At 52.2% G+C, this 57,671-nt stretch carries 55 protein-coding genes and 1 other annotated feature (2 of these 56 cut by a window edge); of the genes, 7 read left to right on the top strand and 48 right to left on the bottom strand.

The features are described from left to right. Positions 1-688 carry the 3' portion of an AI-2E family transporter gene (locus CBW46_RS00240; protein WP_089198036.1) on the top strand. It extends 404 nt beyond the left edge of the window, so the window shows 688 of its 1,092 coding nt (coding positions 405-1,092); the start codon falls outside the window, past its left edge; the stop codon is at positions 686-688. 281 nt (positions 689-969) lie between these two features. Here the strand turns inward: CBW46_RS00240 and CBW46_RS00245 are convergent, their stop codons facing one another. The 3 genes from CBW46_RS00245 to CBW46_RS00255 form a co-directional block, all read right to left on the bottom strand. After that, positions 970-1,611, bottom strand: a complete 642-nt coding sequence (locus CBW46_RS00245) for a rhomboid family intramembrane serine protease (RefSeq protein WP_089198037.1) — start codon at positions 1,609-1,611, stop codon at positions 970-972. Positions 1,612-1,810: 199 nt separating this feature from the next. Then, positions 1,811-2,095, bottom strand: coding sequence for a hypothetical protein (locus CBW46_RS00250; protein WP_089198038.1), 285 nt, complete (start codon positions 2,093-2,095; stop codon positions 1,811-1,813). A 6-nt stretch (positions 2,096-2,101) separates the two neighbouring features. Beyond that, on the bottom strand, positions 2,102-2,503 hold the full coding sequence (locus CBW46_RS00255) for a hypothetical protein (RefSeq protein WP_089198039.1): 402 nt from the start codon (positions 2,501-2,503) through the stop codon (positions 2,102-2,104). A gap of 218 nt (positions 2,504-2,721) precedes the next feature. On the opposite strand from CBW46_RS00255, the gene CBW46_RS21115 reads away from it, so the two are divergent. Together CBW46_RS21115 and CBW46_RS00265 are read left to right on the top strand one after the other, a co-directional pair. Then, the gene (locus CBW46_RS21115; protein ID WP_089198040.1) at positions 2,722-2,946 is read left to right on the top strand and encodes a hypothetical protein; all 225 of its coding nucleotides are present in this window, start codon (positions 2,722-2,724) and stop codon (positions 2,944-2,946) included. A gap of 231 nt (positions 2,947-3,177) precedes the next feature. After that, positions 3,178-4,509, top strand: a complete 1,332-nt coding sequence (locus CBW46_RS00265) for an MFS transporter (protein ID WP_243633111.1) — start codon at positions 3,178-3,180, stop codon at positions 4,507-4,509. 93 nt (positions 4,510-4,602) lie between these two features. On the opposite strand, the gene CBW46_RS00270 is transcribed toward CBW46_RS00265, so the two are convergent. The 39 genes from CBW46_RS00270 to CBW46_RS00460 form a co-directional block, all read right to left on the bottom strand. Then, entirely contained in the window at positions 4,603-5,445 is an 843-nt protein-coding gene (locus CBW46_RS00270; RefSeq protein ID WP_207802210.1) for a carbohydrate ABC transporter permease, read from the bottom strand. 12 nt (positions 5,446-5,457) lie between these two features. After that, positions 5,458-6,339, bottom strand: coding sequence for a carbohydrate ABC transporter permease (locus CBW46_RS00275; RefSeq protein ID WP_089198042.1), 882 nt, complete (start codon positions 6,337-6,339; stop codon positions 5,458-5,460). Positions 6,340-6,385: 46 nt separating this feature from the next. Further along, positions 6,386-7,708 carry an ABC transporter substrate-binding protein gene (locus CBW46_RS00280; RefSeq protein ID WP_089198043.1) on the bottom strand — a complete coding sequence of 441 codons (1,323 nt, stop codon included), beginning with the start codon at positions 7,706-7,708 and terminating at the stop codon, positions 6,386-6,388. Between the two features lie 170 nt (positions 7,709-7,878). Then, positions 7,879-8,637, bottom strand: coding sequence for a sugar phosphate isomerase/epimerase family protein (locus CBW46_RS00285; protein ID WP_089198044.1), 759 nt, complete (start codon positions 8,635-8,637; stop codon positions 7,879-7,881). Positions 8,638-8,678: 41 nt separating this feature from the next. After that, on the bottom strand, positions 8,679-9,791 hold the full coding sequence (locus CBW46_RS00290) for a Gfo/Idh/MocA family protein (protein ID WP_207802211.1): 1,113 nt from the start codon (positions 9,789-9,791) through the stop codon (positions 8,679-8,681). 682 nt (positions 9,792-10,473) lie between these two features. After that, positions 10,474-11,316, bottom strand: a complete 843-nt coding sequence (locus tag CBW46_RS00295; RefSeq protein WP_089198045.1) for an MBL fold metallo-hydrolase — start codon at positions 11,314-11,316, stop codon at positions 10,474-10,476. A gap of 10 nt (positions 11,317-11,326) precedes the next feature. Then, a complete protein-coding gene (locus CBW46_RS00300) occupies positions 11,327-12,112 on the bottom strand; it encodes an alpha/beta hydrolase (protein WP_089198046.1) in 786 nt (261 codons plus the stop codon). A 14-nt stretch (positions 12,113-12,126) separates the two neighbouring features. Next, positions 12,127-12,897, bottom strand: a complete 771-nt coding sequence (locus CBW46_RS00305; RefSeq protein WP_089198047.1) for an SDR family NAD(P)-dependent oxidoreductase — start codon at positions 12,895-12,897, stop codon at positions 12,127-12,129. Positions 12,898-12,927: 30 nt separating this feature from the next. Then, positions 12,928-13,710 carry an SDR family NAD(P)-dependent oxidoreductase gene (locus CBW46_RS00310; protein WP_089198048.1) on the bottom strand — a complete coding sequence of 261 codons (783 nt, stop codon included), beginning with the start codon at positions 13,708-13,710 and terminating at the stop codon, positions 12,928-12,930. A 133-nt stretch (positions 13,711-13,843) separates the two neighbouring features. Further along, positions 13,844-13,941: a sequence feature (23S ribosomal RNA rRNA prediction is too short), on the bottom strand. 94 nt (positions 13,942-14,035) lie between these two features. Then, positions 14,036-15,019 (bottom strand): sugar phosphate isomerase/epimerase family protein, encoded by a 984-nt coding sequence (locus CBW46_RS00315; RefSeq protein ID WP_089198049.1) that lies wholly within the window; start codon positions 15,017-15,019, stop codon positions 14,036-14,038. Between the two features lie 250 nt (positions 15,020-15,269). Then, positions 15,270-16,037, bottom strand: a complete 768-nt coding sequence (locus CBW46_RS00320) for an SDR family NAD(P)-dependent oxidoreductase (RefSeq protein ID WP_089198050.1) — start codon at positions 16,035-16,037, stop codon at positions 15,270-15,272. A 26-nt stretch (positions 16,038-16,063) separates the two neighbouring features. Next, on the bottom strand, positions 16,064-17,323 hold the full coding sequence (locus CBW46_RS00325) for an ABC transporter substrate-binding protein (RefSeq protein ID WP_089198051.1): 1,260 nt from the start codon (positions 17,321-17,323) through the stop codon (positions 16,064-16,066). 29 nt (positions 17,324-17,352) lie between these two features. After that, on the bottom strand, positions 17,353-18,183 hold the full coding sequence (locus CBW46_RS00330) for a carbohydrate ABC transporter permease (protein WP_243633112.1): 831 nt from the start codon (positions 18,181-18,183) through the stop codon (positions 17,353-17,355). Beyond that, positions 18,180-19,100, bottom strand: coding sequence for a carbohydrate ABC transporter permease (locus tag CBW46_RS00335; protein WP_243633113.1), 921 nt, complete (start codon positions 19,098-19,100; stop codon positions 18,180-18,182). The genes CBW46_RS00330 and CBW46_RS00335 overlap by 4 nt, the downstream gene beginning before the upstream one ends. Positions 19,101-19,132: 32 nt before the next feature. Then, entirely contained in the window at positions 19,133-19,858 is a 726-nt protein-coding gene (locus CBW46_RS00340; RefSeq protein ID WP_089198052.1) for a ThuA domain-containing protein, read from the bottom strand. Between the two features lie 20 nt (positions 19,859-19,878). Beyond that, positions 19,879-20,925, bottom strand: a complete 1,047-nt coding sequence (locus tag CBW46_RS00345; RefSeq protein WP_089198053.1) for a Gfo/Idh/MocA family protein — start codon at positions 20,923-20,925, stop codon at positions 19,879-19,881. 124 nt (positions 20,926-21,049) lie between these two features. Further along, positions 21,050-22,573 carry a response regulator gene (locus CBW46_RS00350; protein WP_089198054.1) on the bottom strand — a complete coding sequence of 508 codons (1,524 nt, stop codon included), beginning with the start codon at positions 22,571-22,573 and terminating at the stop codon, positions 21,050-21,052. Beyond that, positions 22,551-24,380: a cache domain-containing sensor histidine kinase gene (locus CBW46_RS00355; RefSeq protein WP_089198055.1), complete on the bottom strand. Its 1,830-nt coding sequence runs from the start codon at positions 24,378-24,380 to the stop codon at positions 22,551-22,553. Before CBW46_RS00355 ends, CBW46_RS00350 begins: the two co-directional genes overlap by 23 nt. Positions 24,381-25,113: 733 nt before the next feature. Then, the gene (locus CBW46_RS00360; protein WP_089198056.1) at positions 25,114-25,914 is read right to left on the bottom strand and encodes an ABC transporter ATP-binding protein; all 801 of its coding nucleotides are present in this window, start codon (positions 25,912-25,914) and stop codon (positions 25,114-25,116) included. Between the two features lie 26 nt (positions 25,915-25,940). Continuing rightward, positions 25,941-26,741: a (2Fe-2S)-binding protein gene (locus CBW46_RS00365; RefSeq protein WP_089198057.1), complete on the bottom strand. Its 801-nt coding sequence runs from the start codon at positions 26,739-26,741 to the stop codon at positions 25,941-25,943. 33 nt (positions 26,742-26,774) lie between these two features. After that, positions 26,775-27,755, bottom strand: coding sequence for an iron-hydroxamate ABC transporter substrate-binding protein (locus CBW46_RS00370; protein WP_243633114.1), 981 nt, complete (start codon positions 27,753-27,755; stop codon positions 26,775-26,777). A gap of 73 nt (positions 27,756-27,828) precedes the next feature. Next, on the bottom strand, positions 27,829-28,863 hold the full coding sequence (locus CBW46_RS00375) for a FecCD family ABC transporter permease (protein ID WP_089198058.1): 1,035 nt from the start codon (positions 28,861-28,863) through the stop codon (positions 27,829-27,831). Continuing rightward, positions 28,864-29,859 (bottom strand): FecCD family ABC transporter permease, encoded by a 996-nt coding sequence (locus CBW46_RS00380; RefSeq protein WP_089198059.1) that lies wholly within the window; start codon positions 29,857-29,859, stop codon positions 28,864-28,866. 328 nt (positions 29,860-30,187) lie between these two features. Beyond that, complete coding sequence (locus CBW46_RS00385) at positions 30,188-31,045, bottom strand: ATP-dependent DNA ligase (RefSeq protein ID WP_089198060.1); 858 nt, start codon at positions 31,043-31,045, stop codon at positions 30,188-30,190. A gap of 87 nt (positions 31,046-31,132) precedes the next feature. Beyond that, positions 31,133-32,032 (bottom strand): dienelactone hydrolase family protein, encoded by a 900-nt coding sequence (locus CBW46_RS00390; protein WP_089198061.1) that lies wholly within the window; start codon positions 32,030-32,032, stop codon positions 31,133-31,135. Between the two features lie 65 nt (positions 32,033-32,097). Beyond that, positions 32,098-32,880 carry a phytanoyl-CoA dioxygenase family protein gene (locus tag CBW46_RS00395; protein WP_089198062.1) on the bottom strand — a complete coding sequence of 261 codons (783 nt, stop codon included), beginning with the start codon at positions 32,878-32,880 and terminating at the stop codon, positions 32,098-32,100. Between the two features lie 75 nt (positions 32,881-32,955). Next, positions 32,956-34,344 (bottom strand): sulfatase family protein, encoded by a 1,389-nt coding sequence (locus CBW46_RS00400; protein ID WP_089198063.1) that lies wholly within the window; start codon positions 34,342-34,344, stop codon positions 32,956-32,958. 22 nt (positions 34,345-34,366) lie between these two features. After that, entirely contained in the window at positions 34,367-35,383 is a 1,017-nt protein-coding gene (locus CBW46_RS00405) for a Gfo/Idh/MocA family protein (protein ID WP_089198064.1), read from the bottom strand. Between the two features lie 191 nt (positions 35,384-35,574). After that, positions 35,575-36,963, bottom strand: coding sequence for a sulfatase family protein (locus CBW46_RS00410; protein ID WP_089198065.1), 1,389 nt, complete (start codon positions 36,961-36,963; stop codon positions 35,575-35,577). Positions 36,964-37,011: 48 nt separating this feature from the next. Then, entirely contained in the window at positions 37,012-37,818 is an 807-nt protein-coding gene (locus tag CBW46_RS00415; protein WP_089198066.1) for a sugar phosphate isomerase/epimerase family protein, read from the bottom strand. A 32-nt stretch (positions 37,819-37,850) separates the two neighbouring features. Next, on the bottom strand, positions 37,851-38,990 hold the full coding sequence (locus CBW46_RS00420) for a Gfo/Idh/MocA family protein (RefSeq protein ID WP_165842157.1): 1,140 nt from the start codon (positions 38,988-38,990) through the stop codon (positions 37,851-37,853). Positions 38,991-39,051: 61 nt separating this feature from the next. Beyond that, entirely contained in the window at positions 39,052-40,476 is a 1,425-nt protein-coding gene (locus CBW46_RS00425; RefSeq protein ID WP_089198068.1) for a sulfatase family protein, read from the bottom strand. Next, positions 40,473-41,291: an adenylyl-sulfate kinase gene (gene cysC, locus CBW46_RS22115; RefSeq protein WP_089198069.1), complete on the bottom strand. Its 819-nt coding sequence runs from the start codon at positions 41,289-41,291 to the stop codon at positions 40,473-40,475. Before cysC ends, CBW46_RS00425 begins: the two co-directional genes overlap by 4 nt. Before the next feature lie 124 nt (positions 41,292-41,415). Next, positions 41,416-42,249 carry a carbohydrate ABC transporter permease gene (locus CBW46_RS00435; RefSeq protein WP_089198070.1) on the bottom strand — a complete coding sequence of 278 codons (834 nt, stop codon included), beginning with the start codon at positions 42,247-42,249 and terminating at the stop codon, positions 41,416-41,418. Further along, positions 42,246-43,112, bottom strand: a complete 867-nt coding sequence (locus tag CBW46_RS00440; protein ID WP_089198071.1) for a carbohydrate ABC transporter permease — start codon at positions 43,110-43,112, stop codon at positions 42,246-42,248. The genes CBW46_RS00435 and CBW46_RS00440 overlap by 4 nt, the downstream gene beginning before the upstream one ends. A 76-nt stretch (positions 43,113-43,188) precedes the next feature. Then, positions 43,189-44,541, bottom strand: a complete 1,353-nt coding sequence (locus CBW46_RS00445; protein WP_243633115.1) for an ABC transporter substrate-binding protein — start codon at positions 44,539-44,541, stop codon at positions 43,189-43,191. 130 nt (positions 44,542-44,671) lie between these two features. Beyond that, positions 44,672-46,201, bottom strand: coding sequence for a response regulator transcription factor (locus CBW46_RS00450; RefSeq protein WP_089198072.1), 1,530 nt, complete (start codon positions 46,199-46,201; stop codon positions 44,672-44,674). A gap of 28 nt (positions 46,202-46,229) precedes the next feature. Beyond that, positions 46,230-48,023, bottom strand: a complete 1,794-nt coding sequence (locus CBW46_RS00455; RefSeq protein WP_165842158.1) for a cache domain-containing sensor histidine kinase — start codon at positions 48,021-48,023, stop codon at positions 46,230-46,232. Positions 48,024-48,036: 13 nt separating this feature from the next. Beyond that, entirely contained in the window at positions 48,037-48,948 is a 912-nt protein-coding gene (locus tag CBW46_RS00460; protein ID WP_089198074.1) for an AraC family transcriptional regulator, read from the bottom strand. Between the two features lie 373 nt (positions 48,949-49,321). Between CBW46_RS00460 and CBW46_RS00465 the strand changes: the two genes are divergently transcribed. Further along, entirely contained in the window at positions 49,322-49,594 is a 273-nt protein-coding gene (locus CBW46_RS00465) for a YciI family protein (protein ID WP_089198075.1), read from the top strand. Between the two features lie 492 nt (positions 49,595-50,086). Here the strand turns inward: CBW46_RS00465 and CBW46_RS00470 are convergent, their stop codons facing one another. The 3 genes from CBW46_RS00470 to CBW46_RS00480 form a co-directional block, all read right to left on the bottom strand. Further along, the gene (locus tag CBW46_RS00470; RefSeq protein WP_089198076.1) at positions 50,087-50,527 is read right to left on the bottom strand and encodes a Dps family protein; all 441 of its coding nucleotides are present in this window, start codon (positions 50,525-50,527) and stop codon (positions 50,087-50,089) included. A 21-nt stretch (positions 50,528-50,548) separates the two neighbouring features. Further along, positions 50,549-51,001: a Fur family transcriptional regulator gene (locus CBW46_RS00475; protein WP_089198077.1), complete on the bottom strand. Its 453-nt coding sequence runs from the start codon at positions 50,999-51,001 to the stop codon at positions 50,549-50,551. A 265-nt stretch (positions 51,002-51,266) separates the two neighbouring features. Next, entirely contained in the window at positions 51,267-51,779 is a 513-nt protein-coding gene (locus CBW46_RS00480; protein ID WP_089198078.1) for a BsuPI-related putative proteinase inhibitor, read from the bottom strand. 194 nt (positions 51,780-51,973) lie between these two features. Here CBW46_RS00480 and CBW46_RS00485 point away from each other — a divergent pair, with 194 nt between their 5' ends. Further along, a complete protein-coding gene (locus CBW46_RS00485) occupies positions 51,974-52,333 on the top strand; it encodes a gamma-glutamylcyclotransferase (protein ID WP_089198079.1) in 360 nt (119 codons plus the stop codon). A 327-nt stretch (positions 52,334-52,660) separates the two neighbouring features. Here the strand turns inward: CBW46_RS00485 and thiM are convergent, their stop codons facing one another. Both thiM and CBW46_RS00495 read right to left on the bottom strand, forming a co-directional pair. Then, a complete protein-coding gene (gene thiM / locus CBW46_RS00490; RefSeq protein ID WP_089198080.1) occupies positions 52,661-53,461 on the bottom strand; it encodes a hydroxyethylthiazole kinase in 801 nt (266 codons plus the stop codon). Between the two features lie 27 nt (positions 53,462-53,488). Beyond that, positions 53,489-54,022: a YceI family protein gene (locus CBW46_RS00495; RefSeq protein WP_089198081.1), complete on the bottom strand. Its 534-nt coding sequence runs from the start codon at positions 54,020-54,022 to the stop codon at positions 53,489-53,491. Positions 54,023-54,307: 285 nt separating this feature from the next. Between CBW46_RS00495 and CBW46_RS00500 the strand changes: the two genes are divergently transcribed. Together CBW46_RS00500 and CBW46_RS00505 are read left to right on the top strand one after the other, a co-directional pair. Beyond that, positions 54,308-55,345: an LLM class flavin-dependent oxidoreductase gene (locus CBW46_RS00500; protein ID WP_089198082.1), complete on the top strand. Its 1,038-nt coding sequence runs from the start codon at positions 54,308-54,310 to the stop codon at positions 55,343-55,345. A gap of 159 nt (positions 55,346-55,504) precedes the next feature. Next, positions 55,505-56,851, top strand: coding sequence for a hypothetical protein (locus tag CBW46_RS00505; RefSeq protein ID WP_089198083.1), 1,347 nt, complete (start codon positions 55,505-55,507; stop codon positions 56,849-56,851). Between the two features lie 262 nt (positions 56,852-57,113). On the opposite strand, the gene CBW46_RS00510 is transcribed toward CBW46_RS00505, so the two are convergent. After that, positions 57,114-57,671 carry the 3' portion of an NADH:flavin oxidoreductase/NADH oxidase gene (locus CBW46_RS00510; RefSeq protein ID WP_089198084.1) on the bottom strand. It continues 465 nt past the right edge of the window, so the window shows 558 of its 1,023 coding nt (coding positions 466-1,023); the start codon falls outside the window, past its right edge — the gene reads right to left on this strand; its stop codon occupies positions 57,114-57,116.

Consider the following 57,671-nt stretch of genomic DNA (forward strand, 5'->3'; position numbering starts at 1 on the left):
TCTCTCAACTCAGTTGTCCGAATACCTTAGCAATGGAATTAAGGCAGCCAGGAATTACATGAGCGGCGCCATCTCTCTGGTGACAAACTTCGTCATCGTGGTTGCCACCGTGCCTATTATCCTGTATTACATGCTAAAAGAAGGTGATCAGCTGCCCTCCTCCGTCTTGCACATCATTCCTCGCCGCTATCGCGCCGACGGTAAAAAGGCCATCCATGAAATCGACTCGGCGCTAAGCGGCTTTATCGTCGGGAGGGTTATTATCACGCTGCTGCTTGGCGTGATTATGTTCCTCGGCTTTTTGCTCATCGGGCTGCCTTACCCGCTGCTCTTGGCACTGGTCGGCACGGTGTTCAACCTGATCCCTTACGTCGGTCCCATACTTGGGGCTGTGCCGGTACTGATCGTAGCATTCACTGAATCTGCGAGTATGGTGCTATGGTCGCTCGTTGTCATAATAGTTGCGCAGCAAGTGGAAGAGACGCTGCTGTCACCCCATATCTATGGAAAAAAGCTGGATATTCATCCGCTGACCACCGTGATTATATTGCTGGTGGCCGGGGACATGGGCGGCATACTAGGTTTGATTCTTGCGATTCCGGTGTATATGGTGATCAAAATCGTGGTGGTGCACATCTATCGGTTATTTTTTGAGGAAAAAGTGGAGGAGCTCGTGGAAGAAGCCTGACTTCACCGACTGCGAAGGAGCGGTAAAACGACAGCGCCGCGGCAAAAAATGGATGACGTCGGGCAACCTTAAAGGAAGTTCTTGGCTAAATATTAAAAATGCACCAATGCATTGTCCGTACTAAGGTAGACTGTGCATTGGTGCAGCTTACTCAAGCGTTTTTGCAACGCGTACTAAGGTGTACTGTGCATTGGTCAGCTTACTAGAGCGTTTTGCAAAGTTCTGTTGCACAGGCGTGTTGTTGCGATGTGAATGGGCGGAGAGCGCTGCACTGTCTACTGCTAGCGTTGGCTTATATGGTCGTTCCAGCTTGTCGCCTGCTGCCTGCGCTTCACAAAAGCAGAAAGCACCGCGGTGAGAAGGAGACCGCCGACGAAACCGCCTGTGTGGGCATACACATCCACGTTAGGAATCACGAACGAGTACACGAAACCAATGATCAATATGGTCATCACCGTCTGCTTGGATTGGTAGTCAATCAGATCTTTGCGGAATATTGACAAATACAAGTAAGCGGCATACACGCCGTAGATCGCGCCGGACGCTCCTGCTCCAATGTAATAATCGGCGTGCAGCCAGGCGCTCGCCGCGTTCCCGATAATGCCGCAGGCCAGATAAAACACCGCATAGCGCGCCGAGCCGAGCAGCCTTTCCAGCGGCGCTGCGAATACGTACAGCGCGAAGCTATTGAACAACAGATGCTCCCAGCCGATGTGAATAAATATCGAGCTGACATAGCGCCATAGCTCCGGCTGCATGCCGGGCAGATCGAACATTGCTCCGAATCGCAGCAGCGTATCCTCGGCGATCGTCGAACCCTCCCATTCCATAGCAGCCATAACGAGCAGATGGATCAGAATGACCGCAGACGTGACCGGATACAACCGGACATATTGCTTTAAGCTTTCCCTTCGTATGAACAAGCGCACACTCCCTTTCCGGTTTTTCACCTCTGCGAACTATGTTATCGCTATATATACAGCTGTTACCAGCAAATTAACGCACATTACCATGTTCGAAATTGCATTAATTATAGAACACACGAAGCATGGTAGCAAATGCGGCGGGTTGTCGCTGCCATAAAAAAACCGCGCCTATGCGCGGAGAGCTTGTCGGTATTATTTACACCTGATTGACCGGCCCATAATGATTCTCTAACGGCCTGATAGCCAGCCCCATACCATCCACCAAGCCGCGCAAATAAATAATTTTTTCTTTGTCCGGCTCCTCTGCTTCGGCGGCGTTGGTGAGCTTTCTCCTGAACTTGAACATTGAGGCTTCGAGGTTACTTATCATCGCTGTAATATCTGTCACCGCTTCCTGGCATTCTTTGAAGTCATCGTCGGTAAAGATACCAGGATTCCTTGTGATCAGCTCTTGAATATAACTCTGCATATTATCGTGCACACCGTTTCATCTCCTTTCATCTCCTAGTTTGTCTGTTTTGCCCTCGACAATTCGTCTTTCTATATCATGCCACGACAGCCTGAGAACACTCGCCATACCTACGAACAGTGCGAACAGATCATGAAACCAGTCTTGATGCTGCTCCCGTCTAGCGATGGTCATATTGATCTTTTTGAACTGCTCAACCAAATTCGGAAGCACTTGGGGCCTGGCGGGGAGATACAGCATCATGGGACTGTACCCCAGCTTCACGCCAATCTGCAGCACATAAAGAAAAACGTCGCTGAACGCCTCAACGGATTTTGCATTGTACACTTGCGGCAGCTCGCTTCTTAGTTTGCGTATTAGCACCTCAACGTCCGTGATGCTGTCCTCGTCTATGGAGCGCACCAGTGTCTGAAATTGCATGGAACTCCCCCTTGTTTTATCGCAGCAATTGCTGGTAGCGGCAATAGCATGTTTTTAACCGGAAACCAGTGCACATTAAACGCGGTCAGAGCTTTCTATAAGGTTACACAAATTGGTAATTAATTATTCGGGTGTCTGCGACCACACACGGCCGTGCGAGTAATAATGTCGGGGTGTTGGAGAGATACTGTTTTAGTGACAAAGGAGGTGATAATCTCATGGCAGGAACTGAAAACAACGTGATATCCCACGGAATCAACGCTGCTCAAGCTGAGGCCCAAAGCCCGGAGGCGGAGCAAAAAGTGCAGCAGCTGGCAAACGAGCTAGGCGCAGAAGCGGGAGCCGGCGCTGCCCGCGGAGCAGGCCCGGCAGCTGGCGCAGCAGCCGCAGCGGCAGCGGGGGAACCGCAAGCCGGAACGGCATGCGCGGGTAACCTGGAATAGCGCGAGTGCAGCTTAAAGCTCTTCATTTCTAATTACATCGCGTGGTCGCAACAGCGACAGCAACTGTCACGCAGCGGAAGGGAATCGTAGCCGGCTCCCTTCCGTTTATTGGCGTTACCGTGAAAGCACACGCAGTCATACCGAGCTCACACGCCTGGGTTTTTTCATACGGTTTGGGGGACAGTACATAAGAAGGCCTTTTCCTATTTCTTTTCAATTGCGGGGGGAGCAATGAAGGACCAGACTAAAGAGCGGTTCCCACACAACTTACGAGCGGCGTTTCACAGCGTGGCAAATCAAATGCGGCGTGGATTCGGCGGTCGTTTCAATTGGGGCAAGCGGCAGCCAAAGGCTGAATTGGACGCACAGTCCCGATTACTGCTGTTCGTTCAGGGACTGTATTTACTGGGTAACGCATTCTCCGACACCTTCGTCGGCGTGTACCTGTGGAAGCTTAACAATGACTTGTTAATGATCGCCTGGTTCTTCGTCGCTCAGTATGTGGCGATGGCGCTGACCCTGTGGATCGCCGGGAAGCAGGTTAAAGAAGGCAACAAGATGAACGCGCTGCGCCTTGGCGTCGGGGTGGCCGCCCTGTTTTATTTGCTGGTGCTGCTGCTCGGTGCAAGAGCCGTGACTTACATACTGCCGCTCGGGGCGCTGCAAGGGGCGGCGGACGGTCTGTTTTGGCTGGCTAACAACGTGGTTTACTTTGAAGTGACCGACCGTGAGAATCGCGACCGCTTCAATGGCTTCGCCGGACTGCTTACTTCATTCTCTTACATGATTGCGCCATGGATTGCGGGTTATCTGATTACACGGATAAGTGATCCTCTGGGCTATCATCTTATTTTCAGCTTATCCCTCGGCGTGTTTCTAGTCGGTGTGGTGGCGAGCTTTTTTTTGAAGAAAAGGCAAGCTCAGGATTCGTACGGTTGGTTATTCGGTGTGCGGCAAATCGCGGAACGCGGCGGCCCATGGGGCCGCATCAGCGCAGCCATGGCCGCACAAGGTGTGCGGGAGGGCGTGTTCAGCTTCGCAATCGGTCTGTTGGTTTACATCGCAACACGCAACGAGATGCAGCTCGGCAACTACTCTCTGATTACGTCCGCGATCGGTATTATCAGCTATCCCCTGGCCGGCCGGCTATTTGAGCGCCGCAACCGGCTCTGGGGCTCGCTTGTGGGAATTGTCGCGATCATACTGGCCATTTTCCCGTTTTACTGGGAGATCAGCTACGCGACGTTGTTGGTCTTTGGCATCATGATCGGGGTGTTTTTTCCGCTGTACACGATTCCGCTCACGTCGGTCGTATTTGACGTGATCGGCCGGGATGAGGAAAGCGCGAGCCGACGGGTGGAATACATTGTCCTTCGGGAGATGGCGCTCAACGCAGGCCGCGTGTTCGGCACCCTAGTCTTCATCGGTGTGCTCGCTCAGGAGCCGTCTCACCCGCTGTTCACCACGCTGCTGGTTCTGCTTGGCAGTGCTCCCCTGGCCGCATGGGTGCTGCTGCGCAAATGGCTGGCGGACCCGGTGGACACACCTGTGCAAGGGCCGTGAGTTAGTTTACATAAATAAAATTATGTAAAAAAAGCACCTTGAGACATAAGCGCCCAAGGTGCTGGCCGTACCGCCTGAACTTAAACCACTGAATCAATACTTGGCGCCTCCGTCCGCCAGTCCGCCGATAACGAACGACTGAGCGCCAAGGTACAGCACTGCTGCCGGAATCGACGCGATCACTGAGGAGCTCATAAGCAGACCCCAGATGAATGTGTCGGAAAATTTAAAGCTCGCAATTCCAATCGTCGCGGTCTGCTGGCTTGGGCTGGTTGTTACGACAAGCGCATACAAAAACTCATTCCACGACATCGTGAAAGCAAATGTCGCTACCACAGCGATGCCCGGAGCCGCGATCGGAAGAATGATTTTCCACAGCGTTTGCAGCCGGCTGCATCCGTCGATGAGTGCAGCCTGCTCAAGCGATTTAGGAATAGCTTTGAAGTAACTAAGCAGCATATAGCAGCAATAAGGTACGATAAACGTCGGATAAATAATTAGCAAACCAAACTTGTTGTCGGCGAAACCGAGCTTGCTCACCAGCACATACATCGGTATGAACAGCACGGCAGCCGGCATCAAATAGCAAATAATAATGCTTTTTACAAGAAAGTCGCGGCCCTTGAATTTCAGTCGCGTTAAACTGTATGACCCGAAAATGCTGATCACCAGAGACACTAATGTGGCAAGTCCGGACACGTATAAGCTGTTTTTAATGTTTCCCATAAATTCAGTCTCATTGAACAGGTCTACATAGTGCTGCGCGGTCACTTCGGTGGGGATCAACGCGGGCTTAGAGGCGTACATATGTTCGTTCGGTGTGAAAGAAGTTTTCACCATCCAGTATACCGGAAATAACGTCCAGATCAGACCGGCAATGACGATACAATAAATCAGTACGTTTTTTTGAATCGTGCGCACTGTGGCTGCCTTCACCACCATCCCTCCTCACTCATCCTTATTGAGCTTCCGTGTCATAAAGAACATCAGCACCAGCAGAATGGGAATAATGGAGCCCGCCACGCTGAGCGATTTGCCCATATCGTTCTGGAGAAAAGCCATTTCATAGGTGTACACGGAGATCACCGCCGAATTGTACAAAGGGCCCCCTCCCGTAATCAAGAAAATATTCTCAAAATCATTGAATGTCCAGATCGAGGACAGCATTGTGGTGATAACGATGACCGAGCTGATCGCCGGAATAGTGATCGAAATAAATTGGCGGATGGGTCCTGCGCCGTCGATTTTAGCGGCTTCATACAACTGCCGGTCGATCGTCTGAAGCCCTCCCAGTATACTGAACAGAAAGAACGGAATTCCGCGCCAAATGTTCACGATAATAACGGAGACTAACGCGATATTAGGTCCGCTCAGCCAGGCCACCGGTACCTCGATCAGCCCGAAGTCAAGCAAAATCTGATTGATGATACCGTACGTATCGTTGTACATCCACTTCCAGGTGAGCGCCGCAACCATCCCGGAAATAGCCCAGGGCACAAGGAACAACACCCGGACGACGGATCTACCGAAAAACTGTTGATTGACAGTCAGCGCAAATATCATGCCGAACACCAGTTTGAAGAAGACGTCGGTGACGAAATAGACGAATGTGTTTTTTAATACTTTCCAATAGATCGGGTCCGACAAGATTTCGCGATAGTTATCCAGACCTATGAAATTCGCGTCGGCTCCTACCGTTTTATCTGTAAAACTTAAGTATAGCGCGTTAACAAACGGGACGCCGATTACTACGAAAATGATAATGACAATCGGCATCACGGACGTATATCCCAACAGCAAATCAGTTTTACGGTTCGATCGCGGCATCATTTCACCTGCCCGCGCGGGAGCACTTCATTCATGGCCCCACGCGCTTTTATTTTTTCTCGTATACCCTCTTGTATTCCTTTTCGATTTCATCCAACGCTTTCTGCGGATCCATCTTGTTTACGACAATTTTTTGCACGCCCTTTGACAGGATGGCCTCACTCACCGCTTGAGAAGCGCGCGCATCAGGAGGAGCGGGATCGCCGAGCGGCACGATGTTTTTTGTGGCGTCGAACCAGCTTTTGTTCTCGGGCCTCTGCCAGAATTCCGTGTTTTCCAGCCCATTCAGCACCGGACCTGCGAGTCCGTACAGCTTCTCCAGCATTTTTCCGTAATATTCTTTGTCAAAAAAGTACTTGATGTACTGTTTGGCAGCTTCGGTATTTTTAGCTTTATTGAACATCACAAACACGGTTCCGCCACCGGAGCCGAACTGTCTTTTAGGACCTGCGGGCCATGGCATAACCAACGTTTTCGCCAGTAATTCAGGCTTATCTTTTTTCATGGCGGCATAAATGCTGCTGGAGTTAAACACGATGCCCACCTGACCCGCCAGCCAGATGTTATTGTTGTATGCGTCGTCCCCGGTGATAGCGCCTTGCGGTGTGAGATTTTCCTGGAAGAAGCTTGCGTCGAATTTGAGCGCCTCCAGCGCCTCCGGCGTGTTCACGGTTACTTTGCCGTCCTTATCGACCACGTCAGTGCCAAACGTTCTGATCAAATTGTTGATCCGTCCGTCCGAATCTCCACCGCCGCCCAGCTGAAATCCGAGCCCGTAAAAGTTGTTTTTGGGGTCGTTGATGGCTCTGGCTACGTTTCTCACTTCCTCCCATGTCTTGGGCGGCTGAAGATTTTTCTCCTCCAGTTTATCTTTCCGCACATACATCACGTTCGGAGTGTGATAGACGGGGATTTCGTACCAGCCTTCCGCAGCGTAGGCATATTTCTTAGAATCCTCGCGAAAATCAAACTGTTTGAGAATGTCCGATACCTCAACCAACTGGTTATTTCCCACGAATTGCTTTGCGACAAAATCATCGGCTAACAAGAGATCCGGAGGATTCCCTCCTTCAACCGCCGCCATCAGCTTGGTTTTTAAATCGGCGGGCGGTATGGCTACATATTCGACATCAATGTTGAATTCTTTAGAAAACTGGGCAACCCGTTCTTTTTGAAAATCGTTGTAATCCTTCACATACTCCGATTTATCCCAAAACACGAGTTTGCCTTTTTTCTGCTGCGCATCTCCCGTTCCGCCGTCCTTGCCGCCCGTGTTGGAGGAGTTGGAGGCGTTATCTCCGCCTGATGTACATGCGCCGGTGACAAACAGCAGCACTACCGACAACATCACTGACAGTACCTTCTTGTACATGTGCTCCCTCCTAGATAAACCGCATTGACCTGTGTAGTACCGCCTGCATCAATCAAAATATTCAGCTGTCTGATCGAAACGACAGAGCAGCCCGCTCGAAATAAGCCAGGCTGAACCTTCAACTGCCGCCTCTCATAGGCTGTAATGAATTGCACCGGTTGCTCTTCGCCTTATGCACCCTGCTGGATGATGTCCAGCGCATGCAAATTGTTATAGCTGATCGCAATGCTTTCGAATGCCGGCCTGCGGCAGCGATCCTGCTCGACCACTAGCCACTCCGTGCCTGCCTCTTCGGCTGCCTGGAAGATGCCGTTAAAATCAAGAACACCTTCACCGATCTCAGCGAAAAACTGTTCTTCGCCGGGCTCCATGTCCTTGATATGCAGCAGAGGACAACGGTTACACAGCTTCCGTAAGTATTCCGCGGGGTCCTCTCCGCCGCGTTTGACCCAGTAGGTGTCCAGCTCCATTTTCACCAGGTCAGGATCGGTTTCCCGCAGCAAAATATCCAAAGCATATGCCCCGTCGAACTTCACGAATTCCCAATTATGATTATGGTATAAGAATTGTATGCCGTGCTCACGGCAGCGCTCCCCGATCCGGTTGAACGCGGCGGCGGAATCAAGCACTTGCTGCTTCGATTCAAACCTGGATGAATGTGCCGCATAAGTGCCGCCGACCTGCTGCAGGTAATCGATGAGTGCATCCAGCTGATTGGTCAGCGCATCAAGGCTCGCATGGCTGCTGATCACTTGGAGGCCCAGACGGTCCAAATGAGCTTTCAGCTCCGGCACTGACATGTCCTCGGGAGGTCCGAGCTCGATTCCACGGTAACCGATCGCAGCCACCTTCTCCAAAGAACCAAGATAGTCTTGACTCAGCTCATCACGTATCGTATAAGGCTGCAAAGCTACCGGAAACTTTTTCATAGCCGTACACCATCCTTTTGTAAAAGTTTTCCCGACCGTCGCTAGAGCTCCAGCCGATTATATTTTAATCCGAGCGGCAGCGGGGTTGGCCGCTCACATGAGGTCTGCATTGCTATGTGTCTGCCTGTGTTGGCGGAATCGATCACTCCGAGCATGATATCCAGCACATGTCGTGCCAACATGCCGTTGGCACGGTGTGTCCTGCCCGCACGCAGCGCGCCGGCCATGTCCGCCAAGCCTATGCCCCGGCTTTCATCGGTAAACCCGTGTGAGCAGGGGAACTCTTTGACTTCTCCGCTGTGCTGCTTCACAGCAATCTTGCCGCCGAAAAAGTTAGGATCCGGCGCATACAAGATGCCTTCCGTCCCGTATATCTCGAGTCTCGGAGTATAGCCAAAGCTTTCCTTCGCCGCCTGCAGACTGCCCAGTACGCCGCTCTCGAACTCAAGCAGTGCGGTGACGTTCATCGGCGCTTCCACCGGCACGCTGTCACCGAAGCGGGGAGATTTCGGGTTCATGATCGTCACCTCGTGGTGAAGCGTTGCCGCAGATCCGGCGACCCTCCGCACCGGTCCGAGCATGGATACGAGCGCCGTCATGTAGTAGGGGCCCATGTCAAGAAGCGGGTCACCACCGAGCCGCAAGAAGTTTTGAAAATTCGGATGCAGTCCACTGGATGGATGGCCCATCAAAATCAGACCGCTTGCCGCGTAAGGGGTGCCGATCCATCCTTCGTCGATGAGCTTTCGGCATGTCTGCAGTCCGCCGCCGAGGAAGGTGTCCGGAGCACAGCCGACCAGCAGCCCCTTTTCCTCCGCGAGTGCGATGACTCGGTCAGCGTCTTCGCGGTTGAGCGCGAACGGTTTCTCGGTGTAGACATGCTTCCCCGCGTGTAGCGCCTGCATATTGATCGCCGCGTGCGCTGCAGGCGCGGTTAGATTCAATACCATCTCAATGTCCGGATCAGCGAGCAGCTCCTCCACGCTGCATACCTTGGGAATGCCGTATTCCTCGGCGCGCTGTCGGGCTAACTCCGGCATGAGATCCGCGCATGCAACCACTTCCAGAATGTTGTCAAAGGTTTGCGTGCAGTTTTTCAGGTATTTTCCGCTGATTTGGCCGCAGCCGATAACGCCGATTTTCACTTTCTGCATGATGTAGATCTCACCTGCCTTTGTAGAATTGTTGAGAAAATACCATGGTAGCGTAACCAGGCGTTGTGTGGGGGAGGGAAATGGGTATGGGATTCCGATCGCCGTTGAACTCTGATTCCTCTGAATTACAATTAGTGGTAGGAATCGGATTTCAAATGCGAACGCTTCGCTTCTCCGCCCCACACCATTTCCTAGGCAGCGAATGGTGGCTAGTGTGCAAAAGGATCCTCGTCCCGGATGCGTTCGGCAGACACTACTGTGACCCGATGTTCCTAACCCACGCGTTGCCTCGTAGCAGGACAGAGTTGTGGGGAACACGTTGCCGTTGGCTTGCCCGCTGGCCCGGCGCCGAATGATCCTCAACCCATGCGTTGTGCGGGGGGGAGGGAAATGGGTATGGGATTCCGATCGCCGTTGAAGTCTGATTCCTCTGAATTAAAATTAGTGGTAGGAATCATATTTCAAATGCGAACGCTTCGCTTCTCCACCCCACACCCATTTCCCAGGCAGCGAATGTTGGGTAGTGTGCAAAGGCATGCTCATCCCGGATGCGTTCGGTGGGCAATCCTGTGTACGGTGGTGCTGGTGCTGCGTCGAATGCTCCTTTAACCACGCGGTATCAGGTGGCAGAGCAATGGCATAGGGGCATACGCTAGTGCACGCTGGCTTCGATATGCGCCTTTCACAGCAAAGCCGCAGCCGATACATAAATATACCGTTCAAACCTTGCCATCACATGGCTCTTTTGAGTCGGAAAATGTTTATACAAGTGATCCACGAAATAGCCCGGGTTTTCCGCATTTCCGGCAAACATGTCGTAATGCAATGGTACGACGGTGTCGATCTGCGCGGCCGCCGCCAGCTCGGCAGCTTCTCGGTAATTCATATTGCCTATGATGTTGCGCGCGGTGCGGAACGCATCACGTCCATTGATTGGCAGCAGTGCGATGTCGAGCGATTCGGCCTGTAACGACTCCGCGAGTCCAGGGTACACCGTAGTGTCGCCTGCATGATACAGGGTGACGCCGTTCAGCTCGAGGATATAACCGACAAAACGATGGCCCAGCTCGGCGTCATATTCCAACTGTTCGTGCGCCGCCGGAACCGGTTTAATCCGGACATCCGAGGCCTCCCACCATTCATCTGTGCGCGCTGCATGCAGCTTAGCGGGAGACACGCCCAACTGCAGCAGGCTTTCCCTGCAAACACCCGGCGCCATATAGACGATGTCCTGGTGAGCTGCGGCGAGCTTTGCAATCGTGTCGGCATCCAAATGATCCGTATGCTCGTGTGTGATCAAACAGTATGTGGCGTTTGTCATCTGCTCAGGCGTAAGCGGCGGCGGAAATGCGCGGTGCGGAGACTCAGACAAATACGGGTCTATGTACACCACCGTGTCCCCGCCCTTGATAATAACGCTGGCCTGGCCTAGGAACCAGATCGCGAGCATGCCGGCCGGCGCCCGGGTGGCATCGATCTCACGGATTAACGCTTCGCCGGTACGCACATTTACGGGATATGGCATGGTTTTATGGTCACTCCTTCCGCAATCGTTTCAAAGGCAGCCAGGCCAGTACATCCTGTATTTTCTCATCCCAGTAGCCCCACTCATGAGCCCCCGGCCCTTCCTCGTACGTAAAATCCAAATCAGTATTCGCACATGCGTTCCGGAACAGCATATTGTCTTCATACAGAAAATCTTCCGTGCCGCAGCATTGGTACAGCTTCGGTTTGGGTCCTTCAGAGGCATCGCATTGCTGCAACAGCCAAAACAGATCATTGGCCGTACCGGCCACGCTTTCATCGCCATGGATCAGCCGGTACTCCCGCAGCCGTTCTGGATCATCCGGCACGCGTGCCCGGTTGACGGCCCCGGACAAGCTTGCCGCCGCCGCGAATTGATCGGGCTTGCTTAACGCCCACTTCAACGCACCATAGCCCCCCATTGACAACCCGGCCACAAAATTATCTTCACGCGCATCGGACAAAGGGAAAAATGATCTGCACAGCTCTGGCAATTCTTCACTTAAGAACGTCCAATACCGGTTCCCGTGCACCATATCCGTGTACCAGCTCCGATGCACCTGCGGCATGACAACCGCTAGGCCAAGCGGAGCAACATATCGCTCAATTGACGTGCGGCGCAGCCAGATCGTATCGTCGTCAGACAAGCCGTGCAGCAAATACAGCGTCGGATGACGGTCCCCCATCTTGACATTTTGCTGCCCAATCTGAGTGCGTGTCTGCTGTGGCAGGATGACTGTCATCGAGGTGCTGAGCTGCAGAGCTTCCGAGAAAAAGTTGCACTGAATAAGCGCCATTTTACTATTACCTCCTACATGTTTAATCCGCCGGCAATGGCAAGCTCAGAGCCGGTTACTTGATTCGATTCGTCGGACAGCAGATACACCACGCCGTAGGCCATGTCCTCTGCAGTCTGCATGCGCCCGCTGGGCACTGCGGTTTTCGCCCGCTCCTGCAGATCGCCCAAGCTCGATCCCATATTCTCGTGCAGCTCGATTTCGCCTTCCGACGCCACCCAGCCGACAGTGACCCAGTTGGACCGGATTTGATCTTTGGCGTAGTGAGCTGCAATGTGGCGGCTCAGTGTGCGGAGCATGCCCTTAGAGCATCCGTATGCCGCGAGGTTGAAACCCCCTTTGTAGCCGTGAGTGGAGCCCATATGCACGATGGAACCGCCACCGGTGCTCTGCATGGCTTCAATCGCATATTTGGAGCAAAAAAACGGTGCTTTAGCATTCACCGCAAAAATGGAGTCGTACAATTCTTCCGTCGTTGCGAGCATCGTGCCCCGGGGAAAAATACCCGCGTTGTTCACCAGGCCGTCGACTCGGCCAAACCGCTCCACCGTCTGCGCGATCAGCCTCCGGCAGCCTTCTTCGGAACCGATGTCACCCTGCACAAAATGAGCCTCAGCGCCATAGCTGCTGCGGATCTCCTCGGTAACGCGCTCGCCGTCTGCTGCATTGCGCCCGCTGATGACGACCTTGGCCCCTTCTCCTGCCGCCATATAAGCAATCCCCTTGCCGATTCCCTTCGTTCCTCCGGTAATTATCACAACTTTACCTGCCAATCGGTTGGCCATACGGTATCGTCTCCTTTCGTTCGCCAAACGTTATTTCCAGCATACAATCGTTTCGCCGGACAAATAATCCGACTGCGGACCGCAAAGAAACATAACGATTTTGGACATATCTTCCGGATGTGCAATGCGCTGCAGACGCGATTTGCCTTCCTCGCTCGGGACGGCACGGGTTGCCGAAAACCGTGCGGTGTATGTTGCAGCAGGAGAGATGCAGTTCACATTCACGTCATAGGGCCGCAGCTGATCCGCCAAGCAGCGGGTGTAATGGGATATACCCAGCTTGGCAGCCGCATAGATAATGCCTCCGCTCACCGGCACGTGGCCGGCGACCGAGCCGACGTTCACGATCTTCCCGCTGCGCCGGTCACGCATGTGGCGGCCGGCGAACTTGCAGACATACATCGTAGCCAATAGATTCCGCTCCACCACCGAACGAATGTCATTCACGTCGATATCCAACGCATCGTTCGGCTCTGGCCGCGGCGTGCTGAATCCGATGTCCCCGCCAGCGTTATTGATCAGAATGTCGATCGAGCCGAATCGTTCGATCGCTCCGTTCACCAGCTTCTCCGCTTGCGTCGGATCCGCCACATCAGCGGCTATGAAGTGCGTGTTGACACCCAGCTGCGCCAACTCCTCCGCCACAGCAAATCCGGATTTCGCTTCGCCAAACGCGGCCGCGGATTTTTCACTCTGGTCATGCACGATAACGTTAGCTCCGGCCTGTGCTAAATCAAAGGCATACTGCCTGCCCAGTCCGCGGCTCGAGCCGGTGACCAGTGCGTTTTTCCCTGCCAATTCAAGCGCTGCCATTCCCATCACCTCTTAACCATTTTTTTGCAATTTGAATTCACCAGTTTTTCGCAATTCAGCCTGCAATCCGAACTTAGACCGGCTTGTAACGATTCGCTTCACCTCGCGGCTTCGCTTCCCGTTGTACCGACCGCTCCGACACGATCAGTGTGGTATCCCAACGGCGCCTCCACCTCAGCTAGCGCTCAAGCGTCAACGGCTCCCACCTATCCTGCACTGATCGTACCAAAGTCCAATATCAAGCTGCAGTAAAGCTCCATGGGGTCTTTCCGTCTTGCCGCGGGTAACCTGCATCTTCGCACCCACAATGTTTCCCAGCCTCCGCTCACAAACCACTCGATCTCACCCGGCGTATCAAGGACGTAAGGTATGCGACTCCTGTGTCCAACTGTGCTCTCTCATAAGCGGCAATCGCTTCCGGCGGCTCTCCCTTTTCCCATGGAGTACGCCAGTCTCCACTCACTTTCGCCTGATCGTGAACAAAACGCATTAACCTGGCCAGTGCTTTCGCGGACCGCTCAGGATACTCTGTCCAATAATCCTCCTCCAGCACACGCACATGGCGGGCTTCCAATGCTCCATGCTCCAATGACATGGTCACATCGGGCTGTTTGTCGTTAAAGATACGCAGCAGCTCCGGAAAGTTGATCACCCCTTGCCCGACAGGGCAGCGAACAAGCCGGTAGCCTTCCTCGGACCAATAGATCCAATAATCCTTCAGGTGCACATTTTTGACGAATGGAGCAACCTTATTGAAAAACTCGATGGGCTCCTCCGCGGTAGCAAGCGGATTACCGGTATCGAGCGTGATGCCAAACCTGTCGGAGCCGATGCGGTCACAGAGCCAAAGCAGCTCTTCGGAGGCCAGATCCTGGTGGTTCTCTACTGCCAGATTCACCCCCGTTCGTTCCGCTGTTTCCACCGCAGCTTGGAACCCGGCGAGAATATCGTCCAGGAATGAATTCCAAGTGCCGGCCATATGCCTGCGGTCGCCGCCAAACTTTGCGCCGCCCACTACGGTTCTCACGGTGACCGCGCCGACCATCTCCCCGAGTTCGAGCGCATCTTTCAGCACGGCAGCATCGTATCCGCCGGCCGCGATGTTTATGAACATGCCTTTGTCCGAGGCACAGCGCGCCACCTCATCTGGGTCATGTGCTTTCAATACTGCGTAAGGCACCTCTATGCCTTCCAAGCCGTTCGCCGCGCTCACATCGATCAATTCAGCAGGGGTAATGCGCGGCTTGCCGGATTGAGGGTGTATTCCCATGTCATACACTGTACCGTACACGGTCAGTCCGAATTTCATGCCATCCGCTCCTTAAGGCATCGATTTTGTCGCGCTTGTACTTGTGTGTCGTGCTGGGCCTACGATTGTCATTTACCGGACAGGCGAAATTCTCTTGCGCGCTGTCGAGGCTTGTGCACGCACGCTAGCGGGCGCTATGCATACGCTGATGGGGGCTGTGCACACGTTCTTGCGTGAGCTGGACGATAAGCCGGCTCTTCTTACCCAAGCCCGTGCGCGGGCAACCCCAGTTATCTAGCTCCGCGTGCCGTTACTCCGCCGTCCAACCGCCGTCGATCACCAGCGCGGAGCCGGTCATGAAGCTGGAAGCGTCAGATGCGAGATACACGATCAGACCGGTCAGCTCTGCGGGCTCGCCCCACCTGTTGATCGGCAAGTGATTGAGGAAAAACTGATTGGCCTCCGGATTTTCCATCACCACACGGTTGAGCTCGGTAGCGATCGGGCCCGGACAGACGGCATTCACCGTGATGCCGTACTGCGCCCATTCCAGCGCCATCACCTTGGACAGCTGAATCAGTCCCCCTTTGCTCGAGCAATATGCGGACCGCTCAGGCAAAGCAACCTGCCCCAGCATGGACGCGATGTTGATGATCCGCCCAAACTTCTGCTTGATCATATGCGGAACTACAGCTTTGGCACACAAGAAAGGGGCTTTCAGGTTCGTGCTCTGCACGAGATCCCAGCTCGACTCATCGTACTCCAGAATCGGCTTGCGCACGTTAACGCCCGCATTATTGATCAATATGTCGATGCGGCCGAATGCGCCAATGCATTGCTCCACCGCCCGCTCAATCTCACTGTAAACCGTTACATCCGCAGCGACACCTAGTGTTGGACGGCCTGTCGCGCTATGTATTGCTTCCGCACTTTCTTTTGCCCTGCCTTCGTGCCGGCTGGTGACGATGACGCTCGCCCCCGCAGAAGCGAGGGACCTAGCCATTTCCAGGCCGAGACCCCCGCTGCCGCCTGTAATCAGAGCCACTCTGCCATCCAGATTCAACCCCTCGTAACCCATTGTAAGCCTTCCCTTCCACTCAAGCTTTATTGGTTTAACTTATTAAAGAAGACTGCGTCCACATCTTGGAGATATGTGTCTACATCTCCGGAAGCGAACAAGCCTTGAGTCGCTTTCGCGAAATCGTCACTTGCTCCCGGGGGGAATAACCGAGATATCGAAGGGAACGTCTTGCCTGCCTCAATGAACGCATACAGATCCTTGATTTCCGTGATATTGTTTTTTACTCCTTGAGTGGCAGGAGGATACTGTGTTTCGTCCACGTAGTATTGTACGATTTCGGGAGAAGCCAGAAACTCCACGAATTTTTTTGCTTCGGCCGCATTCTTTCCATCCTTCGGCAAGCCCACCGCGGTGTCGACAAACGCTCCAATCTTGGTGTCCTCGGCTTTCTCGGCAGGCAGCGGGAACATGCTGAACTTCAAGTTGGGATTCGCCTTTTTCATGGGCTGGATCGACCAAATGCCTTGGAAATACATCGCGGACTTGCCCAGTGCGAACTCGCGGATCGCGTCGTCCATGTCCAGTCCAAGCGAATCCGGCTGGCCGTATTTGCGCAGCTCCAGCAGATCCTCCGCAAATTTATGCATATGCGGGCTGTCGGTAATATGCTTTTTGCCCTGCATCACATCCATGATGAATGTTTCGGCGTCAGGTATGTTCAAGCTCATCTTGTAACCCAGCTCCTGGCCTAGTATACCGACATTCTTATCCGGGAACACGAACGGGAGCTTGCCTGCCGCTTTCACTTTCTGTGCCAGTGCAATAAACTCGCCGTAAGTTTTGGGGATCTCCAGCTTCAACTCGTTGAACACATCCAGGTTGTAATACACTCCCCATGTGCCGATGGCGATCGGAACCAGGTAGTTTTTCCCGTCTACTTGGGTTTCCTCCAAAAATTTCGGGATGGCATTGCTGAGCAGCGGGTCGCCGGTAAGGTCTGCGATATGGCCGTCTTTCGCCGCCTTCAAGAACAGCGGAGCTGTCGCATAGTGCGTAAATATTGGAGGCGTATCCTGAGTCGACAATCTCATGTTGAACACGTTCCCGGCGTTAGGTACATTGTTCTGCTCGATTTTGATATTCGGATGTTTCTCCTCGAACTTCTTAATAATGTTGTTGACGGTTTCAACAACTTCCTTTTTCTGCTGAAAATATTCCAGCTTCACGACGCCGTCCGCGGAATTGCCGCTGTCACCACCTCCACCCCCGTCGCCGGAACAGCCTGCCGCCAGCGCAAGTGAACCGGCCAATAGAAATGACACTACTCTCTTAAGCTTATTCATTCTTCTCACCTGCCAGTCGATTTTTGTGCTTAATTTTTGAGCGCCCCTTCTGTCAACCCGCTAATAATGTATCGCTGCATAAACCCGTACAGCACCAGGATCGGGAGCATCGACATGAAAAATCCCGCAAACGCCAAGTTGTAGTCGATCGTGTATTCCGTTTTGAAGTTGTAAATAAACAAGGGAAGCGTCCAGTAATTCGGACTGCGGTTTAACAGAACAAGCGGGAGCATGAAATCATTCCAAATCCATAAGCTGTTCAAAATGAGAATCGTTGCGGTAATCGGAAGCATCAGCGGATAAATCACTCTGGAAAATGTCTGCCAAACGCCGCCTCCATCCATTTTGCATGCCTCATCAAGCTCCAGCGGAACATTTTTCAAATAGCCGACGCTCAAAAACATGCCCTGCGTAAATGAAAGGGCCACGTACATGATGATGAGACCCGCCTGATTCAATAGATCCAAATTGGACATATGCTTGACGATCGGCAGCATGATCACTTGGAAAGGGACGAAAATGCCCGACAAAATAAAGTAGTATAAGAAAATGTAGTATTTCTTCTTGTAGTTACGTGAGATTGCGTACGACACCATCGGAATGAGCAGAAGCATAAAAGCGATGGAAACTATCGTAATGAGCAGCGAATTGCTGACATAAGTCCAATATTTTCCTGCATTGATCACTTTCTCGAAGTTGCCCAAATAGAAACTCGACGGAAGCGCGAAGATGCTGCGGGTGGACTCCTCCTGAGTTTTCATCGCCACGGACACGGTCACATACATCGGAATTAAAATAGCGATCATGCCTAGTATGAGAATGGTGTATTTGAGAGCTTGAACAATCGGATTCGGTTTCACTGCTGACCGGCCTCCTTCCGGTTCAACAGCTTGATCTGGATAATGGATATGATGCCGACCATGAGAAAGATATAGATCGATTCAGCCGTGCCGTAGCCGAACTTCATTTCGTTCATGCCGTGGCGATAAATGAGATAACCTATCGACTCCGTCGCCTGCGCCGGCCCGCCGTCCGTCATGGCGACGATATAGTCGAACACGGTCAATCCGCCTTTAATCGTCAATACCAGGTTGACGTTCAGCATAGGTATGAGAAATGGAATGGTGATGGATAAAAAACGTTGAAATGGGGAGGCGCCGTCGATCGTTGCCGCTTCATGCAAGTCCTTGGGCACGCTGGCTAAACCGGCCATAAATATCACCATCGGAATGGATATTCCCTGCCATATATTGGTCAGGATGATGCCATACACAGCGGTATCTTTATTAGCCAAAATATTGCGGGATAACAGCTCGATCCCCAAGCCCTCGCCGATCCTGGGAATGACCGCATAAAACAGCTGGTTAAAGATCAAGCCAACTGTAATTAAGCTGAGCACCGCCGGAAAAAAGTACACCGACCGCATAAAGCCTCTGAACTTGATCTTGCTGCTCAGAAGCATCGCCAATATCAATGCCAGCGATAACTTCAGTGTCACGTCGATGACCGTGTAGTACAAAGTGAAGTTCAAAGCATTCAAGAATCGTTTGTCTTTCAGGATGTCGATATAGTTTTTGAAACCGATGATTTTGTACGACTTGGAAACGCCGTCCCAGTTCGTGAAGCTGTAAAAGAAGCCGGACAGCGCGGGATAGAAAAAGAATGCTAAGTAAAGCAGCAGCGCCGGAAGTGTGAATAAGAAGAAGATCAGCGTACTCCTGCGTATCGACAGCCTTTTCTTCTTGGCTGGCACGGTGTGGGGTGCGTGAACCTGCATAGGCATCCTCCCAATCCATGGTTGATGATTTGTTACGTTTTTGGCTTCACTTGCTCCAACGCTTTGGCGTTGCCATACACGGGTGTTGCTGATTGCGTTGGTGCTGACCAGCGGATGCCGTTGGCGATCACCTTCAAAATCTCTTCATTGTGATAAGTAGGATAAGTCTCATGGCCGGGACGGAAATAGAAAATTTTACCTCTGCCCCTGTGATACGTCACGCCGCTGCGAAACACCTCACCGCCCTCAAACCAACTAATGAATACCAGCTGGTCGGGCGCCGGAATATTGAAATGCTCTCCATAAGTTTCTTCCATGGGCAGTTCGATATAGGAGCCGATTCCTTCTGCGATAGGGTGAGCCGGGTCGACAACCCACAGCCGTTCTTTCTCATCCGCCTCACGCCAGCGCAGCTGACATGTGGGCGTACCGAGCAATTTGTTGAAAATCTTCGAGCAGTGCGCCGAATGGAGCACGATCAATCCCATGCCGTCCAGCACGCGCTGATATGCACGTTCCACAACGTCATCCTGCACATCCCTGTGATTCTTATGCCCCCACCACACCAGCACATCCGTCTGCGCCAGCACCTCCTCCGTCAGCCCGTGCTCAGGCTCGTCGAGAGTTGCGGTCCGAATGTCAAAGCCTTCTCCGGAGAGGCCTTCTTTGATCGCATTGTGTATGCCTTGCGGGTAAATTTGGGCGATCGCCGCATCTTCGACTTCATGGCGGTACTCATTCCAAATGGTTACTTTCATACGATTCACCTCATTCATTGTTATAGCGTGACCCACGCTCTGTTCTGGCTGGACGTGATGATGGCATCAATCGTGTTTTGGTTAATGTAACCGTCTTCGATCGTTGCCGACAAGCCATCGTCCGTACCTGTGACAACATGGTAAAAGCTCTGCATTTGATCTGCAAAAAATTCACGCGGCACCTGAAGCTGATGATAATCCAGAGATTTGCCGGATATCGGCCCCAAGCATACGCTCAGCGTATCCTCCTGCTCGAGTTCGTACACCAAGCCGCCTTCGCTGCCGTAAACCTCAATACGCTGATAATTGCCGCGCCCGAAAGCAAATCGTGATATTTGAAACACACCACGAATATCCGCGTTGATTTTGGCCATGTAGTGGCAGTAATCATCGACATCCACCGTACCGTATTCCTCTGAGCCTGGAAGCTGTCTCTTTGCCGTTATCACATCGGCATCGCAAATTACCTCCGTGATTTCCCCGACGAGAAAACGGGTAAGATCGAGCATGTGAGAACCCAGATCGCCGAGCGCCCCCGATCCCGCATGCTGCTTGGACAGCCGCCAGACCTGCGGAACATCCCGGAGCCCCCAGCTTTGTAAATACTTGCCGTATACGTGGTGTATTTTTCCCAGGTGGCCTTGTTCGATTAAATGCTTGGCGTATCGGGCAGCCGCTTTATAGCGGTAGGAAAACGCGACCATGTTCTTTACCTGCCGCTCCGCCGCCAATGTGCGCAGTTCCAATGCCTGTTCGCGGTTCATCGCCACAGGCTTTTCAAGCAGGAAGGGCTTGCCGTGCTCAATAGCCGCTTTCGCCACCTCGTAGTGAGCGTTGTTGGGCGTACAAATCGAGACGGCGTCAATGTCCTGCCTCTGCAGCAACTCTATGTAGTCCAGGTGCCGGTTTTCCTGCGCGATGCCGTACTGTTCGCCGCATCTCTCAAGCTGAGCTTCTTGCAGATCCGCAACAGCGACAAGCTGCAAATTGTCGGATTTCAATATCCCTCTTATATGCGTGTTCGAAATACCGCCTACTCCTATGACTCCCATTCTTAGCACTGGCATACGATCCCTCCCGCGTCATTGTTTTGTTGTGGTTCCCTCCTTGTCACTTCATTGTATGTTGATCGATAGCGGTTTCAAAGTAAGGATTATGACTATCCGACTGTAACAAAACTGTGCAGTTCGCTTATTGTCCGGAGTTAATATCCATAGTTTTTTTATGTCTGCCAGGCGTTGCACCGAAGAACTTTTTGTACATTTGGATGAAGTAGGAACAATCGTTGAAGCCTACGGCTTCCGCGATGTCGGCCACAGCCAGATCCGAGCCGTTTTCCATCATCTTTCTTGCCTTGTGCATGCGTACCGATGTGAGAAATTTGGAGAAGCTGGTACCGGTTTTCTTCTTGAACAGCCGGCTTAAATAGGAAGGATCCGTGTAAAACACATTCTTCGCCAAATCCTCTAACACGATATCTTGGCGGTAATGCTGTTCGATGTATTGCTGCATCAGCTCGACCATACCCATCTTGGCAGTGCCTGCCTCCAATCGTGCTGAGAGATCCGCTGCATATTGCGTGAAGAAGGCAACGAGCTGGTCCATGGTGAAAAAGCGGTATAAATCCACCTTCTCCAGATAGCTGCCTGCTTCTCCGTTCTTGATGTACGCTGCTTCGGCGATGGCGTTTAGCAGCGCAACCAGCTTGGAGCACGTATCGTTCACGGCATATATCGACATTTCATCCGACACTATTAGATCGAACAATGACCGGATGATGCACTGCGCTTCATTGACCTGGTTTGTTAAAATTTTGTTGTACAGCGGCAGCATCCTTTGATCTAGCAGCTCCGAGCTGCAGCGGGCGTAATCATGCGCTTCGTCATACAGGTGCAAGTGGTTCCGGCCGTTGATCAGCCGACGGAGAAGCGCATGCTTCGCCTCTTTCAGCGCAACGGGCAGGCGGGAAGCATCGGTTTGAACGGAGCTGACACCGGCGTAGATGGCCCGCCCGGTTGCACACTGATAACGGACAGCCACGTCATGCATGACAGTGTAAAATGGGTGGCATTTTTCCGCTGTCACACAGCTCGAAGAGTTCGTGCAGCAGAGCAATACGACACACATATTGGCATGCTGCGGATCGCAAACACACACAGACTCTACGCTGTGCTCGGAGCAGGAATCCGATACTTGCCGCCGCAAGCTATGTTCATCATAGTGCTCCGTCTGCAGTACAGCGACCGCATAAATATTTGCGGCTTCCAATCCCACTTCCGCCAAGCTCAACTCCCTCTGCGCAAACAGAGCAGCCGACAGGCTCTGCTCTTTGTTAAGGGCGGCAGCAGCGTGCACCTGCTCCTTTATCTTCTCCAGCAAGCTGACCAGCTCGTGCCTATCCACCGGTTTGAGCAGGTACTGCTGTACGCCGGAGGCTATCGCTTTTTGGGCATATTTGAAGTCGTCATAACCGCTAATAATCACATTACATATGGCGGGATATTTGTCGGCAATTCTCGCTGTCAGTTGGTTGCCGTCCCATTTTGGCATACAGATGTCTGTCAAGACAGCATGCGGAAGTACGACTTCGACGATGTCCCATGCCTGGCGTCCGTCCTCAGCCTCAAGCACCGTAAGCGTCGGTTCCCAATCCAGTATCATTTGGACGACGGCTTTTCGGGCGAAATACTCATCATCTACGATCAGAATGACCATGTTCGTGCACCTCCTTCACGGCGGGAATGATCAGTTCAACACAGGTACCCTCACCGAGCGCGCTCGTCACTGTCAAGCTGTAGGGGCTGCCATAACAATTTTGTATCCGCGCGCAAATGTTACGCAGGCCGAAATTCTCGTTGTAATCGCTTTCAACATCCGTGATAGCTTTGCCTAAGGAGGCGTTGATCCTCGTCAATGAGTCCGGACTCATGCCGACACCATCATCCTGCACACGAATCTGCAGTACGTGTCCGGTTTTCACGATGGATAATACCAGCGTTCCGCCATCTCCCCTCGGTTCCAGCCCATGGAGGAAGGAATTTTCCACAAGAGGCTGCAGCAAAAATTTTAAAATATTGTATTCGTACACCGCCTCATCTATGTCGTACACGACCGTGTGTTTGTCTAAAAAGCGCAGTTGCTGTATGTTGATGTAATTCTTGATCTGCTGCAGTTCTTGCTCGATGGTTACGATGTCCCTGCTTTTAAGGTTATACCGGTACATGTTGGCCAGCGATTTCGCAATCACCGAAATTTGGTCCACCCGCTGCAGTTCGGCTATGGAGTGGATCACATTCAACGTGTTGTATAAAAAGTGCGGATTAATCTGAGCTTGCAGCATATGCAGCTCGGCTCTTTTTTGCAGCCGCTGCGCTCTCAGCTCCGTCTCTCTGCTCAGTTTCAATCGCGTCAGCATAGCGTTATAGCTCTGCACCAGCTGTCCGATTTCATCATGCCGGCTTTCCTCCTCGAGCACGAGATCGAGCTGCCCTGCATCGACGAGCTTCATTTTGGTTCGGAGCTTGTGGATCGGCTTAAAGAAATGCCGTGAAAAAAAGACGGCCAACGCAAACACCACACTAAGCGTCAGCATACAGATCACCGCATATAGGTTGACATTTTTCCGAAATGTTTCAGAGATCAACCGCGAAGGGATGAACTGAATGATATCCCAGCCGGTCAGCTCGTTTTTTCTTGCAGTAAATAGGTAGCTCTCGCCGTTCACCGTGATTCGGGTTAATGTATTCGGTATACCTTGATTCTCACGGAAATTCGCAAGAATAGTCCCCAGGTCCCCGTCGTTGAACGTTAAGCCCCTGGAATTGTAGATGAGTTTCCCATTCGCAACAACAAGCGTTCCAAGTTCGGTGTTAGCCTTCTCAATGCCGCCGAAATTCTTTTCTATCGCCCTGGGGTTGATGTCTACTTTCACGTAACCCTGTCTGTTGCCTTTCTTGCGGTTCAGGTCGGATAAATACCGGATGATGGAAACCTGTTGGCGATCCGCGCTTCTCCCCTCCTCGACATGGACGATCACTTTGCCGTCATATAATCTATCTTGATCCAATCCGCCGAGCACGGCGCTAAAATTCCACCAATATGGTGAAGAGCTGTTATAGATAGCGCCGTTCAGACCTGATATGGTGAGATTGGTGATATGGCCGTTCATCAAGACGATCTGATCCATTGCCGTCTGCATATACCGGTAATCTTCGAGATACTCGCGTTTACCTTGCGTGTGTTGCTTTTCCAGGATGGCTTTTAGCTTTGTGTCAGTTAAATAAAAATATGAGCTGCGTGCGCTGTTAGTGATAAATTCGTCTGTAATCGTGTCGGCCCTGCCGCTTAGCTGGTTCATGAAGTCCTGATAGTAACGTTTCGTGTTGTTGTAAGCATGCACGCCGAATATGAGAAGCGCGGATAGCACGGGAATAAGGATGATAAAGCAGTAGGAGAAAAGAAGTTTTTTCTGAAAGGAAATACGAGGTGGAGGTGCGTCTTCCCTAACGCTTGGCTTCAGCACGCTGAATCATCTCCTGTGACTGACATAGTGTGAGGATCAACATACGGGACGGTGTTAGTACTAGTATATAAGTTTGCTGCACATATTCATGACTAAAGAATCAAGGAAAAACTATGTAGTTCATCATGCTAATAATTAGTATCGTTAATAATTTATAGTGTTAAGCGAATGATGACGCAGTATGCCAAGCCTGGCTGAATGAGCGTGATCCCCTTGATCAGCCATAATCTCCGTGCTCCCGCAATATGACAGAGCCCACATAAATGCCCACACAGGCCCGACAACGAGCTTATCGGCCGCCGTGACCACGATGAACGAGTGAACATCGTACAGCAGCCAGCTGGCTCCCTGTTTTGCAGTTATTGAACATCGCACTAATTAGAGTATAGGGCACGGTGCTGAACCATTAAGCGATAATATATCCAGGAGAAATAATGTTAACATAATAATTCTTATGTAAACATAAATAGACCTTGCGATGGTATTAGTTTACATAATAAAAGTTCTGTTAACAAGTAAAACCATTGTCGCAAATTAAATGTGGTGTTTTGCGTGCTATGCCACTAATTCTCCATAATCTTACATTTTCTGCCCATGCACACCGGCCAGCTTGTCCCCATACGCTCACCTTGGCATCGATGTGGCCTGAGCATGCAAAAAGTCCCAACAAAAAAGTTGTTGGGACTCACATACCGGCACATCGCATATATCGTCTGCATATCCGGCAGCAGCACTAAATCGTCAATGCCGAATCACCTAGCGCATATGGCAGACAAAGCGGTACACCGGTTCTGGGATCTTTGATGATGTCCGCCCGTATGCCGAACACCTCTTGCAGAACATCCTCAGTGACGACATCTTCTGTCCGGCCCTCGCTTATCACGCTGCCCTTTTTGATCGCAATCATGTGATGAGCGTATCGGGTCGCATGGTTTAAATCATGAACGACCATTACGATCGTCCGCCCTTCTTCACGGTTGAGCTTCTGCAGGAGCTGCAGGACTTCCAGTTGATGAGCCATATCGAGAAAAGTCGTCGGTTCATCCAGAAAGAGAAACCGGGTATTCTGGGCGAGCGCCATTGCAATCCATGCACGCTGCCGTTGTCCTCCGGATAACTGATCTACCGGACGGCCCTCAAATTCCCTCATGCCAGTCACTTGCATAGCCCAATGAATGACTTCCCGGTCCAGCTTGGTGAGTGAGCCAAACCTGCTCTGATAAGGAAATCGGCCGTAGCTGATCAGTTCGGATACGGTAAGACCTTCCGGCGCGGTCGGATTCTGCGGCAGAATGGCGAGCTGCTTCGCTATTTCCTTAGTTGACTGGGCATGAATAGACTTGCCGTCAAGCAATACCGTTCCGGCAGACGGCTTCATCAAACGTGCCATAGCCTTCAAGATGGTCGACTTGCCGGAACCGTTTGCCCCTACCAAGGCGGTGATTTTTCCGGTGGGTATGCCGAGATTTAGATTCCTGACGATGATGCGTTCCTCGTACGCGACATCCAAAGCTTCAGTACGCATTGTGATCATGATACACCCCGCCAGCTCAATTCTTTTTATCGTACTACAGTTTGGTCAGCAATTACTTTACGCCGTGATTCCCGCTCGTCCCGGGATAGGCGTGGGCAATTATAACATTTTTGACCGTCCACCCTACGGTCGAACATGCAGCAGGAGGACCTGATAATCATCCTGCCTCCAGGCTGCCAGGGATTATCTATGACTCGGGGGCGATAGGCGAACGGATTCTTTTTCCGACCAAAGACATCTGCAGAGAGACGCTCAGTCAAAACGGCCGCACATCGGTCAAATTCATCCATGGCGATTATGTAGTCCTGCTGCCGCCGAAGGTATTCCCTTATGTTGGCAAGCTGCCCTCCGAATTGATTCCAGATGAGGCCGGCATCGACGACTGCCGTGCGGGCAATGGACTCGATAGCGGGGTTGATATGCTCCCTGAAAAACTCGGTCCAATGTGACTTCGCAAATTGCTCGTTGTTCGCCTCGCGCGACTCTCTGCGCTCAGGTGCAACGATTCGATAGCCTGCATAGCTATGCCCGTTATGCACGTGCACTTGAAAGATCAAATTCGGAAGGGATAAATCCACAAAACAGTCGTGCCGTGCCAGGATAATAAGCTTGGCTGTGCAGAGGTTGAACAAGGATAAACCTGCCAAGGAGGCGGGCAAATCCAGGCCTATCGATCTTGTCATTTCACCGATGACGGCAAGGGCTTTCTGTGCCTGCTCCGTTAACAGCCAGTGTGCAGCCGGCATCTCAAACACCGGCTCTTTATGACCGTTCGCAGATATCCGAAAAAGCGAATCCGTAAGTGAATAATCCAATTCTTCCTCCAACTGCTGATCCCCCCTTTGCTCACCACAGACCCTTTACTGCACACCGAGTGCCTTTGCCACATCGTCTATCACTTTTTCACCTGCGACGGCCCCGCTGTAAAGCCAGCTGCTCTGTATACTCATCTCGTACACATGACCTGCTTTGACCGCCGGAATCCCCTGCCAAACCGGATTATTCAACGCTGCCGCGTCTTGCCCTTTATCGCTGTTCACAAGGAAAATATAATCGGCATCAAGCTCAGCCAATTTCTCGAGCGTAATCGGATTCCAAGCCGCTTTCGCTTCGTCCGGCAAACCCGCCACTAGGTTTGGCGGGGTGAATCCCAAGTCCCCGTACAACACATCTCCGCTCGCAACTTCGTTATCTACGATGTAAAACTGCTTCTGCGTCATCCAAAGGATGGCGGCAGATTTTTTACCCACGGCACTCTCAAGCTTCGCTTTGGTGTCCGCAGCTTTTCGGTTATAATCCTCTACCGCTTTCTGAGCGGCATCCGCTTTGCCCAGCAGCTCGCCCATTTTAAGTAAGGTCTCTCTCCAATCTTTGACGATTTCATCCCCTAGCACATATGTAGGCGCGATTTTTGAATACTGTTCATACAAGCCGTTTTGAACTGACGATGCTGATCCGATGATGATAAAGTCTGGATCAAAGCTTGCCACGGTCTCAGGCGGAAGATCGTAAGCGATGGTAGGTACGCCTGCCAGTTGTGCTTGTAGATAATCCTGCACCCCATTCGCAACGGACCACTGCGCCACCGGTGTAACTCCCAGGACAGCTAAATGGTCCTCTAAATAGGATGCGAGAACACGCTTCGGATTAGCTGGAATGCTGACGTCATGGCCCATCCCGTCCTTTACGGTCACTGTCGATGGTTGCGCGGCGTTGTCAGCAGACGGTGTGTCAGTGGTTCCCGCAGCGCTATTGCCGCAAGCCGAAAGCAGCATCAGCAGTAGTATCAGGCTCATCAAACAGATTGCCTTGAACTTCACGCTTAACATATCAAATTTCATTTCGTCCTCCTGCACATTTCACGTTTATTCAAATGATAATGATTCTCACTATCAAAGTCAAATGATGAAGTCTTTATCGCTTGCCTTTCGCCAGCAGCATAAGAAAATAAGGCGCGCCAATCAACGCAACGACTATCCCTGTCGGAATTTCTCCCGATGTGAAAATCATACGTGAGACCGCGTCCGCGACGATCAGCAGCAGGGCACCGAGCAAAGCTGAAACCGGCAGTGCGTATTGATGCTGAGGTCCGACCAGCCGTCTAGCAAGATGCGGGGCAATCAAGCCGACGAAAGCAATTCCGCCTCCCACTGCAACGCAAGATCCCGCCAGCGCGACTGCGATTGCCAGCAGTGCCATCCGCTGTCTCGGTACATTCGCCCCCAATCCAGATGCCGTCAAGTCCCCGAGCGCTAAGATATTCAACACTTGTGATTTGAGGAGCACGAGCGGAATTAGCAACGCCAGCCACGGCAGTAATGCAATGACAAACTGCCAGCTGGACCCCCGGATGCTGCCAGCAAGCCAAATCGATACGAACTGGTATTGAGCCGGGTCCAGCCGGATCGTGAGAACCAGGATGAGCGATGCGATAGCGGCCGCGACGGCAACTCCCGTCACCAATAGCCTAGAAGGTGAAAGCTCACCATCCCTCTTGACCGAAAGTATGTAAATCAGAGCGGCCGTCAGTCCTGCGCCGAGGAACGCGATAAAGGGAAGAGCATACACGGAAGCAGACTGATTATCCGGGAAGTACGAAATAAAGAGAATTACAGCCAGCCCTGCTCCAGCATTGATGCCAAGAATACCAGGCTCAGCCAGCGCATTGCGTGTAAGACCCTGTAAGATACATCCTGAAACGGCAAAACCGGTACCAATGAGCAGCGCCACCACGATTCGGGGCAGCCGGAATTCAAACAATATCAGCTCCTCACGCGCAGTTCCATTTCCCCATAGTGTTTGCCACAAGGCTGCAGGCGAGAGCCGTACTTGTCCGGTATTGATACTAATCAGGAAGAAGAGCATAATTAACGTTCCCAAAACAAGATATACCACCAACGCACGTTTTTTAGTACGTGCGGCGGCAGCAGAATACGGTGGCAAATTCATTTACAAAACCCTCTTTTCTTTCCGGCTCAGGAAGAGAAACACAGGCACTCCAATCAGCGCTATCAATGCGCCGACAGGTGTTTCATAGGGCGGTCGGACCATTCGGGCGGCAAGATCGGCATATATCATGAGAATGCTGCCGAACAGCGCCGAATACGGAATAATCCAACGGTAATCCAAACCGACCACCATTCTGGCGATATGCGGAACCACCAATCCTACAAAGGCGACCGGGCCGGCTAGCGATACCGCACAAGCAGCCAAAATAACCACGATGATCATGCACGCGACTTTCACGATGAAGATGTGCTGGCCAAGACCCCTTGCGACCTCATCTCCCATGCTGAGCAGCGTGATAGATCTGGATAGGAGAATTGCTGCGAAAACCGCTCCTGCTATCCAGGGAAACGACCATTTGATTTGCAACCATTGCGTTCCGCCTAACCCCCCAGCATACCAGAACGCCAAATCTTGCCCGATGCGGAATAGAATCGCGATTCCTTCGCTAAGTGCGATAAGCAGCGAACTAACCGCCGCGCCAGCCAGCGTGAGCCGAAGCGGGGTAAGCCCGCCCCGTGCGAAAGAGCTGACTCCAAACACAAGCGCTGCTCCTACGGCCGCTCCCAGAAAGCAGAATACCATCAACGAGGAGTATGGCAGATTGGGTACGAGTGCGAAGCACAATGCGAGCACCAATCCCGCTCCTGCATTAAGTCCGAGCAGTCCGGAATCAGCGAGCGGATTTCTGGTTAAGCCCTGCATGATGGCGCCGGCAACTGCAAAGGCGGCACCGACGATTGCGCCCGCCACAGCCCGTGGTAATCTTATTTCCCGGATGACCGTATGCATATTTTGTCCGGGATCATACTGGAGGACAGCCTCCCGAACCGTACCCGGACTAATATCGACAGCCCCGAAAGAGATGGATAAGAAGATGCCGAGCAGAATCAACATTACACCTGCACACCACACGGCCGACTTACAGAAAAATGCCATAATCGCTGCCCTGCCTCTTCATCCGCGTCTGCTGCTCGACATCGTGGGCTGGATTAACAGCCATGCAGAGGCATAATCCATGCGGGAGGACTTGCACAGCAGTGCATGCGTAAGCACACGTAGGTCCTTTCTGCATTTAATCATCTACCTCCGTTTAAATGATAATCATTTTCAATAACGTGTCCGGCTTTATTCTATTGCGATTGAGAATCAATGTCAATTGGTTTTTGAAAGTAATAACGTAAAAATGGAAGCTAGCTAAAGTCATACGGTGATCAGGCAGAAAAATAAAAAGCTCCGCGCATGGGAGCTTTGTTGCTGCTAATGTTTATACCACAAAATCCAGAAATACCGGCGTTCTGAGACTGCCGTTTCGTGTCCAATTGCGGAACTTTACGCGGGCTTTCAGTTTTGGATCGAGATAGACGAACTGTCTGTCCTCACCAATGATGAGCTGCTTGCTCACGGTAGAGAAGGCTGTCTTATGAATTGGCTTCACGCCGAGCTCGATAATGCCCGCCGGCCTCTTGGATCCGTTCTCCTCCACATGTGCCAACCAGCCAAAATCCTCTTTTCGGATGCCCGCTAAATACACTTCAGAATACTGGTAGTTGATAATTTTCAACCAATCAGGTGAACGTCTGGATACGTATTTGCTGTCCTTGCGCTTGGCGACCATGCCCTCCATGGAACGCGCTACGATGGACTGATACAAGGCCTCACCATGCTCTTGGATTTGAGGCACAATGCTAAAGTTTGCATTGGTCTGTAGAACGGATTCCAGGATAGAACGCCGCTCTGTCAGAGGTAAATCGCAGAGGCTCCGGCCATTATGATAAAGGATATCCCAGACCACAAAGTGAACGGGGCGCTGAACGGTGAATGTGTCAATTTTATCTTGTTTCTTTAGTTGAAACCGGTCCATCACCAGCTCAAAATCAATATTCCCGGTGGCTGGATCTATGCAGCACACCTCACCATCTAACATCACATCGCCATCGACTAACGGATTCCACAGTTCAGGATACTGCTTTGTGCAGTCAGTTTGATGCCGGGTAAATAGACGGGTCTCTCCGTCGCGGCGGGAGAGGATGACCCGGTGCCCATCAATCTTGGGCTCGAACACATATGCAGGATCGGAGAATGGTTTCTCGCGCTGCTGCAACAACATTGGAGCAATAAACATGTGTGCATCACCTGGTCCAATTGTAGCACTTTAGTGGAATTGAATAATTAGGGGAATGCTGGGGAACATCAGGCGAATCATTTGTTTTTATAGCCACTTGTTAAGAAAGGACACGATTTCGGCTCGCATATCGGCCGTTTCGAAATGCCCAACATCATACCGCAGCAGATTCCATTTGTCAGAAGCGCCTTCTTCCGCATAGATCCTTTTCAACTCTTCATCGATACGATCCAAACCGGCAGGCGGGGTCAACTTATCGTGATTTCCGGCCAAGCTAAGGTGAGCACGCGGGGCGATAAGCGCATTGATCTCTGCCGTAGTGAAGTGATTCAACAATTTAGGCACGTAATAATAAATACCATGACCGTCCAAACCACGGCTGTCGATCAGAGCCTGAAAATCCGTCAGGCAGCAGATATCCACACAAACTTTAATCCGAGTGTCCAAAGCCGCTGTCCACCAGGCCATCGTGCTACCCAGTGAGATTCCCAAAGTACCGATGCGATCGCCGATCACGTCTTCACGGGAAAGAAGATAATCGATCGCCTGTAAATTGTCATACACCATCATTCCCCACATGACACGGCCGGTCCACAGCATATGCTTAAAAATTTCGCTTTCCGTACGGCCCCGGCGTTCACCGAAGCCCCACATATCGATACAAAGGGCGGCATATCCCAGTTTTGTCAGTTCTTCCGCGTAAGGAGGATTCTGCAGATAGACATTGCCGTTAAGCATTTCATCCTTGCCCAAATGATAAAAACCGCCGTGGGAGTGGTTAAACAAAATCGTCGGAAAAGGACCTTCTGCTTTAGGGTGAACAAAGTAAGCCGGAACCTTTTCAATGCCATTCAGATCTAACACCAGTTTTTCCAGCACATAATTTTCTTTCTCTTCCTTTAGAACAAGCTTGTGACTGATCTTCGGCCTGGCAGGGAGCTCCCCCAACAGACTGAAAAGTTCCTTTCGGCGCAGCTCTTTTTCCATGGTGAAAGCCTCCCGCGTATTCAATGGCATGCAGCCCTCTTGCGCTCCTGGTCTTGGCCTCGGCCTCACTCTACATCGAGCAGATAACGTGCAGCAGGGGAAATCCGATCATAAGTGGTTTTTCGCAGCAGCTCACGTTGGTTGTACTGCTGCGGGAATTCACGAGCGATGAAAGACGGGTGAAGAACTCGGCGGGTTTGAGATGTTCGGTTCTCTGTGCCTCCATGCCACATATGTGCGTTGTAAGCAACAACAGTGCCCGCTTTAGCGATAATGAGCTTTTCATCCGGGTGAGGAGCGCTTAGGTCCTCCACATAGTCGGAAGGCTTGCCGAACAATTTATGGTTTGTTGGCACTACGCGAGTCGCACCATTGTCAGGCGTGAAATCATCGAGCAGCCACAATGTGTTGACGATGTGATTGCCCTCCCCCTCCTTGCGCGTTCCCCAGTCTGCATGCAGTGCTTGGTGTCCCTGACCAGGAAGCGCATCGCGGCCGTTGATGGAATTGACCTTAAAATCACGTCCGATGACATAATGGGTCACAGCGAGAATCTTCGGATGCGTGTAAATGCCATCGAAAACTTCGCCTTTATTAATCAGATCGGATAATCTGCGTGTTCCCGCCTCTTGCCTGAATTCTTTCCCTGCATCGTCACCTTCCTTTTTCATCAACATCTCATATGTCTCTCTTAACTGCTCCAGCCATTCCGGTTCGATAAAATCATGAAAAATGGCATATCCTTGCTCGTCGAGCTCCTTCTTTTCTTCCGCTGTCAGAATGTTATCATCGACTTCCAGCGCGTGTAAGGCATCCTGCATGTTGGTGATTTTTTGCTGTGCACTCATCGTGTTTCCTCCTGTTTGGAATAAGAATCTGTTCTCCACGCCCCGGTTCGGGACGTTTCAGCTCCAAAAACAGCATCACCGTTTGCGATTGTGCACCAGTTGGTTTCGCATCCATTCACTTTGCACCAAGCCGTCCCCCTCGGCCAACAATGTGTCGTACAGCGCGCGCCGGTACTGCTGCACCACATCCACACAACCGGGGTCATAAATAAGATTGGTCAATTCGTGCGGGTCCTGCGTTAAATTGTAAAGCTCATCCACATCCGTTGTGTTCCACACGTATTTCCAACTGTTGGTGCGAAGCATGCGCTGGGTGTATAGTCCGAACTGCTGGCCGTTATAGGTGGATACCACCGCGTTTCTCCAGTCCGCAACTTCTTGGTTGCGCAGCAGCGGCACCAGTGATCTGCCGTGAAAAAACGGCGGCACATCCAGCCCAAGCATCTCCAAAATGGTGGGAGGCAGATCCAGCGCCTGATAAACAAATTGATCATATACCGCCCCCTGTTTTACCAGGCCGGGGTGCTTTATAATCAGCGGAACCTTTACCACATCATCGTACATCACGTAATGCTTATCCATCATCCGATGAGATCCGCACATATCTCCATGATCTGACGTCAATATGACCATCGTGTTATCTGCCGCCCCGGCAGACTCGAGAGCTTGCAGCACTTTGCCGATAGCATCGTCCACTTGGCTGATGACACCATAGTATCTCGCGACGACAGGAGCCCACTGTTCCCAGGTGTAGTCTTCAATGTTCCAGTTATACAGCTGCTGCTTTTGAATATAAGGCTTGTCGACGAATGTTTCGTTAAAGGCTTGCCATGGTTCAATGTCCTCAGGCCGGTACATGTCCGCGAACTTGCCTGACGGCCGGCACGGCGGATGGGGCTCGTTAAAGTTGAGCTGGATATACCAGGGCGCCTGCCCGCGGGTCAGCTGTTGTATTGCCGCACATGCCTGATCAGCCAACCAATGGGTCTCCGAGTGTTCCACCGGAATAGGGTTCCGTTCGCCGAAGAATCCGTTGCGGTATTGGACATCCGGATAAGCCTGCGTGAGCATTGCCGTATATCCGTCAAACCCTACGTAGGCGTCATAACCATAATCTACAGGGGAGCGATCGGGATGGACGTGCCACTTGCCGATCAGCGATCTTTGATAAGAATGCTGGGCTAAATCCCTTGGCCACGCATATTCCTCAGGTTCGAGTGCGGGAATATCGAGACCGTTGTTAAAATTCCACAAGGCCCCGAACGTCTCCGGCCTGCGGCCGTTAAGCAGCGCTTGCCGGGACGGACTGCATATCGGGATAGGCGTGTAAGCGTTCGAAAACCATGCCCCCTCTGTGGCCAACCGGTCGATGTTCGGCGTGGATACCGGGTAATGCCGGCTGAAACCGACGCAATCATAACGAAGCTGGTCAAGCATGATAAATAAGATGTTAGGCACCATCATATTTCCGCCTCGGCATGGGTTCTCATTGAGCGGCCCCGGCGTAGTTTGGCACCTCAACCGCTATGCTGCCCGACTGATGTGATCGTATTGCTGCTTCGATGACTTCCTGCGCGGCCAACGCTTCCATCCCGGATCCCTCGATGTCATCAGGTGCGGCGTTCTCTTTAATTTGTTGAATGAAACGCCCAATCCGCCGGCCGAACGTATCATTGAAGCCTTGCAGCCCGCCGAATATCGGATTGCGCATCACCGTCGTCTCACTGCTCTTGTGCGGATAAAAGCAAATGCTTTCATATACGTTGTCGATCACGAAGCGCCCTTCCGATCCTGCCGCCTCACACCACTCAATAGGATGCAGCATGGACATGTCGTAGCTGCCTGTCAAGTGGCCGACCGCGCCATTGGCAAATTCCATATTCACACTAGCGGTAGACCACGTGTGGCGTCCCGGCGCTTTAGTCATGAATGACTGAACCCGCTTGATATCCCCGAACAAGTAGCGCATCACATCGATCGAATGAGGATGGAGCGCGCGCATATGAAACCATTCGGTGAAATCCGCTTTGTTATCTATCGTCAGCCGCATGTTTAAAAACAGCGGAGCGCCAAGCAGGTTCCGTTCAATCAGTTCTTTTCCCTTGGCAGCCGCCGGCGTAAACCGATGGTTTAAGTTGCAGCCGAAACGTACTCCTTCCGCCGCGGCCGCTCTCACCATTGCGCGCGCTTCTTTGATCCGGTTTGAGATAGGCTTCTCTACGAGTACATCCTTCCCTGCTGCTATTGCGGTCATCACCGGCGCATAATGGTGGCTTCCTTTTTCCTCCCCGCCGGTAGCGACACATACCATATCTATGTCTTCTTTGTCCAACAGTGCTTCAAGCTGCGTATAGCCTTTCACTCCGTACGTTTGGCACGCCTCCCGCATCCGATCCTCCATTAAGTCGCATACGGCGACGAGTATCGTGTCCGGATGGTGCGCGTAATACTGGCAGTGGATTTTCCCGATGTTGTTGACGCCGACTACTGCTACACGAATCATGGCGTTGCCTCCTCCCTGAGTGACCGTCCGCGCCCGGGTTAGCCCGCCGCCACCATAGACGGTCACCGCCTAGCGTGTGTTAGCCCACCGTCACCACAAGACAGTCACCCGCCGTAAGCGGGTTAGTCCGGTGCACCGGACAGAGCACTTGCGCTATGTCGCGCGGCTCCGGCCACGGTGCATTTGGTTGGCTACTTCTGTTCCTTCGCCTGCAGCGACCGGGCATTAACCGAACTGCCGATATACAGCGTGTTGTAAGCTTGCTCCGAGGATTTGAATGGACCCTTTCCTTTGCCATGCCAATCTGTGTTGGTAAACATCGGATTGGTTCGGCCTGTGTCCAGCTCACGCCGACGTATATGCTCTTCCATTCTAGCTGTTAGCAGTTCCACGATTTCCGGCTCGTCTTCAGCTACATTTTTGTTTTCCTGTGGGTCTTCGATTAAGTTGTAAAGCTCGACCTGGGGCTTAAAGTGAAAATCCGGTTCCAAGGCACGAATCAGCTTCCAGTGAGGCGTACGCCAGCCATGCTTGCGCATCCAAGTGCACTCCGTGATATAGAATTCACTCACCCTGCGCGGCGGATTACCGTGAATGAACGGCAGCAGGCTCTGTCCGTCCGGCTCCAGCTGTTCATCGACTTCCAGCAGTTCCAAGATCGTCGGCATAATGTCGCTTATTAACGTCACATCCGACACTCTTTTGCCGGCAGGCAATCTTCCCGGAAACTTTATAATGAGCGGCACGACCAGCGTGCAATCATAAAGCCCGTGATGATCGAAGTAGCAGTCGTGCTCATACAGCGTCTCCCCATGGTCTGACGTGACCACGATAAGCGTGTCCTCAGCAAGTCCCAAATCGTCCACGGCCTGCAGCAGGTTTTGAATGCACGCATCCATATAGGCTACCGCACCGTCATATTGCGCGCTCACATACTCCTGATCCGTGACTCCCTCGGGGATCCATGATTTCAGAAAATCGGCGAACGGTTTAAAATTGTACACCGGCTCCATCGAATCGTTGGATGGATCGTACTCATTGCCCGCATAAAATATGCGCTCAAACGGCTTCGGCGGCAAATAGGGCGAATGCGGATCCATATACCGCAAAAACAAGAAAAACGGTTTATCGTCTTCGGCGAGCCGCTGCAGCTCCGGGATTGCTAATTCGTTAAGGCTCTCCGCTTTGGGACATCTGCCTGTGCTGTCCGGCTGCCAGGCCTCATATTCTAAGTAATTATCGAAACCGCGGGACGACGGGTTTCCTTTGAAACCGACGCAAGTTGTGTTATAGCCATGTTCACTTAAAATCTCCGGCAGCATTTTGGCGCCGACATCTCCCTTGTGGCGCAGTGCCACTACGTTGGTCCCAAAGCAATCTTTTCCGGTTAGCATGGCTGCATAAGCTGGTGTCGTCGGAATGCTTGGGCTGAAATGCTGCTCAAACAGAACACCTTCCCGGGCAAACTGATCCAGATGCGGTGTGGTTAATTTGCCGTATCCGTAAGAGCTCATTCGGTCCCGGCGCAGGCTGTCAATGCCGAACAGAATCAGATTCGGCTTTTTTTTGGATAAAGCCATACCGTGCACTCTCCTTCGCATATATGACATTTAGTGTGGAATATCGATTTAGCGGGCGCCAAGCTGTTTGAGGCAAGCGTTCAAATATCCGTAAGTTTCTGCGGTAATGATTGAAATTTGTGCTAACGAGTGTTCCGGCTTCGCCCCGATAACCTCCAGCACGACCGGTCCGTCGTACCCGTTATCCACCATTGCCTTGCAGTAGGCGAACAAATTAATGTCGCCGCGGCCGCACGCCTGCAGCTCGATGGGACCCGGCCCCTGCTCGCGCCCTTTGCAGTCGCGAATGTGGACATGCTTCACACGGCTGATGACAGCGGGCAAAGCTTCCTCCGGATTTTCGTTGGCACGGTAGATGTGACTCGGATCCATGTCGATGCCGAAGGCGGATGACGACACCTCGGACATCGCCCGCAGCGTAGTCGGTGTGTCATGAATCGCCTGCCCGATGTGCGCCTTGACACACAATGTCACGCCTAAGGCCTCGGCCTTCTCCGACATCCGCTGGAGCTGCTCAATAGAGCGCTGTACATCTTCTTCCACACCGGTTTTCCCGCCTGGTCCGATGTTCACGATGGGTATGCCGATTTCCGCAGCAGCTTCGAACGCTGTCAGCAAGCGCTGTTCATCTTTGATGCTGCCCAACTCCATCGATAAGAAGCTGAGTCCGTTGTCCTGCGCGATCGTTCTAAGCTCAGCGGCCTGTTCCTGCCATCGTGCCAGATGTAGATGCTCGCACATGCCCTGAATGGCGGATATCTCTACGCCGTCGTAACCGCTCAGTGCTATGTGGCGCGCAGCAGTGGCAAAATCAAATTCCTTAAACAACACTGAGTTAACACCGAGCTTAATCATTCTGGCACACTCTCCCTTTTTGGTAATCGTCTTCACATGGACAGCGGATCGCCATGAAACGCCGGAAGCGGATGTGGTCTTACCACGGCACCGCCCTGTTCATATGATTCTATGACGGCAAACGTATATTCAAGCACGGCCAGCGCATCTCTCCCGGAAGCCCGGATATGTTCTCTCGGCACCCCGTTTGTGATGTCCTCCAAGAATGCGTGCAGCCTGTTGTTGAACGTAGAGTTGAACTCTGTCACTCCCGAGCGCGTTACTTCAGGCTCAGGATGGGCGCCGATCACCGGAACTCCTTTTTGCGCTTTCCAATAGGACACCTTCTCTACACAATTTTCTATGCAAAAGGTGCCTTTGGTGCCGCCCACTTCCATGCTCCACCACCCGCCCAGACCGTAGGTGGCGTCACCGCGTTGGCTCAGCAGATAGCCTGCCGCCCCGCTGGCAAACTTCACGTGAATGCTGTTGATCGATACCATCGGATCGCTCGCGCTCTTCCGAAATCCCGCCTGGCTGGAAAATGTCTGGATATGGGTAATATCCCCGCAAAAATATCTCATCACGCTGAACGGATGCGTAAGAAATGCTTTCATGTGAAAGTAAGGCTGTTTTTCTTTAAGCGACTTCGGCGGATTGTACGTGTCCGCGCCGCCGTTGAAGCCCATTTTATGCAGACAATACACGGTTTCACCGATTTCGCCGGAGTCGATATATTGCCGGGCTTTTTCCGCCGGCGCCGTGAAGTAGTGGTTCAGATTGCACCCTAGGTAGACATTCTTCTCCGCCGCGAAACGGACCAGCTCCCGGCCTTCTACAATGTCGTTGGCCAGCGGCTTCTCGATCAACACATGCTTCCCTGCCGCAATAGCCTGCACCGCCGGTTCATAGTGCCAGCTGCCGTTTTCGATTCCCCCCGTCGTGACATCGACGATTTGCAGGTCAGGTTCGTTGGCCAACATGTCCTGAAGGCTGTAATAGGCTTTGACTCCGTACTTCTGTGCTGCATTATCCGCCCGCTCTTTCACCACATCGCACACTGCAAGAACGTTCGCGAGAGAGTCCTGCGAGTAGCATTCCGCATGGCGCATGCCAATTCCGTTCATACCGACAATTCCAATGTTCAATGCCATCATCTGCGTCCCAACAGCTGCCTCTGGACTAGAAGACAAGCCGGGACTGCACCACCTTTCATTTTTGGAGTGTATCAACATTGAGCCTTATTTACCTGCATCACGGGGTAGCCCGCTTCGCCTCCAGGGTGTCATACCGCTCACGGCGCGGGTTGGCCAACCATTCGTCCCACGTTAATCCCACATGCGCCAGGATTGACTCGATCCGCCGGCGAAAAGGCAGCTGAGCTTCCGTGATTTGCCGCATCATAGGATCTCTTCTTCCTGACAGCTTGCCGCTGACATACCGATTGATCCGGCCTTCCATCTCTTCCGCCAGAGCAGGCAATTGTTCAGCCAGATTGTGCCGTTCCTCCGGATCTGCCAGCAAATCATACAGCTCGCGTGGCGCACGGTCGAACAGTCCTGTATCATAGTTGCGAATGAATTTGTAACGCTGAGTCCTCACGCCTCTCGCAGCCTGCCAGGCACATTCGCTCAAGTGTACCTCATGCAACGTACCCTCAGCTGCGCCGAGTATCGACGGCCATAAGCTCTGCCCATCCATATCGTCCGGCGGCTTGATTGCAGATAAATCGATGCCATCAGGCGCATCGCGTGCAATCGCTTCCAGAACAGTCGGCATCAGATCCGCATGCTGGACAAACCCCTGTACACGCGATGCCCGCGGCATGCCGGCCGGCCACCGCATAATTATCGGAATGTGGACCGTCTGCTCATATAACCCGCAGTGGTCCCAGTAAATATCATGCTCTGTCAGACTTTCGCCATGGTCTCCGAACAGGACGAGCAGCGTTTCCTCTTTCAAGCCGAGGCGCTGCAAAAAATCGTCCAACTCCATAATTAAATCATCCAAGTACCGGATTTCCGCATCATACAGTGCGCTGACATATTCCGCATCGGTCACAGGCCCGAGCAAATTATAGTGATGATGCTTAAAAAACGGATACGCAGGATGTGAGTACGCACGATGCATACTACTATTGTGCGGAGCCGACGGATCTTTGTCTTTCGCGTAAAACTGCCCGACATATGGCTGCGGCGGCAAATATGGCGTGTGAGCGTCCCAATAGTGCAGGAACAAGAAGAAAGAATCATCCTTGTGCTCCCTAATCCAGGACATGGCAAGGTCATTGACCGTTCTTCCGTCAATCCACCGTTTTTTGCCGGAGCTGTTGATGTAATACCGATATCCGCGGGCGAACCATTCCTTCAAGTTGTATAAATTGTCGACGGCACCGGTGACAAAGCCTGCGGATTTCAACATAGATGGCAGCCATTGTACCGATTTAGGGAGATACGCCAGGTCGGAGCCATGAGATACGACCCCGGTCGTCAATCCGACTTTGCCGGTGAATATCGCGGTGTGAGCCGCTTCAGTCGGGATATCGGCCGCATATGCCCGCTCCAGCAGTACGCCTGCGGAAGCGATTTGGTCGATATAAGGCGTGGTGCGTTTCCCGTATCCGTAGCAGCCCAGCCGGTCGGCACGCAGCGTATCAAGCGAGATCATGATGATATTCATCCATGCTCACCATCCACGGGACTTCTTCTCGGCGTGTCCGCCAGCGTGCTCAGGCCACCCGTCCCCGGGCTGGCCGATGCGCCATGCCCTGCCGTCATGGCCCGATCACTCGCCTGCTCACGTGCGTCCATGCCACCCGGCCCCAGTCTCGCCTCCACATTCTGCATCGCCGTGGTGCCCCGATCGCCCGCCTGATAACTTGCGTGCCAACCGCCCGACTCCGCAGTCGCCGCCACGCCGTGCCCCGGCATCTCTCGGCTCGCGGCGATGCAGTTGCTCGCAAGTTCCACTGCACATCTCTGCTGCAGCCACTCCACAATCCTGCGCGCATTCCACTCCACATCATGCTGCTGCGTGTCGATAACGATGTCAGCTTGTTCAGGCTCCTCGTAGACATCGGATATTCCCGTAAACATCGCAATTTCCCCACGCATCGCCTTGGCATATAAGCCTTTTACATCCCGCTCGGCGCACACGTCAAGCGAACATTTCACATAAACTTCAACATAACCGTGGACATGCTCCCGCAAATAGCTCCGCATTTCCTGGTATGGCGTGATAGCCGATACCAGCACCGTTACGCCGTGCCGAGACAATAAATCCGCTACGTACGCGATCCGCCGTATGTTTTCCAATCTGTCCTGCCGGCTGAAGCCAAGACCTTTGCAAAGAACGCCTCGGATGACGTCGCCATCCAGCAGCTCCACCGGCCGTCCCTCGTCGAGAAACTGTCTGTGCAGCCGCTCTGCCGTCGTCGTCTTACCCGAACCTGAGAGACCGGTGAACCAGAGCACAGAACCGCCGGTTCTTTCCATGACCTCTCCCCCTTTCTTATCAGAGCCGCGTGAACTGCTCATGCTTCTATTGTAAAGCCGCTCTTATGCATTGGCATTGTTCATTCAGCCAACCGTATGGTCGATGCGGACCGTAGAGGTGAAGTCACCCTTTGACGGAGCCCGCCGTCATCCCCGCTACAATTTTTTTGTTGAAAAAAATAAACAGGATAAGCGGCGGAATCGAAATCAGCACGACGTCCGCGAACAGCAGGTTCCAAGAGGTCAGGTACATGCTCATAAAATTGTACAGCGTGAGCTGCACTGTCGCATTCTCCGAGCCGGGCAGAAAATACAGCGGATTCACAAAATCGTTGAACACGCTTACTGCCTGAATGATGATAATGGTCGATGAAACGGGCTTCAACAGCGGAAAAATAATATGAGCGAACAGTTTAAATCCGCCGCACCCGTCAATAAACGCACTTTCATCTATGTCGCGCGGGATCGTTGCAGTGAAAGCTTTGTACAAAATGGCGCAGAACGGAAAATGCAGGGCAATTTCGACCAGCGTCAGTCCGGTCAATGTCTTAAACAGCCCTACAGAATTCAGCACCCAGATGGTGGGCACAACAGCGGGTGGAATCATTAGCCCGGCGAGCACCAGAAAATTCAGCGTAGAAGCCGCCCGCCCTTTCTCCCGGCGCTGCAGCACAAAGCCTGCGAGGGAGCTCACGATGACCAACCCGCCCACCGACAATATCGTCAGCAGCGTACTGTTAAAAAAGGCGCGGATCAGCATGTTATCGGAAGCCTGCAGCACCGACGTGTAATTTTCGACGATATGGAAGGAGTCCGGCCACTGCATGTTCATATCAGCGGCTTCTGTAGAAGATTTGAATGAATTGACGATAACGAAATAAAAAGGGACCCAAAAAACAATGGTCGAAAGAACGAGAAGTATGCCGCTGACAACGATTTTTTGCGCCAATTTGCTCATAGGTCCACCTCTCTTCTGTTCAAGAACATGTACAGCGGAAAAGCCAGCACAGAGATCGCTACGAACAGCAGCACGTTGCCCGCGGTGGCAAGACCGTAAAATCCCGCTTGGTACTGCTTATAAATAATAGAAGCGATCAAGTCGGTGGAGAAACCCGGGCCGCCTTTGGTCATGGCCCAGATGAGGTCGAAGCTGCGCAGGCCCCCGATAAACGCCAGTATGATCACAGAGTTCATCGCAGGCCTGCTGAGCGGCAGTGTAATGTGCCAAAAGCCTCGAATCGCATTTCCCCCATCCATCTTAAGCGCTTCATAATAATGCTGTGGAATGGACATGATGCCCGCGATGTAAATGACCGTGGCGATGCCGACGCCCTTCCATACGTCGACCAGCGCCACCGACAACAAAGCAATCTTAGTGTTGCCCAGCCAGTCCGGACCCGCGATGCCGATAGCTGCGAGCCAGGTGTTGATGACCCCTTGGGTGGGATGCATCATGGTGCTGAACGCGATCCCAACGGCGATCGTACTGAGCAGCGTTGGAAAAAACACCATCGACCTGAAATAGTCCTTTAACCAAATCTTTGACGTCAGCAGCGTCGCAAGCAGCAGAGCGAGGATCACCTTCAGTCCGCAAGTGACCACAGCATAAATCAGAGTGTTTTGAAAGCCGATTTTCAATGCCGACTCCTCGAAAAACATCACGTAGTTTTCCAAGCCGATAAACTGCCATTTCGTCAGCGTCCACCGGGTCAGGCTGAAAAAGAGCGACATAATGGTGGGCAGCAAATAAAACAAGAAATAAATAACGCCTGCCGGCAGCAAAAACGCATAAGTGTACATTCTTTTTTGCGCGACTCTCATTATGATCCCTCCGTTAGAAAATCGGCCCCGCATGCCTGCAGGGCCAATGAGTGATGAGTGTGCAAGCGCCAGCGGATTACCAGCCCGGAAGATTTAACTGCTGCGCCTGCTTTCTCACATCCTTGTCATAATCGGCCGCTCCGTCTTCCGGTGATTTTTGCCCCGTGCCCACTTCAATCAAAATGCTTTCCAAGTTCGGTCCCTTCACAGGCGAGATAAATTCCAGTGCCGGCGCGGTCTTGCCGCTGTCAAAGTAAGGCTGCATCTCTTTAATTCCGTCATAAGCGTTTTCCGGCACGTTGACTCCTTTAACCACGTAAGGGCCATTCGCTTTGCTCTTCGACATGTACGCCTTCTGACCCTCCGGAGACATTAGAAACTCAAGAAATTTCTTCGCAGCGTCCACATTCTTGCTCTTCTTGTTGATGTAGTAAGAGCTCGGCATCCATACCGTGAACCCGTTCATTTCCGCCTTGTCGCTTGGAATCGGGAATACGCCGATATCTTTCACTTTGTCCGGGTGGTTCTGGGCCAATGCATCGATGGCATGCGTAAGCATCGGGTATTGCACTCCAGTCCCCTCGGCCAGCATTTTCAGCCCGCCGTCATACGTTGTGGCAACAAAGTCCTTGTTGAAATAACCCTTATCAAACACTTCCCTCGTCATTTGAAAGCCGCGCAGCGCTGACGGCGTTGTTGCGTATTTTGCCTTATTGGCTGTGTAATCCTGAGCAAAGTTTGGTACCTCCGCCTGCACATTGTACTGATTCGCCAGCACAAACAGCTGTGACGTCCATGTCGTTTTATACGACCCGATCACCGCCGTCTTGCCTGCCGCTTTAATTTTGTCGCTGTTCGCGATGAACTCCGCCCATGTTCTCGGCACGGTCAGGCCGAGATCGGCATATACCTTTTTGTTGTAAAGTATGCCGCCCACTGTGGAGGAGCCGCCTGGCACGCCGAACACCTTGCCATCGGATGTAACCGTTTCCTTATAGGAGTCCATTAAATCCGTAACAAATGCCTCTTTCGTTAAATCCACGAAATTTTCATCCGGATTCAGTGCCCGGAATAACGAGCCTGAGTTGTAAAAAAGGATGTCCGCCATTTCCCCGGTAGCTAGCCGTGTCTTAACTAAGTTATCTCCCTCCGTTCCGTCGGGCATGGTGTCGAATTTGATCTTGATATTCAGCTTCTTCTCAGCTGCCGCAGCCACCGCCTGCGTGGCAGGATAAGATGTGCCGGTCGTGCCGATCAGCATCGTCAACGTAACTGGTTCATTAGCACCTCCGCCCGCTGCTGACTTGCCGCTCTCTCGCGAGCCTGCAGCGGCGTCTCCCGCCGGCTGTGATGAGGAACTGCAACCTGCGATAATGGTCGTAAGCATTGCGGCGTATGAGCATACTGCATACCATCTCGACCGACTCATTGTATCTCCTCCTTTGATATCATCGTCTGTGCGTCACAACTGTAACTAAAATTGTACGGGTACTCAGTCTGGCTGAACACATGTGATTTGTACGTGTTTTGGGGGGCAGTTTTGCTTTTTTCCAGTTTGCTTATTCTCTGCCTGTCGCCGGCAGCTTGCTTCTTGCGTATGCCATCGGCGTTTGCCCGACTATTTTTTTGAACAAGGCGCTAAAATGTTTCGGATCTTCGTAGCCAACCAGCCGGCTTACCTCCTGCAGCCGCTCAATCCCGCCGCTCAGCAGCTCCTTGGCCTTGCGGATCCGGTAGCCTGTGACGTAGTCTGAGAACGTACTCCCGGTCTGGCTTTTGAATATTCGGGATAAGTACCCCAAGCTCACATGGTGATCGGCCGCAAACTGCTGTAATGAAAGCGTGCCTTGATAATTGTTATGAATGATTTGAAGCAGCACAGGCACGAGGTTCCTTGGAGTACGATCTGTCGGCCGCTCTGAACAGTAGAGTCCTATAACTTTCTCACTCAACCAGTCGGATAGCTCAACATACCCCGACAGCCGGTGGAACGCCGAAATATCTTCCTGCAGGACGTTCACGTTGACCGCCCCAGTTCTGGCTGCGAGCAAATTGTATTTCAAAGAGAACAACAAATCATGGATGAACAACCGCATCTGTCGACGAGTAATCTGCCGCTGCCGCAGTTCGTCCAATATTCGGTGTAAAGCCGTTTGGCCCTTAGCAATCTCGCTTTTGTTAAAATGCCATTCCATTAATCTCACCTTTTCCCAAACCGTACTGAGGTCCACATCCGGAAGCGGTCTGTCATCCGACAGAAATGTACACATGCCGAAAGTCATCTGCTCATCCATCCTTTGTTTCAATTCGTACAGCGTGTCGTATAGTGACCTTTGTTCGGATTTATGTGCAAGACCGATATGTATCGGGGCAGGCAGCCGATGCAGCTGCTGATACAACGAGGCTAAAGTTGTTTTTACTGCGCCCATCTGGTTGCTGCCGGTAAGCGGAATCAACACAACTTTCTGCCAGCAGTCGAGCTCCACGCAATGAAATTGAGTGGTTGGAGCTATAGCGCTCGTAAATATCTCTCTCATGGCGTCAGCATGCAAGCCGGCGTCCTTCCAGCCTTTCAATTCCGCGTGCTTGTCCAAAATCAGCAGCACCATACAGTAAGCTCCTGCGTTAATCTGCTGCAAATCGGCGTGAACCGGAATTTCCGCAGCTACAAGCATCTGCGCAATGGAGCCGTTCATCCATTGCTCCCTTCGTTTGCTGTCAGTCTCAATGCGCTGTACCGCCTTGTCCACCGCGTTGACTAGGTCGTCCTTCTTGACCGGCTTAAGCAAATAATCGACCACCCCGAACTTCATCCCTTGGCGGGCATACTCGAATTCATCGTGCACACTGACGATCATGCTCTTGATGGTCGGGTCGAGCTTGTGTAATTGTTCAATTAACTCCAGCCCGTCGATTCCCGGCATGTTAACGTCGGTGAGCACCAAATCGGGCCGCACTCCGTCTGCAGCCGTCAAGGCATCGTCGCCGTTATCGAAAGCAAACACACGGTGCTCCGGCCGATAAGCTTTGAGCAGCTCCACCATTTCAGCCAGCGCCCACCGTTCGTCCTCTACCACAAAGATGTTCATTACGTGATTTCATCCTTTCGCGAACAGCTTAACTTTCATTTGGAAACAGCAGCGTCACCGTAGTGCCTCTTCCCGGTGCACTGGCTACCTTCAATCCATATTCTTTGCCGTAGGATAGTTGAATGCGCTGGTGTATGTTCAGCACACCGATCCCATTGGTTACACCATGGTCATGATCAAGCGGGGTCGAATTATCTAAGGATGCCTGCAGCTGCGTCCGCTCGGCCTCGCTCATCCCCTCGCCGTTGTCCGTCACCTCGAGCACCAGCGCATGGTCACGCCGAAAAGCCTGTATGTGTATACGACCTCCGTTTTTCATCTTGCGCAGACCATGGTTCACCGCGTTTTCGACTAGCGGCTGAATGGTCAACTTGAGGATCGCGGCATCGAGCAGTGGTTCCGGTACATCGCACCAAAGCTCCATTCTGTCTCCGAAGCGGTGCTGCTGAATTTTAAAATAGTTGTGAATGTGTTCAAGCTCCTTGCGCAGCGGTACGGGATGAGCCAGATTTTTCATACTGTATTGAAACAAACCTGCCAAAGATTCCGAAATTTCGGCTACTTCCTCAATCCCCCTAAGCCTGCTGATCGATTTCATGATGTTTAATGTGTTGTACAAAAAATGCGGATTAATTTGCGCGTGGAGCGCTGACAATTGTGCGTGGTTCTCAGCCAGCCTCGACTCATACACCTGATGGATCAAGCGGGAAATGCTGTCCAGCATATGATTGTACATTTTGCTCAATCGCCCGATCTCGTTATTGCCTTCATACTCCATTCGCTGGTTAAAATCGCCCAGTTCAACTCGGGACATTTTTCGCATTAATTTGTGCAGCGGCAGCGTGATTTGATGAGACAGCATGTAAGATACGGCGGCGACGAGCATCATGCTCACAGCACCGACGATGAACACAATATCCTGTATTCGTTTTTGCTTGAGCAGAACCACGTCTTTGGGAATAAGAATAACGGTGTTCCAGCCGGTATAGTGTGATCTTTCGAACGCGTAAAGGTAGCGCTTATCCCTCCATTGCAGCTCGCCATGCGTTATAGGCTTTTGGAATACCGCCGCATCGAACCTGCCAGTTGAATCTCCGGCCGGGGCTGTTCCATTTTCAAATATGATACGACCCGTGTCGTCTGCTATAACAACATGCATAGTGTGTTCCAGTTCATTGGCGTTTGGATTTGCAAGCATAATCCTGAATGCGTTTACATTAATATCGATGGCAACAAACCCGATGGTTGTCTGAGTCGGGATCTTATTGATCTTGCGTATAAAAGAAACCACCTTACCCGGCTTGTCCCTAGAGCCAACACCTTCATCCGCAGGAATGAGCATAAACGGTTTGTTGCTTAAAACACGCCCGAACTCCGACAAATGTCGACTAGAAAACGGCATCATCGGTCGCGGCTTCACCAGCTTGGTATATTGGTATAAATGCTCATCCAGCGTGTAAATGGAAATACTTTCGACATAAGACTTCGGATAGGAGAAATTAAAAAGCACCGGGTTTAGCTTATAGCCTATAGTTTCTTTGTGGATCGGGTTGGACGCTTTGTAAAACTCGAACAAATGGTTCTGGATTGAGGGGTCTATGGAAATGGCTAAGGACAGTTCCTGAATGTTTTGCGTGTACAGATTGATCATTTCGGACAGCTGCTTGGATATAATTTTGGACAACGCGAAGGTTTGATTCGTGACATCACCGGTGTTTTTGCAGTAAAAAGTTACGCACGTAACGCCGACGATAAACAAAGAGACAATAGAAAACGCGATAAACATTTTGGTTTTCAGCATCCGGTCGTTCCATCGCCGCATGGTGGCCACCCGCTCAACCGTCTGCCGACGATTCCCGGAACTTCCCGGGCGAGCACCCGACTTGCCGGTGAAATAGCCTGCTGAAAAACGCCGGATCTTCATAGCCGACTCTGCCCGCAATTGTGATCACTTTGTCTTCGGTTTCGCGCAGCAAATGCTTCGCCCTTTCGATGCGGATCTGATGGACCATATCGACCACCGTCATCCCCAGCACCTCTTTGAAAATCCGGTTAAGCTGTCTCGCGCTGATGTTAAACATTTCACATATTGCTGCTATGGACACCTTCTTGTCATAATAACGCTCCAAATAACCGCATATGCGCCGGACGAGGAGCTGCCGGGAGTCGCTTCGCACGGCCGCTTTACCGCAGTGCCCTTCCGCTTGCTGATAGGAGCGCGACAGCAGGATCAGCAGCTCCACCAGCTGCAGCCGGATTAGCGTCTCGCAGCCGGACAGTCTGCTGTCAAATTCATTCATCATGGTTTCGAGCAAAAACAACGTGCGGGCGGCGTCTTGGCCGTTTAAATTCAAGCGGTTGTGGAAGCGCTCTCTGTGATCGAGGAACGGGTGCACGTAAAAGTAATCCATCGACTGCGATATCCCGAGCTCGAGAAGCCAGCTGCCCCGAATCAGATCAGACATAAACAAACAGTTGATGATTTCGAGCTGTTTGCCGGGTTTTATGCGGTATGTGTGCACCTCGCCCGGGTTGATAATAAACACGTCACCAGCCCGCATATCATAGCAGCTCCCCTCAAACATATGCTCCGCTTGCCCACGGACAACGTACACGAGTTCGATAAAATCATGTCCATGTAACGACGGAACATGGGCGTGGTCGTGAAAGTAACGACGAATCCAAAAGGGAAAAGAACGCTCTCGAATAAATTGGCTGCTGTGCAATTGCTGTTCCATTTTGTCCATGAAATATCCTCCTCCAGAGAAGTATAAACACAACGTGTGCTATTTGTATGCTGCCTGCAATTATATGATACGGCAGTCATCCACCTCCCGCATGGTCTATTCGGACATCATTGTAGCGCATTTCCACAGTGTCGGCATGCTCCAGCGCCGCATATTGGGCGCATTGCACCTAAAGAAGCTGCCCCTGTGCCATTGGATAAGCGTAGTGGCACATTGAAGATCCCCTTGCGCCACGTGTGCTTACACGTGACTCGCTTGGCCCCGGTACGGCCGCGGCGGGATGCGATGTCTATGTTGTGTGCCGGTCCGGTTTTATGTAATAATTTCTATAGCCTCATACATAATTAATCATCAAAAAAAGGAGTTTTGCCGAATGTCGTACTTTGCCGCGTATTTGGAGATGCTTGATCCTGACAAAAATCAAACACTTAGACCCCAGCATCTGCAGCATCTGAAGGAATGTGAGGAAAACGGGAAAATATTTGCTTGCGGACCGTTCGCGAACGGATCGGGAGGTCTCGTGATCTACATCGCTGATTCATATGAAGAGGCGGAACAGCTGGCGAACAAGGATCCTTATGTCATTGAAAAGGTTAGACGTCTCGACCTGCGCGAGTGGAAAATGACCCAGAAGGTCAACATCTAGAGCGTAGCGGACGGCTAAATCAGCACATGCCAAAAAAGCCATGCCAGTGTTACTGAATGGATGAGAGTGTGAACAGAGCGACGATAAGCCATAAAGATCACGGCTCGCCGAGCTGGTTGGCAAAAATGCGGTTCATAGGAAAACGAACAATACGGGTGGCCGGTATGCTCTGCAGGAGTGCTGGCGCCCGTCTTTTTTCTTTCGGGAGTTGTACCGTGAACAACACTGTTCTGATCGCTCACTGCGACGGATAACTGCGGCCGCGAGAGGATGCCCAAGCCCCAGCAATCTGCGCTGTGTTCATTTGGCCGTTCGTACATAGGACAGCCAGTAAAAAAATGCGACGAATATCCCTCCACCCGCAGCATTCCCCAGTCTCGCCGCGGCTACGCAGGTTAATTACTTGAGTGGATTGGCCTGAACGGAGAATAAGGGCCGGGCAAATGTTAGCTGCCCGACCCTTACCTGCCTCATGTGCTATGACGTTCATGATTATTTTCCGAGAAACGCGTTCAACATCCATACGTGTTTCTCAACGGACGCGTGAATTTCCTGCAGCAAATCTTCCGTCGTCTCGTCATTGGAGGCGGCTGCGGCATTCATGCCGACTTTCAATTCATCAATCATTAATTGAAAATCGTTCACCGTAGTCGCAACCATCTGTTCTGCGCTTTCTCCTCCCACAGCGTCACGGACCGATGCTGCATCCAAGTACCCGCGCATGGTTGCCATCGGTTTTCCACCCAATGCCAGCAGCCGTTCAGCCAGGTTATCCACGTGGAGCGCGGCTTCCGTGTAGAGCTCCTCAAATTTCGCGTGCAGCGTGAAAAATTGATGGCCTTTTACAAACCAATGAAAGTTGTGAAATTTAACATGCAGAATAGACCAGTTTGCCAGTTGCTGATTCAGAATCGTGTGTAGTGTTGCGCTCATTTTATTTCCTCCTTTGGTTGATCAAACAATTCGCAGCTGTAACGCTGCTGGAGCTGCTTGGCATTGCCCGCACACTCCGGATATTTCTTTATATACGCTCTCCGCTCGAAAGCCCTCTATCGAAGCGGCTTGCACGTGCTCTGCTGCGGTTCCGGTGTAATCCTGAATACGGCCGCAGCAGGTGCAACACAGATGATGATGCGGGGTCGTGTTCGTGTCGTAGCGGGCGGCGCCGCTGTTATGCAGATAGAATTCTTTCACCAACCCCACGCCCTTCAACGCCCGCAAGTTGTTGTAGACCGTTGTCCTGCTCAAAACGCCCGGATGCTCCGCGTTAATTGCGTTATACAGCTCCTCGGCCGTAGGATGGGATGTTTTTAAATACAACACCCGCAGCAGTAATTCCCGCTGCGAGGTCATGCGTATGCCGGATGATGCGAAAATGCGCAGAGCTTCATCGATTGTGTTTTCCATGGACTCACCACCACACCTGTGAACTCATTCATCGCTCTCTCACTCCTTAGATTTAAATTTAGACTTAATCTAAGTTATGTATAGATAATACCACCGACCCGAGCGACAATCATGAAGCTTACATGAGGAATTGATGAAGATCAGATGAAATTCGCGGACCCACTGCGTAAGCCACGCCATAAAAAAACCTCATACAGTTCATGTCGGTTTTCATTCACCGAGCTGCATGAGGATGCCGCTGCCTCAACAGGCCTGCATTTATTTCTCATCTAATGGTCACGTTGACCGTATCTGTCAATTCATCCGGGCTTATCTCCGCATTCTTGAGACCGATCATAACATGCACCTGCACTTTGTAATCGCCTGGCGGTGCCCGTTTACCCTCCGAGTCTAATAAATCCCACACTTCATTAAAGGAAAGTTGATCGTCTTTTTGCAATGTGCGCACGATGAGAGCTTGCGTAAATGCTTTGTTCACCGACCATCTGTATACTTCCTGATCGAGGCTGTCGTACACCACGATATCATAGTGTTGTCCGGATCCATGGGAGATGCTAAGATCTTTGCCGGATGTGTTGTGAACGGAAAAGTTGAGCTTCATCCGCCCGTCCTCTTGTGCCACAACCAATGCCGTCTTAAATAGGCCGGATGCCATCTGCGCGGGCGGAGTTTTGTTGATTGGACTGCCATCATGCTCAGCAGCATCTGCCTGGGCCAGAATGACCGCCGACGATTGCGCTTGCTGAGGCGCTCCCTGCGCACAGCCGCCGAGATACAAGCAAAGTATTACGCCTCATATTACATAGCGTGTTTTCCATATATTTATCACCTCACACTCAGACGGAGGCATAGCTGGGAATATTCCACAGGGTTGTGTGTGAATTTAACAGGTCTTTTTCGTAGTTTAATACTTTTCTAACAGGTTTATTTTACAATAGTGGTAACTGGCTTAACATCAAAGGAGACCACTCCATGTATCTGTTCGTGTACGGGGTCATTTCGTCGCATTTGCATTCCAATCCTTTTTATCGGAGTTTCACTTTGATAGAAGATGTTGCTTGGGTCACGGGATGTCTGTACGATACAGGAATGGGGTTTCCCGCGCTGGCGCCAGGCGATGCAATCGTGTTCGGCAAGCTGTTGCAGCTGGATGACGATCAATTCGCCTCTATGATACAGATGGTGAAGCATTACGATCTATTAAATTCGCCGTTTCAATTTCATGTCAGGCCAATCAAAGCTGTATCCGCACGCAATCAATACCACGCAGTCGCTTTTATGTACGATGACGGCTTGGAGTTAACCAAAGTGGAATCGGGCAGCTGGCAGTAGTTGAACGAAACCACGGTGTGCCTCCCATCCGTAGGACGTGGAGATAAACGATAAAAGAAAAAGCGATACTCCTCGCCGGGATTATCGCTTTTTTTGTGATTCGACCGCTCACACGGGCCGTTCACACCGCTATTTATACACTTGAAAACGCTGGTCCATAGGCATCAACTCTCTGTCCCCCCGGCTGTGCCGTAGGCCTGCCGAAGGGCATCTGTGTGATCAGCTGCCATATCCGGGAATGTCCCATTCTGCCTGCATTTTTTCATCGATCAACTGGTGTGCGCCACGGTAGCACACAATCGTCTTACCGAAATTGAAACGCTACTCTCAATTAATCTGTTCAATCGTCGACTGTTCAAACACAGCCTGCGGCACCCGTGCCAATTCATCCAAAAACTCTACTTGAAAGCTGCCAGGACCCGCCGCTCGCTGAGCTGCCAGCTGCGCGGCCGCGCCATAGTAGGCCAGGGCCGCTGCCGACGCGACGAGCGCATTGCTCTCTACCGCGGTGAAGGCGCCGATGACTGCGGTAAGCAAGCAGCCGGTTCCGGTCACCTTCGTCAATATGCTGTCGCCGCCGCTGATTTTGTATGTAGTAGTGCCGTCACTCACGTAGTCGTCTTTGCCCGTTACCGCGACTACGCAGCCGAGTTCCTGCGCCGCTCGGCCAGTCAAGCCAGCCGCATTATCGCCGGCTTCGCCGGCGTCTACGCCTTTGATCGACCGTTGTTCGCCGATCAAGTTGGCGACTTCCGCCGCGTTGCCGCGAACGACAGAAATCTTCAACTGTTTCGCTAGCATCCGTGAAGTCTCGGTCCTGTAAGCAGTGGCGCCTGCTCCCACCGGATCCAATATCACGGGAGTATGCCGCTCGTTCGCGGCTTTTCCTGCAATCAGCATAGACTCAACGACACTGTCATCCAGTGTTCCGATGTTTAGAACGAGCGCATTCGCGATCCTCGCCATGTCCGCCACTTCTTTGCTGGAATATGCCATTACGGGAGAAGCACCGAGGGCAAGTAAGCCGTTTGCCGTAAAATTGGTGACGACAACATTGGTTATATTAAACACAAGGGGATTTTTCTCACGCAGCTTCATCAGCAGTTTAATGATTGTACTACTATCCAACAGGTAACCCCCTCATCACGGCACGTTCTAGCTCTGTTTTGCCGCTTCGATTTCTATATCGATTTTTACCTCATCCCCGATGAGGACGCCTCCCGTCTCCAGGGCGGCATTGTATGTCAGGCCATAGTCGCTCCGCTTAATACTGCCTTGGCCGCTAAAACCAACCTTTGCATTACCCCATGGATCAATTCCTGCGCCTTCGTATACAACCGAAAACGTTTCAGAGCGTGTCACACCGTGCAAGCTCACTTCGCCCGTCACATCATACTCTCCATCTCCGGTTGTGACAATACTAGTGGATCTGAAGACCAGCGCCGGATGCTGCTGCACATCAAAGAAATCCGCCGTACGCAAATGGTCATCGCGTTCCTTGTTCCGTGTGTCAATGCTATTCAGATCAATGGTAAACTGTACTTGGGCGGTTGTTAGATCTTCCGGATCGGCGTCAATTTCCGCTGCAAAATTGTGAAACGTTCCTTTTACTTTTGCGATCATCATGTGTCTTATTGTAAAGTCAATGCTGCTGTGAGTCGGGTCAACGGACCATTTTGTCTTCGTCATCCTCTATTTGCCTCCTCAGCTTACTTACCTTAGTATATTAACTAACAATATAACAAGACTACATTAACTCTATTCCATCAAACCCCTTTTGTCAATGCTGTACAAACCATGGATTTTCTGCTTTTTTCGCAAATAATTTAACTGTTTAAAAGGATACTATCTGTTAGGGTTTATGTGCTTTCCGGGGCACAAGTAACAGCGGCCGCAACACTTGACCGATCCTGCCTATTTATGTTAGGTTAGGCGAATGATTTTATCACTGTCATCCAGAAGGAGGAAAAAGATATGTCTGATGGCGGCACCAACAATCAAAATCATAAGCAATTGTCCGATATTCCATTCTCGGTGCTTGATCTGGCTCCCGTCGTGGAGGGTGGAAAGGCGGCCGATTCTTTTCGCAACAGCCGTGACCTTGCTCAGCACGCAGAAAAATGGGGCTTTAACCGTTTCTGGCTGGCCGAGCACCACAACATGGAAGGCATCGCAAGCTCTGCCACATCAGTGGTCATAGGGTATGTTGCCGAGGGCACGTCCAAAATTCGCGTTGGATCCGGCGGCATTATGCTCCCGAATCATGCGCCACTGGTGATTGCCGAACAATTCGGCACGCTTGAATCAATGTACCCAGGCCGGATTGATCTCGGTCTCGGCCGCGCGCCCGGTTCCGACCAAGCCACAGCGCGCGCGCTTCGGCGTGATCTAGGCACCAATGGTCAGGAGTTCCCGCAGCTGCTGGAGGAGTTACGGGAGTTTTTGAGTCCCTCCACATCCGCCCCAAGACGCGTCCGGGCCGTGCCGGGCGAAGGGTTGAGCATACCAATCTGGCTGCTGGGCTCAAGCGGATTTAGCGCAAGATTGGCCGGCCAGCTGGGTCTGCCGTTTTCATTTGCCAGCCACTTCTCACCTGAGTATTTGCTGCCGGCGCTAGATCTGTACCGCAGCAGCTTCCAGCCTTCCGAAGTATTGGACAAACCATATGCGATGGCCGCTGTTAATATCGCTGCCGCGGATACTGACGAACAGGGCAGGTATCTCGCCACCTCGATGGAGCAGCAGTTCCTTAACCTCATACGCGGCAAGACCGGTCGTTTGAAGCCGCCGGTGGACAACATGGATGAGCTGTGGAATGAGCATGAAAAATATGCCGTTTATCAGCAGCTGAAGTACACGTTTGCCGGAAGTAAAGACACTGTGAAGCAGAAACTGCAAACGTTTCTGGATGACACAGAGGCAGATGAGATCATGGTAACTTCACAAATTTTCGACCATCAGGCCCGTCTGCGCTCCTATGAAATTGTAGGAGAAATTGCCAGAGGCGAATAAACCCCACGGTGTATCAGTCACAGCGACAGTGTTGATTACAAGAACAGCAATTTGAATTGATTTATTCAATTGCTGTTTTTTGTGCTGGGCACGAACTACATATGGCAGACCTACATAGAATATCTAGTCAAATGACTATATCACTGGAGGACAACACATATGAATCGCGTATTTGCTTCTCCCCACTGCGAAGGTCATCGAGCGCCAAGCGCTGCCTATCCTGCGGAAGCGGGAAAGCCCGCGGCTCCGCAGGCTGGCGCGTTTTATGCTCCCTACGCCAACATGCCCATGGCTCCTAACATGAATGAAAACGTCGCGCCGTTCGCTAACGGAGCTGTCGCGCCCTTCGCCAATGCTCCGCTGGCGGCTTATGAGCATGCACCGCTGCAGCCTGGCGCGACTTATGCTCCCTACGCCAACGCACCCATGGCACCTAACATGAGCGGAAACGTCGCGCCTTTTGCCAACGGAGCTGTCGCGCCCTTCGTCAATGCTCCGCTGGCGGCTTATGCGGATGCGCCGCTGCAGCCTAGCGCGCCTTATGCTCCCTACGCCAACGCACCCATGGCTCCTAGCGTGAGCGGAAACGTCGCGCCGTTCGGCAACGCACCCATGGCACCTTTCGCCAATGCTCCGTTGGCAGCTTATGCGGATGCGGGCGCGCCGCTGCAGCCTAGCGCGCCTTATGCGCCCTACGCCAACGCACCTATGGCGCCTGGCATCAACGAAAACGTCGCGCCGTTCGCCAACGGAGCTGTGGCGCCCTTCGCCAATGCTCCTTTGGCGGCTTATGCGGATGCGCATGCCCCGCTGCAGCCTGGCGCGCCTTATGCTCCCTACGCCAACGCACCCATGGCTCCTAGCGTGAGCGGAAACGTCGCGCCGTTCGGCAACGCACCCATGGCGCCTTTCGCCAATGCTCCGTTGGCAGCTTATGCGGATGCGGGCGCGCCGCTGCAACCTGGCGCGACTTATGCTCCCTACGCCATCGCACCCATGGCTCCTAACATGAGCGGAAACGTCGCGCCTTTCGCCAACGCACCCATGGCGCCCTATGCCAATGCTTCGCTGGCGGCTTACGCGGATGCCCCGCTGCAGCCTAACGCGCCTTATGCTCCCTACGCCATCGCACCCATCGCGCCTGACATGAATGAAAACGTCGCGCCCTTCGCCAACGCAGTCGGCTCGCCCTATGCCGCTGCTCCGCTGGCGGCTTATACGCATCCGCCGCTGCACCCTGGCGCGCCTTATGCCCCGCTCTATGTCGACGTTCCCTTTTCGGCTTACGCGGTTGAACCAGCGGCTCACTTTCTGAACGTGCCCTATCCTGCTCCGGCCCACCCGGAAGATTTCGAGGCGCTGCCCTCTCCGGGGTACCCAGAGGAGGCGGCCGACTATCCTGGCGAGGCGTACGTGTTGGCGGAGGACGATGACATCGCCGCAGCATCGGCTGCCGACCCTGATGCGCAAATCATGCCCTACAGGGACTCGCAGCAATCTGCTTAGCTCATAGTAGTCCGAACCGGAGCCTATAACAATGTATATCGTTGGAAATCGTGTGCACAATAGCGGGTAGGTTGTACCTCAACGCTTTTGTTGTTCACTGCACGTGTACAGCAAAAGAAAAGGGTCGACCGAGCCATCCCGGTCAACCCTGTGTGTGATAATCCATCTACGCGATGTCAAATATTGTATCGTGATCATAGCGGTCTGCCCCAGACATGTCAGCCACAGCCCGCCACGGCACTCCTGTCGTATAAAACGATGATCAGTATGCGGGCTCGTACTGCCTTGGCGGGTTAACGTCGCCACCGGTTTGCTTTATCGCGTGAATTGCCCAGTACGGGTCGCGCAGCATACCGCGTGCAACAGCGACCAGATCCGCATCGCCGTTAGCTACCGTAGCTTCAGCGAGCGCCGGATCATCGAGCAGTCCGACGGCGATCACCGGCACATTCAGCGCTTGTTTGATGGCTCGTGCGTGCGGTACCTGGTAGCCCGGATAGTTGCCCGGCTTGGTTGGGCCTTCCGGACCGCCTTCACCTCCCGTCGACACATGGAACATATCCACGCCTGCTTCTTGGTACCTTCTGCAGAGCTCGACGCTGTGATCGAGACCATATCCGCCTGCCATGTACTCCGCCGCTGAGATTCTGAACAGCAGCGGCATATCCTCAGGCATGATGCTCTTAATGGCTTTGATCACTTCCACGCCAAACAGCGCTCTGTCCTGACCATATTCGTCGTCTCTGTTATTGATTCGAGGCGAGTGAAATTGATGGATGAGGTAACCGTGCGCCCCATGAATTTCGATCGTGTCAACACC

Source organism: Paenibacillus xerothermodurans (assembly GCF_002220865.2).
Lineage (GTDB): Bacteria > Bacillota > Bacilli > Paenibacillales > NBRC-103111 > Paenibacillus_S > Paenibacillus_S xerothermodurans.

Coding starts and splice junctions, on each gene's coding strand:
- CBW46_RS00465 (WP_089198075.1), top strand. CDS start 49,322: ATGTCGTACTTTGCCGCGTATTTGGAGATGCTTGATCCTGACAAAAAT.
- CBW46_RS00505 (WP_089198083.1), top strand. CDS start 55,505: ATGAATCGCGTATTTGCTTCTCCCCACTGCGAAGGTCATCGAGCGCCA.
- CBW46_RS00370 (WP_243633114.1), bottom strand. CDS start 27,755: ATGAAATTTGATATGTTAAGCGTGAAGTTCAAGGCAATCTGTTTGATG.
- CBW46_RS00385 (WP_089198060.1), bottom strand. CDS start 31,045: ATGTTTATTGCTCCAATGTTGTTGCAGCAGCGCGAGAAACCATTCTCC.
- CBW46_RS00435 (WP_089198070.1), bottom strand. CDS start 42,249: ATGAGCAAATTGGCGCAAAAAATCGTTGTCAGCGGCATACTTCTCGTT.
- CBW46_RS00475 (WP_089198077.1), bottom strand. CDS start 51,001: ATGGAAAACACAATCGATGAAGCTCTGCGCATTTTCGCATCATCCGGC.
- cysC (WP_089198069.1), bottom strand. CDS start 41,291: ATGGAAAGAACCGGCGGTTCTGTGCTCTGGTTCACCGGTCTCTCAGGT.
- CBW46_RS00390 (WP_089198061.1), bottom strand. CDS start 32,032: ATGGAAAAAGAGCTGCGCCGAAAGGAACTTTTCAGTCTGTTGGGGGAG.
- CBW46_RS00470 (WP_089198076.1), bottom strand. CDS start 50,527: ATGAGCGCAACACTACACACGATTCTGAATCAGCAACTGGCAAACTGG.
- CBW46_RS00375 (WP_089198058.1), bottom strand. CDS start 28,863: ATGAATTTGCCACCGTATTCTGCTGCCGCCGCACGTACTAAAAAACGT.
- CBW46_RS00265 (WP_243633111.1), top strand. CDS start 3,178: ATGAAGGACCAGACTAAAGAGCGGTTCCCACACAACTTACGAGCGGCG.
- CBW46_RS00500 (WP_089198082.1), top strand. CDS start 54,308: ATGTCTGATGGCGGCACCAACAATCAAAATCATAAGCAATTGTCCGAT.
- CBW46_RS00350 (WP_089198054.1), bottom strand. CDS start 22,573: ATGGTCATTCTGATCGTAGATGATGAGTATTTCGCCCGAAAAGCCGTC.
- CBW46_RS00345 (WP_089198053.1), bottom strand. CDS start 20,925: ATGCCAGTGCTAAGAATGGGAGTCATAGGAGTAGGCGGTATTTCGAAC.
- CBW46_RS00485 (WP_089198079.1), top strand. CDS start 51,974: ATGTATCTGTTCGTGTACGGGGTCATTTCGTCGCATTTGCATTCCAAT.
- CBW46_RS21115 (WP_089198040.1), top strand. CDS start 2,722: ATGGCAGGAACTGAAAACAACGTGATATCCCACGGAATCAACGCTGCT.
- CBW46_RS00305 (WP_089198047.1), bottom strand. CDS start 12,897: ATGGCCAACCGATTGGCAGGTAAAGTTGTGATAATTACCGGAGGAACG.
- CBW46_RS00495 (WP_089198081.1), bottom strand. CDS start 54,022: ATGACGAAGACAAAATGGTCCGTTGACCCGACTCACAGCAGCATTGAC.
- CBW46_RS00280 (WP_089198043.1), bottom strand. CDS start 7,708: ATGTACAAGAAGGTACTGTCAGTGATGTTGTCGGTAGTGCTGCTGTTT.
- CBW46_RS00445 (WP_243633115.1), bottom strand. CDS start 44,541: ATGAGTCGGTCGAGATGGTATGCAGTATGCTCATACGCCGCAATGCTT.
- CBW46_RS00335 (WP_243633113.1), bottom strand. CDS start 19,100: ATGCAGGTTCACGCACCCCACACCGTGCCAGCCAAGAAGAAAAGGCTG.
- CBW46_RS00400 (WP_089198063.1), bottom strand. CDS start 34,344: ATGATGGTGCCTAACATCTTATTTATCATGCTTGACCAGCTTCGTTAT.
- CBW46_RS00320 (WP_089198050.1), bottom strand. CDS start 16,037: ATGGGTTACGAGGGGTTGAATCTGGATGGCAGAGTGGCTCTGATTACA.
- CBW46_RS00340 (WP_089198052.1), bottom strand. CDS start 19,858: ATGAAAGTAACCATTTGGAATGAGTACCGCCATGAAGTCGAAGATGCG.
- CBW46_RS00415 (WP_089198066.1), bottom strand. CDS start 37,818: ATGATTAAGCTCGGTGTTAACTCAGTGTTGTTTAAGGAATTTGATTTT.
- CBW46_RS00310 (WP_089198048.1), bottom strand. CDS start 13,710: ATGGCAGCGCTTGAATTGGCAGGGAAAAACGCACTGGTCACCGGCTCG.
- CBW46_RS00295 (WP_089198045.1), bottom strand. CDS start 11,316: ATGCCATATCCCGTAAATGTGCGTACCGGCGAAGCGTTAATCCGTGAG.
- CBW46_RS00440 (WP_089198071.1), bottom strand. CDS start 43,112: ATGAGAGTCGCGCAAAAAAGAATGTACACTTATGCGTTTTTGCTGCCG.
- CBW46_RS00360 (WP_089198056.1), bottom strand. CDS start 25,914: ATGATCACAATGCGTACTGAAGCTTTGGATGTCGCGTACGAGGAACGC.
- CBW46_RS00410 (WP_089198065.1), bottom strand. CDS start 36,963: ATGGCTTTATCCAAAAAAAAGCCGAATCTGATTCTGTTCGGCATTGAC.
- CBW46_RS00300 (WP_089198046.1), bottom strand. CDS start 12,112: ATGGCGCTTATTCAGTGCAACTTTTTCTCGGAAGCTCTGCAGCTCAGC.
- CBW46_RS00380 (WP_089198059.1), bottom strand. CDS start 29,859: ATGGCATTTTTCTGTAAGTCGGCCGTGTGGTGTGCAGGTGTAATGTTG.
- CBW46_RS00290 (WP_207802211.1), bottom strand. CDS start 9,791: ATGCAGAAAGTGAAAATCGGCGTTATCGGCTGCGGCCAAATCAGCGGA.
- CBW46_RS00395 (WP_089198062.1), bottom strand. CDS start 32,880: ATGAGTGCACAGCAAAAAATCACCAACATGCAGGATGCCTTACACGCG.
- CBW46_RS00315 (WP_089198049.1), bottom strand. CDS start 15,019: ATGAAATTCGGACTGACCGTGTACGGTACAGTGTATGACATGGGAATA.
- CBW46_RS00450 (WP_089198072.1), bottom strand. CDS start 46,201: ATGAACATCTTTGTGGTAGAGGACGAACGGTGGGCGCTGGCTGAAATG.
- CBW46_RS00325 (WP_089198051.1), bottom strand. CDS start 17,323: ATGAATAAGCTTAAGAGAGTAGTGTCATTTCTATTGGCCGGTTCACTT.
- CBW46_RS00425 (WP_089198068.1), bottom strand. CDS start 40,476: ATGAATATCATCATGATCTCGCTTGATACGCTGCGTGCCGACCGGCTG.
- CBW46_RS00275 (WP_089198042.1), bottom strand. CDS start 6,339: ATGATGCCGCGATCGAACCGTAAAACTGATTTGCTGTTGGGATATACG.
- CBW46_RS00455 (WP_165842158.1), bottom strand. CDS start 48,023: ATGCGGCGATGGAACGACCGGATGCTGAAAACCAAAATGTTTATCGCG.
- CBW46_RS00255 (WP_089198039.1), bottom strand. CDS start 2,503: ATGCAATTTCAGACACTGGTGCGCTCCATAGACGAGGACAGCATCACG.
- CBW46_RS00405 (WP_089198064.1), bottom strand. CDS start 35,383: ATGATTCGTGTAGCAGTAGTCGGCGTCAACAACATCGGGAAAATCCAC.
- CBW46_RS00460 (WP_089198074.1), bottom strand. CDS start 48,948: ATGGACAAAATGGAACAGCAATTGCACAGCAGCCAATTTATTCGAGAG.
- CBW46_RS00285 (WP_089198044.1), bottom strand. CDS start 8,637: ATGAAAAAGTTTCCGGTAGCTTTGCAGCCTTATACGATACGTGATGAG.